A 56,124-nucleotide genomic window follows, 5' to 3' on the forward strand; every position below is an offset into this window, starting at 1 on the left:
GCGTTGCCGGCCAGGTTGGTCGGGATGGTGCACAGGTCGGCGAGGTACATCGCCATGGGGTCGTCGGCGCGCTCGCCGATCGGGAAGGCGGTGGTCGGGGTCGTCGGGGAGACGATCACGTCCACCTGCTCGAACGCCTTGTCGAAGTCCTGCTTGATGAGCGTGCGGACCTTCTGGGCGCTGCCGTAGTACGCGTCGTAGTAGCCGGAGCTGAGCGCGTACGTGCCGAGCATGATGCGGCGCTTGACCTCGGGGCCGAAGCCGGCCTCGCGGGTCAGGGAGGTGACCTCCTCGGCGGAGTGCGTGCCGTCGTCGCCGACGCGCAGGCCGTAGCGCAGGCCGTCGAAGCGGGCGAGGTTCGAGGAGCACTCGCTCGGCGCGATCAGGTAGTACGCCGACAGGGCCAGGTCGAAGGACGGACAGTCCAGCTCGACGATCTCGGCGCCCAGCTCCTTCAGCAGCGCGACGGACTCGTCGAACCGCTGGATGACACCGGCCTGGTAGCCCTCGCCGCGGAACTGCCGGACGACGCCGACGCGCATGCCCTCGACGCTGCCGTTGCGGGCGGCCTCGACGACCGGCGGGACCGGGGCGTCGATGGAGGTCGAGTCCAGCGGGTCGTGTCCGGCGATGACCTCGTGCAGCAGGGCCGCGTCCAGAACCGTACGAGCGCAGGGACCGCCCTGGTCGAGGGAGGAGGAGAACGCCACCATGCCGTACCGCGACACCCCGCCGTACGTCGGCTTCACGCCGACCGTGCCGGTGACGGCGGCCGGCTGGCGGATGGAGCCGCCGGTGTCGGTGCCGATGGCGAGCGGGGCCTGGAAGGAGGCGAGCGCGGCGGAGGAACCGCCGCCGGAACCGCCGGGGATCCTGGTCAGGTCCCACGGGTTGCCGGTCGGCCCGAAGGCGCTGTTCTCCGTCGACGACCCCATGGCGAACTCGTCCATGTTGGTCTTGCCGAGGATGACGACGTCGGCGGCCTTGAGCTTCTTGGTCACCGTCGCGTCGTACGGCGGGATCCAGCCCTCGAGGATCTTCGAACCGACGGTCGTGGGCACGCCCTCGGTGGTGAAGATGTCCTTGAGCGCGAGGGGGACGCCGGCCAGCGGGCCGAGCTTCTCGCCGCGCTCCCGCTTGGCGTCGACGGCGCGGGCCTGGGCGAGGGCGCCCTCGCGGTCGACGTGCAGGAAGGCGTGCACCTTCTCGTCGACGGCCTCGATCCGGGCGAGGTGGGCCTCGGTGACCTCGACGGCCGTGAGCTCGCCGGAAGCGATCTTCGCGGCGGTCTCGGCGGCCGTGAGCTTGATGATGTCCGTCATGACGGGTTACTCCTCCCCCAGGATCTGCGGCACCTTGAAACGCTGCTGCTCCTGGGCGGGGGCGCCGGAGAGCGCCTGCTCGGGGGTGAGCGAGGGACGGACCTCGTCCGCGCGCATGACGTTCGTCAGCGGCAGCGGGTGGGAGGTCGGCGGTACGTCTTGGTCGGCGACCTCACTGACGCGGGCCACCGCGCCGATGATGTCGTCCAGCTGGCCGGCGAAGTGGTCGAGCTCTTCGGGCTTCAGCTCCAGACGCGCCAGCCGGGCGAGGTGGGCGACCTCCTCGCGCGTGATGCCAGGCATGCAGCGATCCTCTGGGGTGAGTGTGTGTGGTTTGGGGCCGGGGCTGGTCGTCGCATTCCCGTCGTCCGCCCGGAGGGCGGGCCGCGCGGCGTCTGGCGCGTGCGATCGCAAGGCGCCGGAGCGCCCTCGTGGCGGAGCCACGTGGGCGGTTCGGCAACGCGGCGAGCGTGCGTGCCAGGCGTCGCGCGGCAGACGGGAATGTGACGACTAGCCCCAATCCTATGGGGCGGGGGGCCGTGCCCGTGAAACGGTTTGCCGCAGGCCGTCCTGGGTCAACGGCGGGCGTCCCACGCCGGGCTGCGCAGGAAGTGGTTGTCGTACAGCTCCTGCACCTCCAGCAGGCTCTCCTGTGTGGCCTCGCCGAGGCGGATGCGCTGGAGGTGGCGGAAGTACTCGAAGCGTTCGACGCCGGGGGTGATGACGATCAGCAGGTCGGCCGTCGCCCCGGGTGCGGCGGCGAAGGCGTGCGGCTTGCCCGGCGGTACGACGACCAGGTCGCCGGGCCCGGCGGTGACGATGTCGTCGCCGCAGAGCACCTCGAGGGCACCGTCGAGCAGGAAGAACATCTCGGCGGAGCCCCGGTGCAGGTGCGGGCGGGCACCGTCGGCTCCCTCGGTCAGGCTGACGCGCACGGTGGACAGGGCCCCGCCGGTCGCACTGCTGTCGGCCAGCAGCTTGACGGCGACGGGAGCGCCGCCGACCACCTCGGCATCGGCGTCACGGATGATCACGGAGTCGTCGAACTTCGGCACGAGCAGCGACATGTCTGATCTCCCTTGAGGCTCGGCTCCCTTGAGGCCCGGCTCCTGTGACGCTCGGCTCCCTCGACGTGCTCCGTGTGCTCGGTGTGCTCGGCGGGCGTGGCGTGCTCGACGTGCTCGACGTGCTCGACGTGCTCGACGTGCTCGGCGTGCTCGGCGTGCTCGGCGTGCTCGGCGTGCTCGGCGTGCGAGAGGTGGCTAGCCGACCCGGCCCGGATCGTCCGCCGCGGCCGCCGGCAGGGCCGCCGCCGGGCGCTGCCAGCCCCGTGAGCCGCGCGCCCGCAGCCACGCCGTGGTCTCCTCGGCGGGCATCGCGGCCGCGACCAGCCAGCCCTGTACGGCGTCGCAGCCGAGGTCGCGCAGGCGCTCCCAGGTCTCGTCGTCCTCGACGCCCTCGGCGACGACGAGCAGGCCGAGGGAGTGGGCGAGGTCGACGGTGCAGCGCACGATCTCGGCGTCCTCGGTGTCGACCGCGAGCCGGGCCACGAAGGAGCGGTCGATCTTCAGCTCGCTCACCGGGAGCCTGCGCAGATGCACGAGCGAGGAGTAGCCGGTGCCGAAGTCGTCGAGGGACATCTTCACGCCGTGGCCGGTGAGCGCGTTGAGGGTGTCGGCGGCGCGCTGCGGGTCCTCCAGGAGGACGTGCTCGGTGATCTCCAGCTGGAGTGAGCCGGCGGGGACGCCGTGGCGGGCCAGGCGGGCGGCGACGGAGCCGGCGAAGCCGGGGGTGTGGACATCGCGCGGGGAGACGTTGACGGCGACCGGCACCCGCAGGCCCTGGGCGCGCCACTGGGCGACCTGCGCGAGGGCGGTCTCCAGCACGTACTCGGTGAGGTGGGGCATCAGCCCGGAGGACTCGGCGATCGCTATGAACTCGTCCGGCGGCACCTTGCCCCGCTCGGGGTGCACCCACCGGACCAGGGCCTCCAGGCCCGCGACCTGCCCGTCGAAGCGGACCTTCGGCTGGTAGTGCAGGGAGACCTCGTGGGCGTCCAGGGCCCGGCGCAGATCGCCGAGCAGGCCCAGGCGGTCCGGGGTGTTGGAGTCGCGCTTGGACTCGTAGACCTCGACGCCCGTACGGTCGCGTTTCGCCTGGTACATCGCCACGTCCGCGCGGCGCAGCAGTCCCTCGGCGTCCAGGGCGTGGTCGGGGAAGACGGCCACTCCGGCGCTGGCCTCCAGGACGAGGGTGAGCCCGTCGAGGTCGAGCGGGGAGCTGAGGGCCGCGACCAGACTGCGGGCGATGCGGGTCGCCGAGGTGGTCGAGTCGGCGACCGGCAGTAAGACGGCGAACTCGTCGCCGCCCAGCCGTGCGGCCTCCGCGCCGCGCGGCAGTGCGAGGCGCAGCCGGTCGGCGATCTGGAGCAGCAGCCGGTCGCCGGCGAGGTGACCGAGGGTGTCGTTGACCGATCGGAACCGGTCGAGGTCGATCAGCATGAGGGCGGCGCGGGCGTCGATGCGCTCGGCGTCGTCCAGAGCGGTCCAGATGCGTTCCAGCAGCCACTGGCGGTTGGGAAGCCCGGTCAGCGGGTCGCGCAGCTGCTCCTCCGCCCGGGCCCGGGCTATCCACAGCGTGGAGTCGAGGGCGATCAGCGGGATGGAGAACAGCGGCAGCAGCACCGGCTGCGCGAAGGCGACCACGCAGACCAGCGGGGCGATGCCGAGCAGGGCGACCGCGACCAGGCCGTGTCTGACCAGGGCGGTGCGGGCGACGGTGGGCAGGCCGGCGCGCGGGGCGTGCAGGTACCACAGCAGGACGCGGGTGACCGCGAGGTAGGCGGCGGCGACCAGCACCACCTCGGGGGCGGTGTAGGCCGTCCAGGTGTCCGGTCCGGAGGGGTTCTCGACGGACGGTATGGAACCGAAGACGCCCAGCACCAGGGCGCCGGCGCCGATGCCGAGCAGGTCGACCGCCCCGTGCAGCACGCCCTGCCGCCAGCGGCCCCGCCGGGCTATGCCGACCAGGACGACGACGGTGAGGCTGACCATGCCGGCCGGCACCCAGCCGTACATCAGCAGCACGGCGAGCGTGAGGGCGGCGCCGGAGCCGGTGCCGCCCCACCAGCGGGCGCGGCCGAGCATGACCAGGTGGCCGACGATGATGCCGGTCAGGACGGCCAGGGACCAGCCGACCGTGCCGGACGGGAAGAGCGCGTGGCCGCCGGTGAACGCCCGGTAGAAGCCGGCGCCCAGGACGAACCCGGCCGCCGCCACGACGGCCGCGGGCAGCGCGGGCCACGACAGGTGCCGTTCGGTGTCCGCGCCGGGCAGGCCGGTGGTGTGCTCGGTGGCCGGCTGGGGCCGCGCGGCGCCGCGGCCGTCCGGTGCGGCGCGCTGTCCGGCGGCGCGCCCGTCCCCGGGATGCCGTCCGGCGGCGCGCCCCTCCGCGCCCGGACGCCCCGGGGGCCGTCCGGCCCCGCGGACCGCGCGCCATGCGACCGCCATGCGGCGCAGGCGCAGCCGTGAGTCCGGAGCGGCGCTCTCGGTCGGTTCCATTCCCGTCCCTCTCACAGCCGGCGGTGCCCACGCCACGCGGCCCACGCCTCGACCACCATCCACGGCTCCGCGTTGGAAAACCCTTGCCCCTGCTCTTCAAGGCCTTTCGAAAGCACCTTCAAGAACCAGGGGGTGCCCCAACCGCAGCTGGGCACGGCAGGCGCACATCTCAACAGTAGGCCGCAGAAGGCTTCCACGGGCAGCGGTCGCCGACGGTTGCCCGAATGCGCCCCGGCCACCCGTATGCATCTGGTATGCGCCGATCGGGTGGCCTTCAACCGCTATTCCTCGGCCGAAAGAGCGAGTTCCGCAGCGGCGTCCGGCCCTTGTTCCAGCAGGACGTTGAAGCCTTCTTCGTTCAGGACGGGCACCTTGAGCTGCATTGCTTTGTCATATTTCGATCCGGGGTTGTCACCCACAACGACGAAAGACGTCTTCTTCGAAACCGAACCAGTGACTTTCGCGCCCCGGCTCTGCAGCGCCTCCTTGGCGCCGTCCCGGGTGAACTGTTCGAGGGTGCCCGTGACGACGACGGTAAGGCCTTCCAGCGGAAGCGGGCCCTCGTCCTCGCCGGAACTGTCGTCCGCCATGCGGACACCGGCGGCCTTCCACTTGCGGATGATCTCGCGGTGCCAGTCCTCGGCGAACCACTCCTTCACGGAGCGCGCCACGATCTCGCCCACGCCGTCGGTGTTCTTCAGCTCCTCCTCGCTCGCCTCGTCGATGCGGTCGATCGAGCGGAAGGCGCGGGCGAGGGCCTCGGCCGCGACCGGGCCGACATGACGGATCGAGAGGCCGGTGAGGATGCGCGCCAGCGGGCGCTCCTTGGCGGACTGGATGTTCTCCAGCATCGCCAGCGCGTTTTTCTTCGGCTTGCCCTCCTGGTTGGCGAAGACCGTGACGACCTTCTCCTCGCCGGTCTTCGGGTCACGCTTGGGCAGGCCGCTGTCCTGGTCGAGAACGTACGCCTTGATGGGCAGCAGCTGCTCGACGGTCAGGTCGAACAGGTCGCCCTCGTCCTTCAACGGCGGGTCCCCGGGCTCCAGCGGCTTGGTGAGGGCGGCCGCGGCGACGTACCCGAAGTGCTCGATGTCCAGGGCCTTGCGCCCCGCGAGATAGAACAGGCGTTCGCGCAACTGGGCGGGGCAGGTACGGGCCTTGGGGCAGCGCAGGTCGACGTCGCCCTCCTTCATGGGCCGGAGCGGCGTGCCGCACTCCGGGCACTCGCTCGGCATCACGAACTCACGCTCGCTGCCGTCGCGCAGGTCGACGACGGGCCCGAGGATCTCCGGGATGACATCACCGGCCTTGCGCAGCACCACCGTGTCGCCGATGAGGACACCCTTGGCCTTGACGACGTCCTGGTTGTGCAGCGTGGCGAACTCGACCTCCGAGCCCGCGACCGTGACCGGCTCGACCTGCGCGTACGGCGTGACCCGGCCCGTACGGCCGACGCCCACGCGGATGTTGACGAGCTTGGTGTTGACCTCCTCGGGCGCGTACTTGTACGCGATCGCCCAGCGCGGTGCGCGGGCCGTGGAGCCGAGGCGGCCCTGCAGGCGGATCTCGTCGAGCTTGACCACGACGCCGTCGATCTCGTGCTCGACGGAGTGGCGGTTCTCGCCGTAGTGCGCGATGAACTGCCGTACGCCGTCGAGGTCGTCGACCACCCTGTTGTGCGGGGAGGTGGGCAGGCCCCAGGTCTTGAGCAGGTCGTACGCCTCGGAGAGGCGGGTGAGTCCCTTGAAGCCCTCCAGGGCGCCGATGCCGTGGACGACCATGTGCAGCGGGCGGGTGGCGGTGACGCGCGGGTCCTTCTGGCGCAGCGAACCGGCCGCCGCGTTGCGCGGGTTGGCGAAGGGCTTGTCGCCGGCCGCGACCAGGCGGGCGTTGAGCTCCTCGAACTTGCTCATCGGGAAGTAGACCTCGCCGCGGATCTCCACGAGGTCCGGGACGCGGTCGCCCTTGAGGCGGTCCGGGATCTCCGCGATGGTGCGGACGTTGGGGGTGATGTCCTCGCCGGTGCGGCCGTCGCCGCGGGTCGCCGCACGCGTGAGACGGCCGTGCTCGTAGGTGAGGTTCACGGCGAGGCCGTCGACCTTCAGCTCGCACAGGAAGTGGTACTCCTGGTCGCCCAGTTCCCTGGCGACGCGGTGGGCCCAGGCGGCGAGTTCGTCGTCGTTGAAGGTGTTGTCGAGCGACAGCATGCGCTGGCGGTGCTCGACCGCGGTGAACTCCGTCTCGTAGGACCCGGCGACCTTCTGGGTGGGCGAGTCCGGGGTGCGCAGCTCCGGGTACTCGTCCTCCAGCGCCTCCAGGGAGCGCAGGAGCTGGTCGAACTCGGCGTCGCTGATGACGGGAGCGTCCTTCACGTAGTACCGGAAGCGGTGCTCCTCGATCTGCTCGGCGAGCTGCGCGTGCTTCTCGCGTGCCTCGGCGGGAATGCTCGTCGTCTCCGCTTGCTTGTCGCCGGCCACCGTGTCGTCCTCCCGTTACTCTGGGTTGTCCGCGAGGGATCTCGCCGCCCGGACGCAGTGGGCGAGCGCCCCTCGCGCGTACTCGGGGGAAGCCCCCGCGAGCCCGCACGCCGGAGTGACCGTGACCGCCTCCGCGAGAAGTCCCGGTGACAGCCCCAGCCTGCGCCACAGCGTCCTGACACCCATGACGCTACCGGCAGGGTCTGACAATGGGCCGTCCGTGCCCGGGACGACACCGGCGAACAGCCGGGTGCCGCCCTCCACCGCCTCACCGATGATGTCGTCGTCACGCTCGGTGAGGAGCGAGAAGTCGAAGGAGACCGCCGCCGCGCCCGCCCGGCGCAGCAGGGCGAACGGGACGTCCGGCGCGCACGAGTGGACCACGACCGGGCCGGTGCCGTGCACCCCGACGACGTCCCGGAGCGTGGCCTCGACGATCTGCCGGTCGACGGCCCGGTGGGTGCGGTAGCCGCTGGCGGTCTTCACCTGGCCGCGCAGCACGGCGGTGAGGGACGGCTCGTCGAGCTGGAGGACGAGCTGCGCGCCGGGGACGCGTCGCTGCGTTTCGGTGAGGTGGAGGCGCAGGCCCTCGGCGAGCGAGGCGGCGAGGTCCCGGCAGGCTCCGGGGTCGGACAGGGCGGCCTCGCCGTTCCTCAGCTCCAGGCCGGCGGCAAGGGTCCACGGGCCGACGGCCTGCACCTTCAACGGCCCCTCGTACCCCTGCGTGAACTCCTCCAGGGCGTCGAGGTCCTGGCGGAGCCAGGAGCGGGCCCGCTGGGTGTCCCGGCCCGGCCGGTCCCCGAGCCGCCATCCGCTGGGCTCCACGCGCGCGTACAGCTCGACGAGCATTCCGGCGGTGCGCCCGATCATGTCCGCGCCGGGCCCCCGGGCGGGCAGCTCGGGCAGGAACGGGAAGTCCTCGAAGGTCCCGGTGACGGTCTTGGCGGCCTCACGGGCATCATCGCCGGGCATCGAGCCGACGCCGGTGGCGGCACCGAACCTGAACTGGCTGTTTTCGCTCACCACAGCAGCCTACGGAACCGCACCGACGAGGTCAGCGCCGGAAGGCCTCCGGCAACGTCAACGCCCCGGCCGCACCGTCAGGTCGTTGACCTCCGCGTCCCTCGGCAGGTCGAGGGCCATGAGGATCGTGGTCGCGACCGACTCGGGGTCGATCCACTTCGACGGGTCGTACTCCTTGCCCTCCTGCTGGTGGACCTTGGCCTGCATGGGGCTCGCCGTGCGGCCCGGGTAGACCGAGGTGACGCGGATGCCGTTCGCGTGCTCCTCGTGGCGCAGGGAGTCGGCCAGGGCCTTCAGGCCGTGCTTGGAGGCGGCGTACGCGGACCATTCGGCGTGGGCGTTCAGGCCCGCGCCCGAGTTGACGAAGATCACGTGGCCCCGGCTCGTGCGGAGCTGGGGCAGGAAGAGGCGGGTCAGCTCGGCGGGGGCGATCAGGTTGACGTTGAGCTGGTGCCGCCAGGTCTTCGGGGTCAGCTCGCCGACCGGGCCGAGGTCGACCACGCCGGCGATGTGCAGGAGGGAGTCCACCCGGTCGGGGAGCGTCTGGTGCGAGAAGGCCCAGGACAGCTTGTCCGGGTCCGCCAGGTCGCCGACCAGGGTGCGCGCGCCGGGGAACTCGGCCGCGAGCTCCTTCGCACGGGCCGCGTCGCGCGCGTGCAGCACGAGGTCGTCCCCGCGCGCGTGCAGCCGGCGGGCCACGGCCGCGCCGATGCCGGAACCCGCTCCGGTGATCACATGTGTAGCCATGCCCGCCATGCTCGCATCACCCCGGCTCACCTCACGCCCCGGCTCTCCCGCGGGCCGGGCTCACGCCGCTCTCACTCCACGCCCTGGCTCTCCTCCAGATACGCCAGTGCCCCCACCGGCTCCTCCGCGAAGAACACCAGGTCGCTCAGCGGCCGGGGCAGGAAGCCCTCGTCCTCCATGCGGCGGAACTGCTCCTTCAGGCCGTCGTAGAAGCCCGCGGTGTTGAGCAGGACCACCGGCTTGTCCGTGTGCCCGTGCTTCTTCAGCTCCAGGATCTCGGTCGCCTCGTCGAGCGTGCCGGTGCCGCCGACCATGATCACCACGGCGTCGGCCTTCTCCAGGAGCAGCTTCTTGCGCTCGGCCAGGTCGCGCGCGATCACCATCTCGTCGACGCCCGGGCGCGCCTTGGCCGCCAGGAACTGCACCGAGACGCCGACCAGCCGGCCGCCCGCCTCCTGCACCCCGTCGGCGACCACCTTCATGAGCCCGACGTCCGAGCCGCCCCACACCAGCGTGTGCCCGCCCTTGCCCAGCAGCTTGGCGAACTCCCGCGCGGGGCGTGTGTAGCGCTCGTCGAGGTCGGCGGCGGAGAGGAAGACGCAGATGTTCATGAGCCCACCGTAGGGGCCGGCTCGGACATCGCGGTCACCCGCATCTTGGACTGGCGGTGCGGAAGTTCCTCCCAGTCGTCCGTGAACCGGGACGACAGGCCGTGTTTCTCGGCGAGTTCGACCAGCGTCTGCGTCCGGTAGTAGAAGTCCTCGCGCAGGACGTGGTGTTCCTCTCCCTCCGTGCGGTCGAACGTGAAGTCCAAGAAGCGGCCGGGCGCGAGGATTCGGCCGACGTGGGCGGGGACGCGCTGCGGGTGGCGCAGGGCGTAGCGGACCTGGTGGGTGTGGCTGCTGCGGTTTCCGGACCGGGCTGCGGCTCCCATGAGGACCTCCTGTGGGCGGGTGCCGGGAAGAACTCGGCGACAGCGTGCGCTGTAACGCCTGGAGAGGGCTACCCCAGGGAGGCACGACCGTGACCGAAGGCCACCGCATCACCATCGAACGGGGCACACAGCGCGTCCGGGTCGTCCACGGCGGCCAGGTGCTCGCCGAGACGGACCGGCCGCTCCTCCTGAGGGAGACCGGCTGCCCCGTGCGGTACTACATCCCGGCCCAGGACGTACGGCTGGACCTGCTCACCCCGTCCGAGACCCACACCTACTGCCCCTTCAAGGGCACCGCCTCCTACTGGTCCCTGCCGGACGCGGCGGATGTGGTCTGGGCGTACCCCGACCCGAAGCCGGACGTGGCGGAGATCAAGGACCACTTGTGCTTCTACGAAGTGGAAGTGGCGTGAGCGGCGGTGTCGTGCCCGATTAATTCCGCGTCGTGCGGCAGTCTGCACAGGCATGGACAAGAAGATCCTTTCGCGTGACGGCACCTCCCTCGCGTACCAGAGCACCGGGCAGGGTCCCGCGGTCGTCCTCATCAGCGGCGCGATGTCGACGGGCGCCACGGTGGCGCCGCTGGCCGGGCCGCTCTCCCAGCGCTTCCAGGTCGTCGTCTACGACCGCCGGGGCCGCGGGGAGAGCGGGGACACCGCGCCGTACGCGGTGGAGCGCGAGGTCGAGGACCTGGCGGCGCTGATCGACGCGGCGGGCGGCCAGGCGTCGCTGTACGGCATCTCGTCGGGCGGCGCGTTGGCCCTGGAAGCGGCGGCGAGCGGGCTGCCGGTGCGGCGCGTGGCGGTGTACGAGACGCCGTTCGCGATGTCCGAGGACGAGGTGGAAGCCCGCGCGGAGTACACCGAGCGCCTTTCCGAGGCGCTCGGGCACGACCGGCGCGGGGACGCGGTCGAGCTCTTCCTGCGGCTGACCGGACTCGCCGAGGAGGTGATCCAGGGCGCCCGCCAGTCCCCCATGTGGGCCGACATGGAGGCGCTCGCGCCGAGCCTCGCATACGACGACGCGGTCATGGGCGACGGCCGGGTCCCCCGAGCCCGTCTGTCCTCGGTCACCGTCCCCGTCCTGGCCCTGGCGGGCGGCGCGAGCCCCGCCTGGATGCGCGAGGCGGCCCAGGCGGTCGCGGAGGCCGTGCCGGAGGGGACGTACCGCGTGCTGGAGGACCAGACCCACATGGTGGACCCGAACGTGCTGGCGCCGGTGCTGGCGGAGTTCTTCGCGGGGTGACGCGGCGACCGACGACGCGCCTGCGGGGCGCGCGCGTGGGCTCGAGCCCGCGGCGCGCCCTTTGAGGTGCCGTCGGCCCGGGGCAGGCACGAGCGGATCACCGGCACTGGCACCGGCTGCCGGACGCGGGAACCACGGCCGCCGGAGAGCCACGCGCGCGTACTGTGCCTGCGCGCATCAGGCGCGCGTCACGCGGCACCGACGCCGAGCCGACGTCCACGCCGACGCCGACGCCGACGCCGACGCCGACGCCGAGCGATGATCGCGCGACAGCAGCGCCGGGGCACACGCGTGCGTGCCGGGAGCCGAGACGCTCGGGCAGAAGCCGCGCTTCACGCTGAACGGCACACGCGTGCGCGCGGGGAACCGGGCAACGCCCGCGCGTGACGTCAACCCGGCCGCACGACGCACCATCACCCACGCCACGCGCGCGGACATCGGCCGGGCGGCACCACGTCTGCTCAGGCCACGCCCGCCGTCGCCCGTACCGTCGAGGCGATCGTCGCCGAGCCCACCACGCGCGTGCCGTCGTACAGGACGATCGCCTGGCCGGGGGCGACGCCGCGGACCGGCTCGGTGAAGGTGACCCGCAGTTCGCCGTCGACCAGTTCGGCGGTGACCTCCGTCTCGCCGCCGTGGGCGCGGAGCTGGGCCGTGTAGGTGCCGGGGCCGGTGGGGGCCGTGCCGCACCAGCGGGGCTTGATCGCCGTCAGGGCGGTGACGTCCAGGGCGGACGCCGGGCCCACCGTCACCGTGTTGGTCACCGGGGAGATGTCCAGGACGTAGCGCGGCTTGCCGTCGGGGGCGGGGGTGCCGATGCGCAGTCCCTTGCGCTGGCCGATGGTGAAGCCGTACGCGCCCTCGTGCGTGCCCAGCTTGGTGCCGGACTCGTCGACGATGTCGCCCTCGGACCTGCCGAGCCGCTGCGCCAGGAAGCCCTGGGTGTCGCCGTCGGCGATGAAGCAGATGTCGTGGGAGTCCGGCTTCTTGGCCACCGCCAGCCCCCGGCGCTCGGCCTCCGCGCGGATCTCCTCCTTCGTGGTGACCGTGTCGCCGAGGGGGAACATGGCGTGCGCCAGCTGCTTCTCGTCCAGTACACCCAGCACGTACGACTGGTCCTTGGCCATGTCGGAGGCGCGGTGCAGCTCGCGCCTGCCGTCGGGGAGGGTCACGATCTTCGCGTAGTGGCCCGTGCAGACGGCGTCGAAGCCGAGCGCGAGCGCCTTGTCGAGCAGTGCCGCGAACTTGATCTTCTCGTTGCAGCGCAGGCAGGGGTTCGGGGTGCGGCCGGCCTCGTACTCGGCGACGAAGTCCTCGACCACGTCCTCACGGAAACGGTCGGCGAGGTCCCAGACGTAGAACGGGATGCCGATGACATCGGCGGCGCGGCGGGCGTCCCGGGAGTCCTCGATGGTGCAACAGCCCCGCGCGCCCGTGCGGAACGATTGAGGGTTCGCGGAGAGCGCGAGGTGGACGCCGGTCACGTCGTGCCCCGCCTCGGCCGCGCGGGCGGCGGCGACGGCGGAGTCCACGCCGCCGGACATGGCGGCCAGGACGCGGAGGGGGCGGGAGCGCTGCGGGGTGTCAGTCATAGCCCTTCCAGGGTACGGGGGCGCGGGAACCAGAGCCGCCGAGTATCCGTTCACGATCACATGGGGGCGAGACGAGCATCCAGGGGCAAGGACGCGAACACGGACACGGACCGGCGCATCGGGCGGCGGGCCCTGATCGTCGGCGGGACGGCGGCGGCCGTGGGCACGGCGGCGGTGCTGGCGCGCGACGAACTGGCGCAGCTGTGGTGGCGCGCGCCCGGCGTCGAGAAGCCGCGCAAGGACGGCGAGGTCGACTACGCGGGCGCCCGGTGGGTGGCGGCGTCGGAGGCGAACTGGCGCCGCGCGGACCGGCCCGACGACTACGGCATAGACATGGTGGTCATCCATGTCACGCAGGGCAGCTTCAACAGCGCGGTGAAGGTCTTCCAGGACCCGGGGCACGGCGCGGCCTCGCACTACGTCGTCCGCAAGGACGGGCACATCGCGCAGATGATCCGCGAGCTGGACGTGGCGTACCACGCGGGCAACCGCGACTACAACGAGCGCAGCGTCGGCATCGAGCACGAGGGGTTCGTGGACCGGCCGGAGGGCTTCACGACCGAGATGTACGAGGCCTCGGCCCTGCTCACGGCCCGGATCTGCGCGCGCTACGACATCCCCGTCGACCGCGAGCACATCATCGGCCATGTGGAGGTGCCGGGGACGGACCACACCGATCCGGGGCCGCACTGGGACTGGGACCGCTACATGAGACTGGTGCGACGCGCACGTACGGCGCCGGCGTGAGCCCGTCCCGTGCTGTCCGCACGTGACGGGCCCGTGGGGCACGCGGCGCGCCGAGCGGGACGTGCGGGTCGGGCCACCGAGCGGACCGGGCGGCGCGCCCCGCCGAGCAGGCCCTGCCCGTCAGGCACCGAGTGCGCGGTAGTCCACCTTCCTGCGGACCGCTTCGTCGATCTCCTCGACTGTGAGCAGCACGACCGTGCTGGTGCGCACCCCGCCGCTCGCCGACGTGACCAGGCCGAGTGCGGCGGCGGAGACGTTGTCCGGCAGTTCCGCCGTGACGTAGACGTCGTCGTCACCAAAAGCCCAGTAGACCGACTCCAGGCGGCCTCCGAGGCTCTGCACCGTGCGCTCGACCACCTCACGGCGCGCGGTACCGCCCTCCTTGAGCAGGCCCTTCAGCCCGTCCGCGGTCAGTTTGACCTTGAAGAGGTACTTCGCCATCGAGTTCGCCCTTCAGAAGGTCCGGGGTGGCCCGGAGTACGCGATCCCCCTGCCTCCCATCCACCCCTCACCACTCCCGCCCCGCCACCGAGGGAGGTCCATGCGGGTGACATCCCGGGCAACACAGCCCGAGCAAAAAATCCGGTTCTAGGGGTTCCATCCGGAGATGGGCGTTTTATCATGGTTACAGGCCTACGGGACGAGTGAGGGAGCCACGACCGGAGATGCCGACTTGGGCGCGAAGCTTCGGCTTCCGCCGCGGCCGACGTCGACGGTCGGGCTGAGAGGCCGGAAGGTCGAGAGACTGGAAGGCGACCCCCACTACCTGATCCGGACAATACCGGCGAAGGGAACCCGTCTCGTAGGTCCCTTTCGTGTGTCCGGACTGTCTGTACTGTCTGTCCTTGGCCGTCTGTACTGTCTGCCCGGGCTGTCCTTGGCCGTCTGTACTGTCTGCCCGGGCCGCCTGTCCGGGCCGCCTGGCCGGGCGGCGCTAGTGCCGCATCGGACAACGTTTTCGGAGCGGTCAAGACGGTGGCGAGGCGTCTGCCGCCTGTTCCGCCGGGCCATGGCTGCGATCCGGCGCAGCACCCGAACGGTGCGTGGTGCGTCACCTACAGACCGGGCAAACGTCGCCTGTTGCGGCGCTAGGTGAGCCCGGCCGCCCGCGCCCGCTCCACCGCCGGGCCGATCGCCTTCGCCAGCGCCTCCACATCCGCCTCCGTCGAGGTGTGCCCGAGCGAGAAACGCAGGGTGCCGCGGGCCAGGTCCGGGGCGGTTCCGGTGGCGAGGAGGACATGGCTGGGCTGGGCGACGCCGGCGGTGCAGGCGGAGCCGGTGGAGCACTCTATGCCCTGGGCGTCCAGCAGGAGCAGCAGGGAGTCGCCCTCGCAGCCCGGGAACGTGAAGTGGGCGTTGGCCGGGAGGCGGCCCTCCGGTGCCGGGTCGCCGCCGAGGATCGCGTCGGGCACCGCCGTACGGACGGCCTCGATCAGGGCGTCGCGCAGCGCGCCGATCTCCCGCGCGAACCACTCGCGCTGCTGGGCCGCCAGCCGGCCGGCGACGGCGAAGGCGGCGACCGCGGGGACGTCGAGGGTGCCCGAGCGCACGTGCCGCTCCTGGCCGCCGCCGTGCAGCACGGGTACGGGGCTGTGCTCGCGGCCGAGGATCAGCGCGCCGATGCCGTACGGGCCCCCGATCTTGTGGCTGGACACGGTCATCGCGGCGAGACCGGAGGCGGCGAAGTCGACGGGGACCTGCCCGAAGGCCTGGACGGCGTCGGAGTGCAGGGGGACGTCGAACTCCCGTGCCACATCGGCCAGTTCGCGGATCGGCAGGACCGTGCCGATCTCGTTGTTCGCCCACATGACGGTGGCCAGGGCCACGTCGTGGGGGTTGCGGACGATCGCCTCGCGCAGGGCCTCGGGATGGACGCGGCCGTAGGAGTCGACCGGGAGGTACTCGACGGTGGCGCCCTCGTGTTCGCCCAGCCAGTGCACGGCGTCGAGGACCGCGTGGTGCTCGACGGGGCTGGCGAGGACCCGGGTGCGGGCCGGGTCGGCGTCGCGGCGCGACCAGTACAGGCCCTTGACGGCGAGGTTGTCGGCCTCGGTGCCGCCGGAGGTGAACACGACCTCGCTGGGGCGGGCGCCGAGGGCTTCGGCGAGAGTTTCGCGGGCCTCCTCTGCGGTGCGGCGGGCGCGACGGCCGGACGCGTGGAGGGAGGAGGCGTTGCCGGTGACGCTGAGGTGCGCGGTGAGTGCCTCGACTGCCTCGGGAAGCATCGGGGTGGTCGCGGCGTGGTCGAGGTAAGCCATGGTGAGGCCGATTCTACGGGGCTTCGTCGACCGGCCTCAGATGAAGGTCGGCCGGAAATACGCGGGTGCGGCTCACCCCGGCCGCCCGCCGCGGAGTTCTAGAAGCTCCACGAGATCGTGTTGTCCGCCTGCATGAACGCCGCCAGGACCACCAGGTCGGCGATGCCCAGGCAGAGGCCCAGCCAGGCGCGGCCCCGGCGCTGCGTGCCCCGCCACAGGGCGACGCTCGCCAGCACGATGGCGATCGGGCCGAGGAAGACGTTGAGGACGAGCAGGCCCACCAGGCCGAGGACGAAGGACGCGACGGCCATGCCGTCGGTGTCGTGGATACCGGTACGGCGGCTCGCCGGTGCGGTGAGGTGCATGGTGATCAGCTCCCGACGGTCAGGTCAGTTGACGAGGGGTGGTGCGCGGACGGGTGGTCAGTGGGCCTGGTGGTCAGTGGGCCCGCGGGTGGCGCCGGCGGCCGTGGCGCTCGCGGAGCGCGAAGATGCCGAGCCAGACGGCGATGACGACACCCGCGGCGACGGAGAAGCCGAGCGGCGCGTGGGCCACGGTGCCCAGGACGACACCCAGCAGCAGGAGTGCAGCGACGATGAACAGCATGGGTGAGATCCCCCAACTTGTCGGTGAACGACGGTGAACGACGGTGACCTATTTGTAGTTACAGTTGTTCACTGACTTCCCAGTCTAGTGTCCGGTATGACTTTCCAATTCCGGAGAACAGTTGTTAACTGCATGGTATGAGTCACACCCTCGGCATCCGGCAGGCCCAGAAGCAGAAGACCCGGCAGGCGCTCCTGGACGCGGCGCTCGGTCTGCTGGAGGAGCAGAGCCTGAGCAGCCTGGGCCTGCGTGAGGTCACCCGCGCCGTCGGGGTGGCCCCGACCGCCTTCTACCGGCACTTCCGGTCCACGGCCGACCTCGGCGTGGCCCTGGTCGAGGAGGCGCTGGGCAGCCTGCACCCGATGATCCGGACGACGGTGTCCACGGCGGGCGACAGCGAGGAACGCATCGCGCGCGCCATCGAGCTGATCGCCCGTCATGTGGACGCGTACCCCGCACATGTCCGGTTTATCGCCCGCGAGCGACATGGCGGAGTCCAGCCGGTGCGGGCGGCCATACGGGCCCAACTGACCCGGTTCGCCGAGGAGGTCAGGGACGAGCTGGCCAAGGACCCGGTGTCGGCGGGCTGGAGCGACGACGACCTGCTGATGCTCGCGAACCTCTACGTCGACCAGATGCTGATCACGGCCTCCCTCTTCCTGGAGGCACAGCAGGCCCCGGACGTCCCGGCGGAGGAGCGCGAGCGCGTCACGCAGGTCGCGATGCGGCAGTTGCGGCTGATCAGCATCGGCCGCCGTCACTGGCTGGACTGAGCCCCCCGCTGGTACAGCGCCACGACCGAGGCCGCCGCCCGGGCCAGTTCCTCGCGGACCTCGGGCGGGGAGACGACCTCCACCTGGTCGCCGAACATCAGCAGCTGGCGGGCCTCGGGGACCAGGCCGAACGTCAGGTGCGCGGTCACCCACGCACTGGTGCCGTCGTCGTCCGCGGCTGCCGCCAGCCAGGAGGCCAGCAGGCGCTGGAACATGTCGAAGCGCTCGCGCCGCACCCGCACCGTGACGTCGAGTCCGCCGGGGCGTTCCTCCACCTGGCGGCGCAGCACCTCCCAGACGTCGGCGAGTTCGATGCCGGGCCGGCGCCGGACCGGGTCGTCGAGCAGCACGGCCGACCGCACCCGGTCGGCCCGGAAGAGCCGGGGCGCGCCGCGCCGGTCGGCGACCAGGTACCAGACGCCCGCCTTGCAGACCAGGCCGTACGGGTCGACGGTGTACGTCCGCACCTCCTGCGCGCCGCTGTGCCGGTAGCGCAGGCGCAGCCGCCGGTCGGCGAACACCGCGTCCTGCAGGGTGTCCAGGTCGGCGGCGGCCTGCGGGCCGCCCTTCCAGCGGGTGGCGTCGACGAGGATGCGGCGGGAGGTGACCTCGGCGGCGGGCCGGTGCGGGGCCGGCAGCGCGGCCATCACCTTGCGCAGCGCCGAGCCGAGCGCCGCGTCCAGGCCGAGCGCGGCGTGCGCGCCCTGCGCGGCCAGGATGAACAGCGCGCGGGACTCGTCGGCGGTCAGGCCGGTGACGTCCGTACGGAAGCCCGCGAGCAGTTCGATGCCGCCGTGCCGCCCGCGTTCGGCGTACACCGGGACGCCCGCGGCCGACAGGGCCTCGACGTCGCGGTAGATGGTGCGCACCGACACCTCGAGCCGCTCGGCGAGTTCACGTGCGGGGACGCGGCCACGGGTCTGCAGGAGCAGCAGGATCGACAGCAGGCGGTCGGACTTCACGGCACCAGGATCGCGGCGGGCACCGGGCCCGGGCAAATGTTGACGGCTGTTGTCAGGTTATCCGGCCAGCCTCTGGTCGACGACTCACGGAAAGGCCGACCATGGACACCACCGCCCCCCGCCCCCTCTTCGCCCGCGCCACCGAGCAGGCCGCCGCGCTGATCAAGACCGTACGGGCGGAGCAGCTCGACGGCCCCACGCCCTGCACCGAGTTCGATGTGCGCACCCTGCTGAGCCATCTGGCCGGCGCCACCCACCGGGTCGCGGTCGCCGCCGAGGGCGGTGACGCGCTCGCCGTACGGCCGTTCGTCGACGGTGTGCCGGATGACGGCTGGACAGCCGCGTACGACGAGGCCAGGACGCGGGCCACGAAGGCCTGGGCGGCCGACGGCCGTCTGGACGCGCTGCTGCGCATGCCGTTCGGCGAGCTGCCCGGTCGTCAGGTCCTGGCCGGCTACGTCCTGGAGACGGTGGTCCACACCTGGGACCTGTCCGAGGCGCTCGGCCATCCCCTCGAACTCGACGCGGAACTGGCCGAGTTCGCACTCCCCGTCGCCCGCCGCATGCTGCCCGACGAGCGGCGGGGAGACCAGGTGCCCTTCGGCTCGGCGGTGCCGGCCCCCGAAGGGGCCGACGCCTACGGGCAGTTGGCGGCCTGGCTGGGGCGCAGGTCCCTCAGCGGAGCCTGACCCGGGCCAGCTGCCGGGACTGGGCCACCAGCCGGTCGGCGCTGTCCCAGACCTCGGCGTCCTCCTCCAGGAAGCCGCCGGCGAGGTTGCGCGTGGTGATCGACACGCGCAGCGGGCCCGGCGCCGGGCGGCACCGCACGTGCACGGTCAGCTCGACGGTGGGCACCCAGCCGGACAGCCCGAGCTCGAAGGCGGTGGGCGGCAGGGCGTCCACCGCCAGGAGCAGGGAGAGCGGGTCGGCGTCCCGGCCGTCCGCCAGCCCGAACCAGGCCCGCATCTCACCCCTGCCGGAGGGCTGTCCGAGCGCCCAGCCCAGGGTCGACGGGTCCAGCTTGAGCATCAGGCGGTCGGCGATGGCCGAGCTGCCGGAGACGGGAGCCGGTCCGTCCTCGGGGCCGAAGCACTGCTCCATCGGCGGGATCGCGGGCGGCCTGGCCGTCGTGCGGACGTCGTCGGGGAGGGAGTCCAGGTCGCCGTAGGAGGCGAGGACGCGGATGCGTTCGACCTCGTGGCCCTCCTCGTCGTACTGGAAGAGGGAGGCCTGGCCGGTCGACAGGGTCCGGCCGGTGCGGACGGTCTCGGTGCGGACGACCGCCGGGCCCGGCTGGGAGGCGGTCAGGTAGTGCGCCGAGATGGTGAAGGGGTCGGGGTGCGGCAGGGCGTCCGCGAGCGCGCGGCCGAGGACGGCCAGGAGGTAGCCGCCGTTGACGGCGTTGATGATCGTCCAGCCGGCGGAGAGGTCGATGTCGTAGACGCCGGGTGCGCGCAGGGTGACCGCGGTGTCGCGGTCGAACTCGCTGTCGCCGATCACGGCCCGCGTGGCCGGTGCGGAAGCTGCTTCTGGCATGGCTGAACAGTACAAGAAGTAACTACTAAGCGGTAGCTTTGGGTTGGTCGAGGTTGAGTGAGACGCGGGCAATTTCCCGGTAAGTGTCCGTACTCGTCCGTAAACCCGAGGCGCCGTCTCCCCCTCTGTAGGGGCATGAGCCTCACCGGGACTCCGTTCCTCTTCACGCTGATCGTGCTGGCCGTCGCCGCCCTCGCGCTGCCGCTCGTGCTGTGGTCGCGCGTCCGGGGACCGCGGGTGCTGCGCGCCGCCGCCCGGACGCTGATGCTGCTGTTCGCCCAGGGCACGGCCGTGGCCCTGGTCTTCGTACTGGTGAACAACGCCAACAACCTGTACGACAACTGGGCCGACCTGCTCGGCACCGGCAACCACGTCGAGCAGGCCGCCGACCTGGGGGCGGGCGGCACCGGCGGCATCGCGCTGAAACGGCTGCCGAAGGTCCGGCAGACCTTCGAGCCGGCCAGTGGTCCCGGCATGGGCGCGGCCGGCGGGGTGCGCGTCACCCAGCTCAAGGGCCGGGTGTCGGGCGTGAACGCCGAGGTGTACGTGTGGCTGCCGCCGCAGTACGACGAACCCGCCTACCGGCACCACAGGTTCCCGGTCGTGGAGCTGCTGCCGGGCTACCCCGGCTCGGCGAAGGCCTGGTTCGGCGCGCTGCACGCCCACGAGCAGCTGCTGCCGCTGATGCGCGACGGCCAGGTCGCCCCGTTCATCCTGGTGGCGCCGCGGACCAATCTGCTGGCCGGGGTGGACACCGGCTGCGCCAACATCCCGGGCACGGTCAACGCCGACACGTGGCTGAGCATCGACGTGCCGATGATGGTCATGGACAACTTCCGCGCCGAGGCCGCCCCGCGGGGCTGGGCCGTCGCCGGGTACTCGGCGGGCGCGCACTGCGCGGTCAAGCTCGCCGTCGCCCACCCGGACCGCTACCGGGCCGCCGTCAGCCTGTCCGGCTACAACGACCCGATCGGCGAACGCGACTCACTGGCCGCCCAGAACCCGGCCCTGCGCGCCGCGAACAACCCCTTCCTCCTCCTGAAGGAGGCCCGCACCCCGCCCCGGATCTCGCTCTACCTCTCCGGCCAGCCGCACGACGGCTACGAGGCGGCCGTGGCCCTCGAACAGATCGCGAAGGCGCCGACGAGCGTGCACGTGGTGTACGTCCCGAGGAGCGCGGGCGGGCACACCATGGCGCTGTGGCGGCCACAGGTGGTCCCGGCGTTCCGCTGGCTGACCGAGGTGATGGGCACACGCCACGTCATGAGGGGCGCTATTCCTCCCGCACCGTCGACCGCCGGTGCCACGCCCGCGGAGCTCGCCAGTGGAACCGCATCGCGAGCAGGCGCAGGACGAAAGCGGTGATCACCGCGAGGGCGCTGGTGAACGGGTTCAGGGCGTCGTAACGGATGCAGACGGCGACCAGCGCGGCGCCGACCATCGCCGGGACCGCGTACAGGTCGCGGTCCCAGCGCAGCAGCGAGGGCACCTCGTTGGCCAGCACGTCCCGGAGTACGCCGCCGCCCACGGCGGTCGCCAGGCCCAGGCAGGCCGAGGCGGTCAGGCCCAGCCCGTACTCGTAGGCCTTGGTCGTGCCGGCGACGCAGAACAGACCGAGGCCGGCCGCGTCGAAGATGTTCACCCCGCCCTGGATGCGCTCCACCTGCGGGTGGAGGAAGAAGACCAGCAAGGTGGCGAGCAGGGGGGTGATGAAGTACCCGAGGTCCGTGAAGGCGGCGGGCGGTACGGAGCCGATGACCAGGTCGCGGAACAACCCGCCGCCCAGGGCGGTGACCTCGGCCAGGACGGCGATGCCGAAGACGTCGAAGTTCTTGCGGACGGCCAGCAGGGCGCCGGAGATCGCGAAGACGAAGATGCCGACCAGGTCGAGCGTGTGCTGGACGGACGGGGTGAAGAGTTGCTGGAGCACCTTTACAGTCTTGCGCACAGAAAAGCCCCCGCCTTACAAAGCAAGGCGGGGGATCGATCTGGGCTACTTCTCCTTGGACGCCTCGTTGCTCGAGGAGGCCTCCACCTCCGCGGCCACGGCCGCCGACGTCTCCGCCGACTCGGCCAGCACCTCGTCGGCCACCAGCTCCGCCGCCTCCTTCGCGGCGGTCAGCAGCACCGTGTCCTGCGGGGCCTGGTCCTCGAAGTTCTCCGGGTGGTGGCAGGCCACCCGCTGGCCGGGCCGCAGCTCCAGCAGCGGCGGCTCGGTCGTCCGGCAGATCTCCGTGGCCTTCCAGCACCGGGTGTGGAAGCGGCAGCCGCTCGGCGGGGAGATCGGCGAGGGCACATCGCCCTTGAGCAGGATGCGCTCGCTCTTGGCCGACTTGCGCCGCGGGTCCGGGATCGGCACCGCCGACATCAGCGCCTTGGTGTACGGGTGCATCGGTGTCTTGTAGAGCAGATCGCGGTCGGCCAGCTCGACGATCTTGCCGAGGTACATCACCGCGATCCGGTCCGAGACGTGCCGGACGACCGACAGGTCGTGCGCGATGATCACGTAGGTCAGGCCCAGCTCCTGCTGGAGGTCGTCCAGGAGGTTGACGACCTGGGCCTGGATCGACACGTCGAGCGCGGAGACCGGCTCGTCGGCCACGACCAGCTTCGGGTTGAGCGCGAGCGCGCGGGCGATGCCGATGCGCTGGCGCTGGCCGCCGGAGAACTCGTGCGGGTAGCGGTTGTAGTGCTCGGGGTTGAGGCCGACCACCGACAGCAGCCGCTGGACCTCCTTCTTGATGCCGCCCTCGGGCGTGACGCCCTGCAGCCGGAAGGGGGCGCCGACGATCGTGCCGATGGTGTGGCGCGGGTTCAGCGACGAGTACGGGTCCTGGAAGATCATCTGCACGTCGCGGCGCAGGGGGCGCATGCCGCCGACGCCGAGGTGTGTGATGTCCTTCCCCTCGAACTCGACCTTCCCGGCGGTGGGTTCGAGCAGCCGGGTGATCAGCCGGCCCATCGTCGACTTGCCGCAGCCCGACTCGCCCACGACGCCCAGGGTTTCGCCGGCCCTGACCTCGAAGTCGATGCCGTCGACCGCGCGCACCGCGCCGACCTGCCGCTGGAGCAGGCCCTTGCGGATCGGGAAGTGCTTCTGGAGCCCGGTCACCTTCAGCAGGATGTCGCCGCCGGCGGCGTCCTTGGTGAGCGTGGCGGCGCCTGCGGCCTTCGCCTCGGTGCCGTCGCTCTTCGCGGGAGTGGTCAGGGCCGTGTCCTTGGAGTTCTCGCTCACAGCTTCGGCGCAATCTCTTCGGTCCAGATACGCTCCCGCTGCTCCTTGGTCAGGTGGCAGGCGGCCCAGTGCCGGCTGCCGACCTCGGCCAGCTCGGGGCGGACCGTGCGGGTGACGTTGTCCTTGGGTACGTCGGCGTACGGGCAGCGTGGGTTGAAGGCGCAGCCGGACGGAACGTTGATCAGGGAGGGCGGGGAGCCCTTGACCGGGATGAGGCGCTCCTGCTGCTCACGGTCGAGGCGCGGCATCGAGCCGAGCAGGCCCCAGGTGTAGGGGTGGCGGGGCTCGTAGAACACCTTCTCGGCCGGGCCCCGCTCGACGCAGCGGCCGCCGTACATCACCAGGATGTCGTCGGCGAGCTCGGCGACGACGCCCAGGTCGTGCGTGATGACGATGACCGCGGAGCCGAACTCCTTCTGCAGATCCCGGATGAGGTCGAGGATCTGCGCCTGGACGGTCACGTCGAGGGCGGTCGTCGGCTCGTCCGCGATGAGCAGTTCGGGGTTGTTGACCAGCGACATCGCGATCATCGCGCGCTGGCGCATACCGCCGGAGAACTCGTGCGGGTAGCTGTCGACGCGCTTGTCCGGCTGCGGGATGCCGACGCGGTCCAGCATCTCCACGGCACGGCGCTTGGCGGTCTTCTTGTCCACGTCGTGGTGGATGCGGTACGCCTCCACGATCTGCTGGCCGATCGTGTAGTACGGGTGCAGCGCGGACAGCGGGTCCTGGAAGATCATCGCCATCTGGCGGCCACGCAGCTTGCGTACATGGTCCGGGTCGGCGGACAGCAGTTCGGTGCCGTCCAGCCAGATCTCGCCGGAGATCCGGGCCTTGCGCTTGCCGTACTGGCCGGCGGTGTGCAGGCCCATGATGCCGAGCGAGGTCACCGACTTGCCGGAGCCCGACTCGCCCACGATGCCGAGGGTCTTTCCCTTCTCCAGCTGGAAGCTGAGCCCGTCGACGGACTTGACCAGGCCGTCGTCGGTCGGGAAATGCACCTTCAGGTCGCGCACTTCCAGGAAGGCGGTCGGCGCCGGCGAGTCGGTCGTGGGCTCGCCCACGGCCGCTCCGGCCTTGCTGAGTTCGGTCATGCGAGCCTCACTCGGGGGTCGATCACGGCGTACAGGACGTCCACCACGAGGTTGGCGATGAGCACCGCGACGGAGGTGATCAGGGTGACGCCCAGGATGACGGGCAGGTCCTGGTTCTTGATCGCGCCCAGAACAGCCTGGCCCAGGCCGGGCAGGCTGAACGTCGTCTCGGTCAGGATGGCGCCGCCGATGAGCGCGCCGAGGTCCATGCCGAGCATGGTCAGGATGGGCGTCATCGTCGAGCGCATGGCGTGCTTGCGGATGACGACCTGTTCGCGCAGGCCCTTGGCGCGGGCGGTGCGGATGTAGTCCTCGCCGAGGATCTCCAGCATGGTGGCGCGGGTGATCCGGGCGTACATCGCCGCGTACAGGAACGCGAGGGTGATCCACGGCAGGATCATGCCGCCGAGCCAGCCGGTGAAGCTCTCCTCCAGGGGCACGTACTCCGCGTTGATCCAGCCCAGCCCGTAGGAGAAGATCGCGAGGCTGAGCAGACCGGTGAAGTAGATCGGGAGGGAGACACCCGCGAGGGCGACGACCATCGCACCGCGGTCCCACAGGCTGCCCCGCTTGAGCGCGGAGAGGACACCCGCCGTGACACCGAGCAGCAGCCACAGCACGGCGGCACCGAGCGCGAGCCCCAGGGTCACCGGGAAGCGGTCGGTCAGCACCGGCCAGATGGCCTGTTCGCTGCGGAAGGAGTAGCCGAAGCACGGCGCGGCGCAGTTCGTCACGTCACCGCCGGCCGCGTAGGTGCGGCCCACGAAAATGCCCTTGAAGAACTCCCAGACCTGGACGTAGATCGGGTCGCTCAGGCCCAGCTTCTGCCGCACGGCCTCGACGGCTGCGGGGTCGGCCTGCTTGCCCACGAAGCTGGTGGCGATGTCGACGCCCGCCCACTTGGGGACGAGGAAGAAGATGCCGAAGACCACCATGATGATGACCACGAGCATCACTACGGCGGCGAACAGCCGCCTGATCAGGTAAGCGAGCACAGATCTCGGCCCGCCGCGGACCGCGGGCCGCCGGAGGTCCTCCGGTGGCCCGCGGTCACGCCGCGCCGGCCTTCACCTGCCTTTCGTGCCGTACGGCGGGTGTGCCGGGTTTACTTCGCGGACTTCAGGCCGAGGTTGACGAAGTCGTACATGCCGCTGTACGCGTCCGTCGTGTAGACGTTGGCCAGTCGGTTCGAGCGCCAGTTGATGAACTTCTCGAAGACGAAGGGCAGGTAGTAGCCGCCCTCCATGACCTTGTGGTTGATCTCCGTGGCGATCCTGGTCTTCTCCGCGTCGTCCAGCGTGGTGACGTACTTGTCGAACAGGCCGTCGATCGTCTTGTCCTTGATCAGGGCGAAGTTGTTGTTGCCGCTCTCGAGGATGTAGCTGCTGTCCCACAGCGGCATGCCGTAGCCCTGGACGGACGGGAAGTCCGGGCCCCAGCCCATGATGATGATGCCGTAGCCCTTCTTCTTCACGTTCGAGGGGCTGCCGATGATGCCGGTGCTCTGCGAGCCGTCGTACTGGTCGATGTCGACCTGGATGCCGACCTTCTTCAGCGAGGCCTGGAGGGACTCGGCGGTGGCCACCTCGGCCGGCTTGTTGTTGCGCACGGCGATGGTGGTCTTGAAGCCGTTCGGCTTGCCGCAGGCCTTCAGCTCTTCCTTGGCCTTGGCGACGTTGCCCTTCTTGTTGGCGCCGGCGAGCTCGTACGGGTCGTACTTCTGGCCCTCGGCGCCCGGGACGGACGGCGGCAGCATGTTGGTGCCGATGTCACCGCCGGCGATGGGGCCGCCCCGCGCGTTCTGCAGCGACACGTGGTCGGCGCCGTAGATGACGGCCTTGCGGCAGTGGATGTTGTCGAACGGCTTTACGCTCTGCGGGAAGACCGCGTAACGGATGTAGCCGGAGACCGGGTTGTCCAGGTTGGCCTTGTGCTGCTTCAGGGCGGTGGTGCGGCCCTGCGGCGACATGCCGGTCTGGTTGATGTCCAGGTCGTAGTCGCCGGCGACCAGGCGCGCGTCCATGTCGTTGGCGTTCGAGAAGAACTTGACCGTGATCTTGTCCGGGTACGCCTTGCGGATCGGGTCCGAGGACTGCTTCCACTCGGTGTTGCGGACCAGGGTGAGGTCCTTGCCCGGGTTGTACGACTGGAACTTGTACGGGCCGGAGGAGAACGGGCGCAGGCCGTACTTGGACTTGGTGTCCTTGTCCTGGCGGACCGGGGAGGCCGAGGTGAGGGCCAGCATCTCCTCGAAGTCCGAGTTGGGCGTCGGCAGCTTGAAGACGATGGTCTTGTCGTCCGGCGTCTCGATGGCCTTCAGGCCCAGCTTGTCCTTGGACTTGTCCTTGTACGGACCCGGGTACTCGCCCTTCGGGTCGAGCACGTCCTTCAGGTACACCGGGCCGCCGGACAGCACGTCCTGCGCCCAGACGCGCTCGATGCCGTACTTGATGTCCTTGGAGGTGATCGGCTTGCCGTCCTCCCAGGTGATGCCGTCACGCAGGGTGTACGTGTAGGTCTTCTTGTCGGCCGAGATCTTGGCGAGCCCGGTGGCGAGGTCGGGGGTCAGCTCGGTGCCGGCCTTGCCCGGCTCCGTCTTGCTCGTGACGAGCTGACGGCTGTAGTAGCGGGAGAAGTTCCACATGAAGCCGTAGTAGCCGCGCGTGGTGTCCCACGAGTCGGCGTCCTGGACGCCGGCGAACTTCAGCGTGCCGCCCTTCTTGGCGAGGGAGGCCTGGGCGACCTTGTTGTTCGCGGCGTTGAAGCCGGCCGCGCCGTTCTTCGAGCCTTCCTTGTCGTTGCCGCCGCCGCACGCCGCCGTGGTCAGCAGCGCGGCGACCACGGCTGCAGCGGCCATGGCCTGCTTGCGCCGCCCTGAGGTGCGTTGGGTAGTCACGATCTCGGATCCTCCGGATTAGATGAGAGACCCCGTGCCAGGTGCCACGGGTCGCTGTGGGTACGGCAGTTCAGCGGGAGCCCTTCGGGTCCAGCGCGTCACGCACGCCGTCGCCGAAGAGGTTGAAGGCAAGAACGGTGATGAAGATCGCCACGCCCGGGATCACCATGTACATGGGATCCGAGTCGTAGTAGTCGATCGCGCTCGAAAGCATCTGCCCCCAGGAGGCCGTGGGCGGCTTGACGCCCACGCCCAGGAAGCTGAGTGCCGCCTCGGTGAGGATGTTGGTGGGGATCATCATCGTCGTGTACACGATGATGGGCGCGACGAGGTTGGGCAGAAGTTCCCTGAAGAGGATGTAGAACCGGCCGGCGCCGAGCGATCTGGCCGCCTCGACGTACTCCCGCTCGCGCAGTGAGAGCGTCTGGCCGCGCACCACACGGCCGATGTAGGGCCAGCCGAAGAACCCGATGACCAGGATCATCACGAACAGGCGCACGCCCGTGCCGGTGAGTCCCAGCATCTGGTTCGGCATGACCGAGACCAGCGCGATGATGAACAGCAGTTGCGGGAAGGCCAGCAGGCCGTCCATGACACGGCTGATGAGGGCGTCGACCCAGCCGCCGAAGAAGCCGGCCAGGACACCCAGGACGGTGCCGATCACGACGGCGACGATCGCGGACAGGAAGCCCACGAGGAGTGAGATCTGGGCGCCGTAGACGATACGGGCGAAGATGTCGCGGCCGCTGACCGGCTCGACACCCAGCAGGTGCTCGCCGCTGATGCCGCCCAACGCGCCCTTGGGAGTGCCGAACAGAGGGTCGATCAGGTCCTCGTGGTGCGTCTCGGGATCCTGGCCCACCAGGTTCGTGATGACCGGCGCCAGCAGCGCGACCGCGATGAGCAGGAGCACCACGACGCCACCCACGAGGGCGAGTTTGTCCCGTTTAAGACGCTCCCAGGCGATGCGCCCCAGGGAACGCCCCTGTACGGCCTTCGCCTCGCCGCCGGCTACCGCCGCTTCCTCGGCCGCACTCGGGGCCGCTTCGGCGGTCGGCTCGTGCAATGGTGCCGTCATCAGGCAGGGACCCCTCTCAACCGGCGGTGACCGGCACGCACTTCGCCGCTGTGGCGGCGTGATCAGTCCGTCGTACACAGGGGCGAACGCCCCTGGTGCGGGAGTCTTCAACGCTTCGGCGTTTTGTTGCCAGACTTGGCGGTGAATGGATGCGTAAACGTGATGCTGGCTGGGGGGTTCCGTTATCCGAACAGCGGGTAACGGCGGTCGGACGCAGGCAAGTTGGGACATTCCGGGTGGCGCGGGATCTTCCACCCTCATCTACGCGCGAAGAAGTGTGTCCGCCGCGACGAGGGGCGGTGCGGGGGCGGTCAGTACCGGCCCTGCGCCGGCGGGTATCCGTAACCGGCCGCCGGGGCCTGGGCGGGGGCGGCGGCGTGGGCCTCGCGGTCGTAGAAGGGGCGGGCGTTGGCGCGCAGCCACATCGCGACCGGGTCGTGCTCGTCGGACATCGCCACGGTCGACACGGGCAGGCCGTCCGGAACTGCGCCGATGGACTGCTGCATCATCGCGCGCACGGCGTCCACGGCGGGCGGGGAAGTGTCGTACACGTCCAGGCCGATGGCCAGGTACGGCGCCCCGAGCGCGGGCTGCACCCAGGCGCGGCGCAGCGAGCGGACGGCCGGGGTGCGGTGGGCGTTCTGCGCGAGGAGGGCGTAGAACTGCGGGATCTCGATGGCCGGTTCGGACAGCCGGAGAGGGCCTGCGGGCTGGCGGTCCAGGCCGGTGGCGATCCGGCGCAGGTCGAGCCAGGGGATGCCGACGCCGCCGCCCGGGGCGTGCGGGTTGAGCCAGAGGCCGTAGTGGTCGGGGTAGAGGGCCCGGGCCACCTCCAGGCCGTCGACCACCTCGTACGAGCGGTTCCAGCCGCTGGCGCTCAGTTCCTGGGCGGAGGTGACGCAGGGGGCGTAGCCGTAGCCGTCGACCTCCATGTTCCCGTACTGGGCGTCCGGGGAACCGGCCTGGCCGTGCCACAGCAGCATCCAGACCTGGCCGGTGGAGGGGGTGGCGAGCGCGCGCAGGAGTGCCTCGTAGGCGTCGTAGCGCCCGGGCGTCACCTGGCGCAGCATGTGCTCGACCTGGCCGGCCGCGGCTGTGCCGCTCGCGCTCACGTTTTTACCGCCCCTTCGTACAACACCCTCGACCCAACCGTGCGACTAGCTTAAGCCTGCCTCCGAGCTCGGGGCTTGGTGCCGTTCTCGCGGCTGCGGGTTGTGTGTGGCTTGTCGCGCCCGCGCGGCGGAGCCGCATAGCTACACAGCCCCGCGCCCTTGGGTATGCGCCCCTTGAGGTGGCTCACTGGCCCTGGGTGTAGAAAGGCCGGACCCTTTCCCGCATCCAGTCGCCCACCGGGTCCTGGGCGACGTCGAGGAGGACGAGGTTGACGGGCCAGGTGACCGGGGCCTTGGTCAGGGCCCGGCCGAGGGCCTCCAACGGCAGTGCGCGCAAGTCTCCCTCCCACTGGGAGAGCTCGACGCCGACGAACATGACCGGGTCGGCCGTCTCGATGGCGGCGAGGCAGCGGCGGGCGGTGAGGACCACCCCGATGCCCTCGAACTCGGCGGAGGCCGCGGAGAGGAAGTCCACCGGGTCGTCCTGCCAGTCGGGTTCGAAGAGGCGGACCCGGCCGCCGCTCGCGGGACCGTCGAGCGGGGTGCGTCCGACCCGGCACAGTTCGGCCACGGCGGGCGGCGGCAGCGGGATGCCGACCACACCGCCCGGGTTGACGGCGATCCCGGCCTGCGGGGGCAGGCCGCGGGCGAACTCCACGGCCGGGGCGATGGTGTACGCCATGTGGGCGCCGACCACCTGGCGGAACTGCTCCTCGGAGCTGAACACCGGCACATACGCCTGCCCCTCGATCTCCAGGGAGGGCAGGTCGAGGGGGCCGCTGTGCGGGCCGCCGCCATTGGGCAGCGGGATCCAGACGAAGCTCCGGCCGAGCACCTCGATGATCCGGCCGCCGGCCGACGGTCCGACGCCGAGGGACGCCGAGAGCACCTCCTCCAGCTCGTTGCCGGGCCATCCGCCGTGCGGGTGGGGGTGCGCCTGCGCCGGGAAGTCCGCGGAGAAGTCCGCCGGGAAGTCCATCTGCCTACCGCCTGCCTGGAACCTGCTGTGGCTGAAAGGCTAACCGGTACCGCACCCCGGCGTTCAGCCCGTGAAGCCGATGCGGCGCAGGGTGTTCGCCGCGTCCCGGTCCACGAGGATCGCCGAGCCGCAGCCGGCGGGCAGGTCGCCCTTCTCGACGGAGCGCAGCAGGCGGGTGGTGGCCGCGCGGTGCCGCAGGAAGGCGTAGCGCGAGACCCCGCGGCCGCGTTCGCGCTGGCCGGCCAGGGCCTGTTCCGGCGTGACGTCGAGCAGCAGCAGGTGCAGGACGCCGCCCCGGCGGCGGGCCTCGCGGGCCAGCCAGCGGCGCACCCAGGCCTGCGTGCCGCAGTCGTGCACGACGATCCCTTCGCCGGTGCGCAGGGCGCGGCGCAGCCCGGTGTAGTGGGCGAGGCGGACGAGCGGGCGGTAGACGGCGTAGGGGAGGAAGCGGGGCATCCGGGTGTCCCAGCGGTCGCGCGTGTCCTGGGAGTCGATGCGCACCCCCTTGACGGCGCGCCGCATGAGGGTGGACTTGCCGCTGCCGGGCAGACCGGTGATCACGACGAGGTCCTGCGGGGCGAAGAGCAGGGCGTGCGGGCTGCGGCCGCCCCTCTCCCGCAGATCACGGACGACGGGTGACCGCAGTGGGCCGCACGCCTCCCGAGCCGGGTCGGGCTGCTTGGGCAGCGCCATGCCCGTGGTCGTGGCGTACGCCGTGGTCCTGTTCACCGTGATCGTCCTCCCCTGGGGCCAGGTACGAGTCCCATCCCCGCCGAGTGTAAAGAGAAGGTAATGCCGGAGGTCTCGTGTTTTCGTTCACTTCCCGCAACAGGCGTGTCACAGCCTGCTGTGATCGCCTGTGCACGCTGTGCGTTCCCTGTGAAAGGTCCCCCTGCCACGCCCGAGAGATGCGTGCAATGATGTGCGCGCCAACTGCATACCGGCCGTTTGAATCCGCGCGGGAGAGTTCCCAGCACACTGTCGCTGGGGCGCCGAAGGAGCAAGTCCCTCCCTTGAATCTCTCAGGCCCCGTTACCGCGCGGGCGAGGCACATCTGAAAAGCGGGCCACCCCTGACGACCGGAAGGGGCGGTCCCACCCAAGGTGCAAGCCGTGATCGTCCCTGTGGCGGTCGTGGCGAACCTCTCAGGTTCCGATGACAGATGGGGAGGAACGACCTCGCCGTCATGCCCTGGGAGACGACCGACCGATGAGCAGTGCCGATTCCCCTGTATCCCCCGCGTCCCATCCGCTCCGCCATACCGCGCTCGATGCCGTGCACCGTGCGCTCGGCGCGACGATGACCGACTTCGCCGGCTGGGACATGCCCCTGCGCTACGGCTCCGAGCGCGACGAGCACACCGCCGTCCGTACGAAGGCCGGGCTGTTCGACCTCTCGCACATGGGCGAGATCACGGTGACCGGCGCCCAGGCGGCCGCGCTCCTCGACTACGCGCTGGTCGGCAACATCGGCGCCGTCAAGGTCGGCCGCGCCCGCTACACCATGATCTGCCGGGAGGACGGCGGCATCCTGGACGACCTGATCGTCTACCGGCTCGCCGAGACCGAGGCCCCCGAATATCTGGTCGTCGCCAACGCCTCCAACGCCCAGGTGGTGCTGGACGCCCTCGTGGAACGGTCCGCCGGCTTCGACGCCGAGGTGCGCGACGACCGTGACGCCTACGCGCTGATCGCCGTCCAGGGGCCCGAGTCCCCGGGGATCCTGAAGAGCCTCACCGACGCCGACCTCGACGGCCTGAAGTACTACGCCGGGCTGCCCGGCACGGTCGCCGGTGTCCCGGCGCTGATCGCCCGTACCGGCTACACCGGCGAGGACGGCTTCGAACTGTTCGTGAAGCCCGAGCACGCGGTCGAGCTGTGGCAGGCGCTGAGCAAGGCGGGCGAGAGCGCCGGACTGGTCCCGTGCGGGCTGTCCTGCCGGGACACGCTGCGCCTGGAGGCGGGCATGCCGCTGTACGGGCACGAGCTGTCGACCGGGCTCACCCCGTTCGACGCCGGGCTCGGCCGGGTGGTGAAGTTCGACAAGGAGGGCGACTTCGTCGGCCGCGCGGCCCTGGAGCGGGCCGCCGAGCGGGCCGCCTCGCAGCCTCCCCGGGTCCTCGTCGGCCTGGTCGCCGAGGGCCGCCGCGTCCCGCGCGCCGGGTACACGGTCGTCGCCGGCGGCGAGGTGATCGGCGAGGTCACCTCCGGCGCCCCCTCCCCCACGCTGGGCAGGCCGATCGCGATGGCGTACGTCGACCCGGCGCACGCGGCGCCGGGCACGCCGGGCGTCGCGGTGGACATCCGGGGCACCCACGAGCCGTACGAGGTCGTGGCGCTGCCGTTCTACAAGCGCCAGAAGTAGACACTTGACGCGCGGCCCCGCGTGACCCCGCGCACATTCACGCTGCTCAGCAGCGGTTTCAGTAGTCCCCCATTCATCAGCACTCCCCCGCGTACAGGAGAATTCAGGCCATGAGCAACCCCCAGCAGCTGCGCTACAGCAAGGAGCACGAGTGGCTGTCGGCCGCCGAGGACGGTGTCGCGACGGTCGGCATCACGGAGCACGCGGCCAACGCGCTCGGCGACGTCGTCTTCGTCCAGCTCCCGGAGGTCGGTGCCACGGTGACCGCGGGCGAGACCTGCGGCGAGCTGGAGTCGACCAAGTCGGTGTCCGACCTGTACTCCCCGGTCTCCGGTGAGGTCACCGAGGTCAACGAGGACGTCGTGAACGACCCGTCGCTGGTGAACTCGGCCCCCTTCGAGGGCGGCTGGCTGTTCAAGGTGCGCCTCACGGACGAGCCGGCCGACCTGCTCTCCGCCGCCGAGTACGACGCCCACATCGCCGGCTGAGGAGCCCGTACATGACGTCTCTTCTGAACGCCCCGCTGCACGAGCTCGACCCGGCCGTCGCCGCCGCGGTCGACGCCGAGCTGCGGCGCCAGCAGTCCACCCTCGAGATGATCGCCTCGGAGAACTTCGCGCCGGTCGCGGTCATGGAGGCGCAGGGCTCGGTCCTCACCAACAAATACGCCGAGGGCTACCCGGGCCGCCGCTACTACGGCGGCTGCGAGCACGTCGACGTGGTCGAGCAGATCGCCATCGACCGGGTCAAGGAGCTCTTCGGCGCCGAGCACGCCAACGTGCAGCCGCACTCGGGCGCCCAGGCCAACGCGGCCGCGATGTTCGCGCTGCTCAAGCCCGGCGACACGATCATGGGTCTGAACCTCGCGCACGGTGGGCACCTGACCCACGGCATGAAGATCAACTTCTCCGGCAAGCTGTACGACGTCGTCGCCTACCACGTGGGCGAGGACGGCCGGGTCGACATGGCCGAGGTCGAGCGGCTGGCGAAGGAGTCCAAGCCGAAGCTGATCGTGGCCGGCTGGTCCGCGTACCCGCGGCAGCTGGACTTCGCCGCGTTCCGCCGGATCGCGGACGAGGTCGGCGCGTACCTGATGGTCGACATGGCGCACTTCGCGGGGCTCGTCGCGGCCGGGCTGCACCCCAACCCGGTGCCGCACGCGCACGTGGTCACGACCACGACCCACAAGACGCTGGGCGGCCCGCGCGGCGGTGTGATCCTCTCCACGGCCGAGCTGGCCAAGAAGATCAACTCCGCGGTCTTCCCCGGTCAGCAGGGCGGTCCGCTGGAGCACGTGATCGCGGCCAAGGCGGTCGCCTTCAAGGTGGCGGCTTCGGACGACTTCAAGGAGCGCCAGCGCCGTACCCTGGAGGGCGCGCGGATCCTCGCCGAGCGCCTGGTGAAGGACGACGTCACCCAGCACGGCGTTTCGGTCCTCTCCGGCGGCACGGACGTGCACCTGGTCCTGGTGGACCTGCGCGACTCCGAGCTGGACGGGCAGCAGGCCGAGGACCGGCTCCACGAGATCGGCATCACCGTCAACCGCAACGCGGTCCCGAACGACCCGCGGCCGCCGATGGTGACCTCGGGCCTGAGGATCGGCACGCCCGCGCTCGCGACCCGCGGCTTCACGGCCGAGGACTTCGCCGAGGTCGCGGATGTCATCGCCGAGGCGCTGAAGCCGTCGTACGACGCCGAGGCCCTGAAGGCACGGGTGAAGGCGCTGGCAGACCGGCACCCGCTGTACCCCGACCTGAACAAGTGAACGGGCGGCGGGGCGCCGACGACCTCGGTGCCCCGCCCCCGCACCAGCACCGCACCACCCTCGCACCACCCCCGCACTGAGGAGTCACCGTGGCCATCTCGGTCTTCGACCTGTTCTCGATCGGCATCGGCCCGTCCAGCTCCCACACGGTGGGCCCGATGCGGGCGGCCGGCATGTTCGCCCGCCGGCTGCGCAACGAGGGGCTGCTGGAGTCCGTCGCGTCCGTACGCTCCGAGCTGTACGGCTCCCTCGGCGCGACCGGCCACGGCCACGGCACACCCAAGGCGGTGCTGCTCGGGCTGGAGGGCGACTCGCCGCGCACGGTCGACGTGGAGACGGCCGACGACCGGGTGGAGGCCATCAAGGCCGGCGGGCGTCTGAAGCTCCTCGGCGAGCACGAGATCGCGTTCGGCTTCGACCAGGACATGGTCCTGCACCGCCGCAAGGCCCTCCCCTACCACGCCAACGGCATGACCCTGTGGGCGTACGACGCGGCGGGCGCGGAACTCCTCACGAAGACGTACTACTCGGTGGGCGGCGGCTTCGTCGTGGATGAGGAGGCGGTCGGCGCGGACCGCATCAAGCTGGACGACACGGTCCTGAAGTACCCCTTCCGCACGGGCGACGAGCTGTTGCGCCTGACGAAGGAGACGGGCCTGTCGATCTCCTCGCTGATGCTGGAGAACGAGCGGGCCTGGCGCACGGAGGACGAGATCCGCGGGGGCCTGCTGGAGATCTGGCGGGTGATGCAGGCGTGCGTGGCGCGCGGCATGTCCCGCGAGGGCATCCTGCCCGGCGGCCTGAAGGTCCGCCGCCGCGCGGCGATGACGGCCCGCCAACTGCGTGCCGAGGGCGACGCGGCGGCCCACGCGATGGAGTGGATCACCCTCTACGCGATGGCGGTGAACGAGGAGAACGCGGCCGGCGGCCGGGTCGTCACCGCCCCCACGAACGGCGCGGCCGGCATCATCCCGGCGGTCCTGCACTACTACATGAACTTCGTGCCCGGCGCGGACGAGGACGGCGTGGTCCGCTTCCTCCTCGCCGCCGGCGCGATCGGCATGCTCTTCAAGGAGAACGCCTCCATCTCCGGCGCAGAGGTCGGCTGCCAGGGCGAGGTCGGCTCCGCCTGCTCGATGGCGGCGGGCGCGCTCGCCGAGGTCCTGGGCGGCACGCCCGAACAGGTCGAGAACGCGGCCGAGATCGGCATGGAGCACAACCTCGGCCTGACCTGCGATCCGGTCGGCGGCCTCGTCCAGATCCCGTGCATCGAACGCAACGGCATGGCCGCGGTCAAGGCCGTCACGGCCGCCCGCATGGCGATGCGAGGCGACGGCTCCCACAAGGTGTCGCTGGACAAGGTCATCAAGACGATGAAGGACACCGGCGCGGACATGTCGGTGAAGTACAAGGAGACGGCGCGGGGCGGGCTGGCCGTGAACATCATCGAATGCTGAACCGTTTCCCTCGTTACGAGGGCTGATCTGCGGGCATCATCAACTCCCGTCCCCCCACGGAATGTCAGGGAGTGCCTCATGCTCCGCGGCATCGACGTCAGCTCCTACCAGCCCTCCTCGTACGACACCGACGGCCTCTCCTTCGTCTTCGTCAAGGCGACGGAAGGCCGTTCGTACGTCAACCCCAAACTCGCCGCCCAGACGAAGACGGCCCGCGACGCCGGGCTGGTCGTCGGCTTCTACCACTTCCTCTGGCCGGGCAACCTCACGGCCCAGGCCGAGTACTTCGTCGGCAAGGCCCCGGAGCGGGCGGGCGACATCCTCGCCGTCGACTGGGAGACGACCGGCGACGGCACCCACGCGACCAACGCCGAGAAGGACCGCTTCATCCGGAAGGTGAAGGAGTTACAGCCGAACAACCGGGTCGTGCTCTACTGCAACCGGTACTACTGGCTCAACGTCGACACCACGTCCTACGCGGGCGACGGCCTCTGGATCGCCGACTACGTCACCGCGGGCAAGCCCCGCATCAAGGCCAAGTGGCGTTTCCACCAGTACACCGACGATCCGCTGGACAGGAACGTCGCCGACTTCGCGAGCAAGGCGGCGTTGCGGAAGTGGGCCGAGGACGCCTGACGGCCCTGCCTCACCCGGCTCGCCCGGCCGCGCGCCGCACCGCTCGCTGCGGGCGGCGGTGGAGCTGCCCGTGGCGGCCTGTCCCGTGCGGCCTTCGCCCGCCGCTTCACGGCGCTGGTGGGCCGGCCGCCCTTGGCGTACCTGACGTGGTGGCGCATGACGACGGCCGGCCGCCTACTGCGCACCGACGACCTTCCCCTGCGCCAGGTCGCCCAACGCACCGGGTGCTACTCGGAGTTCGCCTTCGCCAAGGTGTTCAAGCGCGAGTACGGCGTGGCACCGGGGCAGTACCGGAGGCGGGCGTCCTGAGCGGCGGTGGCGCTCGGAGCCGTCACGGCCCGTCGGCAGGGCGGGCGTCCCCCCAGTAAGTCGTACGCGTAGAGGAACGGCTTCCAGCCCCCGGTGCGCCAGCCAGGAGGAAGGGGGCCCGGTCCGCTCCCGGACCGGCCCCCCTTCCCGCGGGCGTCACTTGCTCAGGTACGACCAGAACTCGTCGAACGACAGCACCTTGTCGCCGTTGAGGTCGCGGGTCCTGATGATGACCTCCGCGACCGACTCGGTGACGTTCCAGTCGCCCGCCTGGGCCAGGGCGGCCTTGAACTCGGCAGCGGTGATGAATCCGTCCCCGTCCGTATCGATCCGCTCGAACTGCTTGCGCGCTTCCTCGATGTCCGCCACCGATCCGCCCCTCATCTCGTACTTCGCCGTCCGGTTGACGGAGGTCAGATTAACTGCCCGCCCGAGACTCCAGTGCGGCGACCACCCATGCGAAGTCCTCGGCGTGCGGGGGTGCGGGCTCCCGGTTCACGATGGCGAGCAGTTCGCGGTAGCGGGCGACACGGTCGTTGAACCCCGCCGTCATGCGCTCCAGCACGGCGGCCCGGTCGGCGTCCCCGAACAGTTCCCGCAGCACGTCCTCGGCCTCGGGCGCCCCTGGGTCGATGCCGCGTTCCCGTGCCGGTCCCACCAGCGCCACCAGACGCTTGGCGAACCACAGGGACCGCCCTCTGGGAGCCTGGGGCGTCCGGTCGGCGGCGTTGAACTCGGCCGCCCTGCGCATGTGCGCCCGGAACTCGGGGTCCTGGAGCATCTCGGCCAGCTCGACCCAGGCGTCGACCTGCTCGGGCGTCGGGTCGTCCGCGAGGTCCACCGCGGTACGCCGCATCCGTTCCCGTATCTCCGGATCGACGGTGTCGAGCCCGTGCAGCGTCTCCTCTACGAACTCCTCCATGATCCGCTGCCGTTCAGTGGCGGACAGCCGCGCCAGCTTGTTCATGAGTGTCATCTCCTCTGCGGTCGAACCGCGTCGCGCCACGGTCGACAGCACCGCACGGGTCACCTTCAGCGACCGGATCTGCGCGTCCAGCGCAGCGACATGCGTGGCCGCGACGTCCGCGACCGTCCGCTCCCCCGCCAGCACCCCGCGTACGTCGTCCAGGCCGAGGCCCAGTTCACGCAGGGTGCGGATCAGTTCCAGGCGGGCGACGGACGCGGCGTCGTACAGCCGGTAGCCGCCCGCGGACCGGCCCACCGGGGGCAGGACGCCCTCGTCGGACCAGTAGCGGACGGTGCGTACGGTCAGTCCCGTAGCCCGGGCCAGCTCGCCGATGGTGAAAAGTCCGGTGCCCTCGTCGATCATGTCTGCGAGTCTGGGCCTTCCAGTGGGTGGAGACTCAAGGAGCGCTCGGTGGCCGACACTCTGCGGGACATTCTCGGCGCGGCGGCGCGGGGGGTCTTCCCAGCGGCGGACGGCGGTACGACGGTCGTGCCGCAGCACTGCGATCGGGACGCGGGGGTGATCGCCTTCACCGGGCACTCGGTGGTCTTCACGGACGAGGACCCGCGGTGGGTGTACGACACGCTGGACGCGCTGGACTGCGATCCCCTGGCCGCGCCGATGAACGCACGGTTCCTCGCGGCCTTCATGGCGCGGACGGGGCGTACCTCCGAGACCATCGACGCGGTCCTGGTCGGCTCCCCGCTGCCGGGTGAGCCGCCCCTCGCGCTGCAGGAGGTCGAGGACCTCGGCCATCCACGGATCGCCTACGCCCGCGGGCGGCGCGACGACGTGCGCGCGTGGACGACGGACGGCGGTGTGCTGGTGCTGGGGCGCGGGGTCGCCGGGCGGCTGGAGGTGTCGGTGGAGGTGGACGAGGGAGTACGGCACCGGGGGCTGGGCCGGGCGCTGGCGACGGCGGCCCGGCAGCTCGTCACGGAGCCGCTGTGGGCGCAGATCGCGCCGGGGAACGCCCGCAGCGTGCGGGCGTTCCAGGCGGCCGGCTACCGACCGGTGGGGGCGGAGCTGCTGCTCAGTGCCATGCCTCGTAGTGGGGGTTGCTCTGGCAGCCGCTCATGATCTCGACCTTGGTGGTCTTGTTCACCGGGCAGACGCCGATGATGCACTTCCGGTCGATGCCGCCGCCTTGACGCGGTCCTCAGCCGTGGCGGCCGTCGTCGTGAGGACGGCCGCGAGGGAGAGGACGGCGGCAGCGGCACGCCGCCGCAGACGAGCTGTGATCATGGCCAGTACGATCGCGATGTCGCGGCGGCGGCCCGGGGATCGTCACTCGTGCGGCGGCGCGTCCCGTCAACAGCCCTGACGTCAGCGGAAGATGCCGGTGTGACCGAGCGAGTAGCGGCCCGGCTGCGGGTAGACCGCGAGACCGTGCGGGCCGCTGCCGACCGGGACGCGGGCGAGCTGGGTTCCGGTGCGGGTGTCGATGGCGTACACCTCGGCGTCGTAGCGGCCGGACAGCCACAGGACCTTGCCGTCGGCGGAGACGCCGCCCATGTCGGGGCTTCCGCCGTCGGGCAGCTGCCACTTCTTGGTCAGCTTGTTCCGGGTGAAGTCGAAGACGGAGACGGTGCCCTCGCCGCGGTTGGAGACGTACATCTCGCGCGAGTCGCGGCTGACGTACAGGCCGTGGCAGCCCTTGCCGGTGGGCAGGAGGGTGGGCTCGGTGAACTTGTCGCCGTCCAGGACCCACATGCCGTGGGCCATCATGTCGGCGATGTAGAACTTCTTGCCGTCCGGGGAGATTTTCACGTCCTGAGGCATCGCGCCTTCGAACGGCAGCTTCTGCTGCCCGACGACCTTCATCTTCTCGGTGTCGACCTTCAGCAGCTCGCCGCTGAACTCGCAGGAGACGATGAAGTAGCGGCCGTCGAGGGAGAAGTCGGCGTGGTTGACGCCGTAGCAGCTGACCGGGACGGTCTTCTTCCGCTCCATGGTGTGCGGGTCGCGGAAGACCAGTTCGCGGTCGAGGGAGGCCATCACGACGGCGTACCTGCCGTTGGGCGTGAAGTAGAGGTTGTACGGGTCGTGGACCTCGACCGGCTTGCCCGCCCTGCCCGTCCTGGGGTCGATGGGGGTGAGCGTGTGGCCGCGGTTGTTGTTCACCCACAGGGTCTTCAGGTCCCAGGAGGGCACGACGTGCTGGGGCTGGCGGCCGACGGGGATGGTGTCGACGATCTCGTACGTCTTCGGGTCGATGACGGAGACCGTGTCGGACTCGGTGTTGGGGACGTAGACCCGGGACGGGAAGTCCTTGACCACCGGGGACAGCTTGCCCGGGCGGTCGGCGGCGTAGACGTCCTTCGGGTCGAGGACGGGCGGCATGCCGGGCAGTCCCTCGACGGGCTTCTTCTCGCGCGGGGCGGGCAGGGCCGCCTTGGTGGTATCCGCCGACTTGATGGTCTCGGCCGTCCTGGTGGCCTCGGCGGCCCGGTTCGCCGTCTCGGTGCCACAGGCGGCCAGTGCGGCGACACCGGCCAGGGCAGCGGTCGCGAGCAGGGTGCGGGTGATTCGGGTGGGGTGCGTCACCCGCACCATTTAAGGAGGGTTGCGACGGAAAACCGCCGATTCACCCGAAGAGCGGCTCGCACGGGTCGCGCAGCCCGCCCTCACCCCGCCGCCCTCACCCGGGGGTGCCTCAGTCGGCCACCTTCAGCAGCAGCACCGCCCGGGCCGGCACCGTGATCGCCGTGCCCGCCCGGTGTTCCACGCCCGGTGCCTCGGCCTGTTCCTCCCGGCTGGTGTCGACGACCACCTCGTAGCGCTCCGCCCACGGCGGGCCCGGCAGGACGAAGCTCACCGGCCGCTCCCCGGCGTGCAGCACGGCGAGGAAGCTGTCGTCGAGGATCTGCGCGCCGCGCTCGTCGCGGCCCGGGATGTCCCGCCCGGAGAGGTACATGCCGAGCGTGGCGGCGGGCGCGTACCAGTCCTGCTCCGTCATCTCCGTGCCCCGGGAGGTGAACCAGGCCAGGTCGCGCAGCCCGTCCGCGGTCTGCGGCCGCCCGGAGAAGAAGGCCCGGCGCCGCAGCACCGGATGCCGGTGGCGGAGCTCTATCAGCCGGGAGGTCAGGTCGAACAGGGCCTTCCAGCCGGGCTCCTCCAGCAGGCTCCAGTCGACCCAGCTGATCTCGTTGTCCTGGCAGTAGGCGTTGTTGTTGCCGCGTTGCGTCCGGCCCAGTTCGTCGCCCGCCACCAGCATGGGCACGCCCGTCGACAGCAGCAGGGTGGTCAGCAGGTTGCGGAGCTGCCGCCTGCGCAGCGCCCGGATCCGCTCGTCGTCCGTCTCGCCCTCGGCGCCGCAGTTCCAGGCCCGGTTGTCGTCGGTGCCGTCCCGGTTGCCCTCGCCGTTGGCCTCGTTGTGCTTGCGCTCGTAGGACACGAGGTCGCGCAGGGTGAAGCCGTCGTGCGCGGTGATGAAGTTGACCGAGGCGTACGGGCGCCGCCCGCCCCAGGCGTACAGGTCACTGGAGCCCGACAGGCGGTAGCCCATCTCGCGTACGTCGGGCAGGGCGTGCCGCCAGAAGTCCCGTACGGCGTTGCGGTAGCGGTCGTTCCACTCCGTCCACAGGGGCGGGAAGGCACCCACCTGGTAGCCGCCGGAGCCCACGTCCCACGGCTCCGCGATGAGCTTGACCCGGCGCAGGACCGGGTCCTGGGCGATGACCGCGAGGAACGGGGAGAGCATGTCGACGTCGTGCATGGAGCGGGCCAGCGCCGCCGCCAGGTCGAAGCGGAAGCCGTCCACGCCCATCTCCGTCACCCAGTAGCGCAGGGAGTCCGTGATGAGGCGCAGCACGTGCGGCTGGACGACGTGGAGGGTGTTGCCGCAGCCGGTGTAGTCGGCGTACCGGCGGGCGTCGGGCTGGAGGCGGTAGTAGCCGCGGTTGTCGATGCCCTTCAACGACAGCGTCGGTCCCAGCTCGCCCGCCTCGGCCGTGTGGTTGTACACCACGTCGAGGATGACCTCGATGCCGGCCGCGTGCAGGGCGCGCACCATGCGTTTGAACTCGCCGACCTGCTGGCCGGTCGTGCCGGAGGCCGCGTAGGCGGCGTGCGGGGCGAAGTAGCCGATGGAGTTGTAGCCCCAGTAGTTGCGCAGTCCCCGGCGCAGCAGGTGGTCCTCGTGCGCGAACTGGTGCACCGGCAGCAGCTCCACGGCCGTGACGCCCAGCTTCACCAGGTGCTCGACGGCCGCCGGGTGGGCGAGGCCGGCGTAGGTGCCGCGCAGGTCCTCGGGGATGCCGGGGTGCAGCTTGGTGAAGCCCTTGACGTGGAGTTCGTAGATGACCGAGTCGGCCCACGGCGTCTTGGGGCGGCGGTCGTCGGCCCAGTCGTCGTCATCGTGGACGACGACGCCCTTGGGGACGTACGGCGCCGAGTCGCGGTCGTCGCGCACGGTGTCGGCGACGTGCTGCTGGGGCCAGTCCCGGACGTGCCCGTACACCTCCGGCGGCAGACTGAAGTCACCGTCCACCGCGCGCGCGTACGGGTCGAGGAGCAGCTTCGCCGGGTTCCAGCGGGCGCCGGTCCACGGGTCCCACCGGCCGTGCACCCGGTAGCCGTAGCGCTGGCCGGGGAGCACGCCGGGCACGAAGCCGTGCCAGATCTCGTGCGTCAGTTCGGTCAGCCGGACGCGCGTCTCCTTGCCCCGCTCGTCGAAGAGGCACAGCTCCACCCCCTCGGCCCCACCCGCCCACAGCGCGAAGTTGGTCCCCGCCACGCCGTCCGGGCCGGCCCGGAAGCGGGCACCCAGCGGCATCGGCGCGCCCGGCCACGCGGGCACGGTGGGCAGCGCGGGCTGCCTGACGCCGTTCACGACGGCGGCCGGGCGGCCGTCCTCGGTGGCCCGATCGCCGGCCACCGCCTCCTGCTCGGCTGCGCTGGACACCTGTCAGCCTCCCGCGGCTCGTGGAACGACGGGGGACAGAGAAGTGCGGCCACCTCGGTGCGGCCCGGGCCACGGCTCCCCTGCGCGTCGTCCTCCCCACTGTTCTGCCCAGAGGGTGGCTCGCACTCACGTTTCCCCGGGGGGCGGCATGGTCGTTTCCCGGGGACGAGGACCGTCGTTGGGCTCCTCGTGAGGCACGTAAAAGGGCGCGCACGGCGCGCGAGGGCCGTGCTGGCCGCCGTAGTGACATGGGCAGGACTGCTGGCCGGGGTCGTCGGCTGTACCCCGGACGGCGGTGGAGGCGGGATCGGCGGGGCGTTCGGCGCTCCCCCGGCCGCCGAGGACGTCATCCGCGTCACCCCCGCGGACGGCAGCAGGGGCGTGCGCCCCGGTGAGAAGCTGCGGGTGCGGGTGCCGGACGGGCGGCTGGAGTCGGTGAAGGTCGTCCGCTCGCAGGACGCGCAGGACTTCCCGGTGCCCGGGCGGATCTCCGCCGACGGGCTGACCTGGGAACCGGAGGAGGAGAGGCTGGCGCTGGCCGCCCGGTACACGGTCGACGCGGTGGCCCTGGACGGCCACGGGCGCCGCTCGGCCCGCCACGTCACGTTCACGACGTACGTCCCGGCGGAGCGGTTCATCGGGTACGTCAGCCCGGAGAACCGGGCCACGGTCGGCACCGGGATGATCGTCTCGCTGGAGTTCAACCGGGAGATCACCCACCGCGCGGCCGTCGAACGCGCGATCCGGGTGACCGCGGAACCCGCCGTCGAGGTCCGCCCGCACTGGTTCGGCCGGTCCCGTATCGACTTCCGCCCCGAGCACTACTGGAAGCCGGGCACCAAGGTCACCGTCGACCTGCGCCTGAGGGACGTGGAAGGGGCGCGCGGGGTCTACGGGCTGCAGTCCAAGAGGTTCTCCTTCACCGTCGGCCGCAGTCAGGTCTCCCTCGTCGACGCGGCGAAGCACACCATGCAGGTGCGGCGGGACGGCGAGCTGCTGGCCACCGTGCCGATCACGGCCGGGGCGCCGAAGACCACCACGTACAACGGCAAGATGGTGGTCACCGAGATGCTGGAGCTGACCCGGATGAACGGCGCCACGGTCGGCTTCAAGAAGGCCGACGGCAAGGGCGAGTACGACATCCCGGACGTGCCGCACGCCATGCGCCTGACCACCTCCGGCACCTTCCTGCACGGCAACTACTGGGCGCCTGAGAACGTCTTCGGCCGGACCAACGTCAGCCACGGCTGTGTGGGGCTGCGCGATGTGAAGGGCGGCGGCGCGGACACCCCGGCGGGCTGGTTCTTCGACCGCAGTCTCATCGGGGACGTCGTCGAGGTCGTGAACAGCAAGGACAAGAAGGTCGCTCCCGACAACGGGCTCGGCGGGTGGAATATGAGCTGGAAGGCGTGGAAGGCGGGTAGTGCGGTGAAGTAATCCGATACGGGGGCGAGTAGGCCGACAGGGGGGCGGGTGGTCCCAACTTTCCGTTGAAGTTGGGACTGAACGGTGACACTCGCACGGCCCGTACGCCCGTGGCCTGTGGTTACTATGCGCCGGTGCGCGCTCGGGACGCGCAGGGGTGCAGGCCTGACCGGGCCCTGCGAGGGGAGAAAACTTGAACAAGGGACCGATATGGGGGGCGTCGGTTGACGCACGGGTGCGGGGCCGCAGGGGGCCGCTGGCACTGATACTCGGCGTGCTGCTGCTGGCCGTCACCGCGTGCGGCGGGGGGTCGGGCTCGGAGTCCGGGCCGGGGGACGGCAAGGGCGAGAACGCCTCAGATTCGGCTGCGGCCCGGAGCAAGCAGTCCGAGGCCGTCGTCAGCATCACGCCGAAGGACGGCGCGAAGGCCGTCGACACCAGCGGCGTCCTCGAAGTGAGCGCCGCGAAGGGCAAGTTGACCGAGGTCGTGGTCAAGGACGCCGAGGGCGACGAGGTCGACGGGAAGATATCCGGGGACGGCGCCACCTGGACGCCGTCCACCCACCTGGCCGCCGCCACCAAGTACACGGTGCACGCGGTCGCCAAGGACTCCGAGGGCCGTACGGCCGCGGAGGACGCCGGCTTCACCACACTGACGCCGAAGAACACCTTCGTCGGCGTCTTCACCCCCGAGGACGGCTCCAAGGTCGGCGTGGGCATGCCGTTCTCGATCCGCTTCACCCGGGGCATCACCAACCCCGAGGCCGTCGAGAAGGCCATCAGGTTCAGGACCGAGCCGGCCGTCGACGTCGAGGGCCACTGGTTCGGCAACGACCGCCTCGACTTCCGGCCGGAGAAGTACTGGAAGCCCGGCACCAAGGTCACCGTCGACCTCAACCTCGACGGCGTCGAGGGCCGCGACGGCGTCTACGGCAAGCAGGACAAGACCGTCTCCTTCACCATCGGCCGCAACCAGGTCTCCGTCGTCGACGCCAAGAAGCTCACGATGAAGGTCATGCGGGACGGCAAGGTGATCAAGACCATCCCCGTCACCACCGGCAAGCCCGGCATGGAGACCTGGAACGGGCAGATGGTCATCAGCGAGAAGCACGTGGTGACCCGCATGAACGGCGAGACGGTCGGCTACGGCGGCGAGTACGACATCAAGGACGTCCCGCACGCCGTGCGCCTGACCACCTCCGGCACCTTCCTGCACGGCAACTACTGGGCGAGCGGCGCCTTCGGCGACTACAACGCCAGCCACGGCTGCATCGGTCTGCGCGACGTGCGCGGCGGCTGGGACAAGGGCACGCCGGCCGCCTGGTTCTTCAACAACTCCCTGATCGGCGACGTGGTGATCGTCAAGAACTCCAACGACCGGACCGTCGCCCCGGACAACGGGCTCAACGGCTGGAACATGTCGTGGGAGAAGTGGAAGAAGTAGGTCCTCGTCAGATGTACGGGCCCGGTGTGACCGACCGCACCGGGCCCGTTGTCGTTAGTGCCCGTTAACCTGCTGCGCATGACCGTACATCTGGAAGTCGCGGACGGCGTCGGCACGCTGCGCCTGGACCGCCCGCCCATGAACGCGCTGGACGTCGCCACGCAGGACCGGCTCAAGGAGCTCGCGGAGGAGGCCACGCGCCGGGAGGACGTGCGCGCCGTGGTGATCTACGGCGGCGAGAAGGTGTTCGCGGCGGGCGCGGACATCAAGGAGATGCAGGCGATGGACCACACGGCGATGGTCCTGCGCGCCCGCGCCCTGCAGGACTCGTTCACCGCCGTGGCCCGCATCCCCAAGCCGGTCGTCGCCGCCGTGACGGGGTACGCGCTGGGCGGCGGCTGCGAGCTCGCGCTGTGCGCGGACTACCGCATCGCCGCCGACAACGCCAAGCTCGGCCAGCCGGAGATCCTCCTCGGCCTGATCCCGGGCGCGGGCGGCACCCAGCGCCTGGCCCGGCTGATCGGCCCGTCCAAGGCCAAGGACCTCATCTTCACGGGCCGCCAGGTCAGGGCCGACGAGGCGCTCACCCTGGGCCTGGTGGACCGGATCGTCCCGGCCGCCGAGGTGTACGACCAGGCGCACGCCTGGGCCGCGAAGCTGGCGCAGGGGCCGGCGATCGCGCTGCGCGCGGCCAAGGAGTCGATCGACACGGGCCTGGAGACGGACCTCGAGACGGGTCTGGCCGTGGAACGCAACTGGTTCGCGGGCCTGTTCGCCACGGAGGACCGTGCCCGGGGGATGCGCAGCTTCGTGGAGGAGGGGCCGGGCAAGGCGAAGTTCCTCTGAGTCCTGCCCTGAGTCCTGCCCCGAGTCCTCCCCTGCATCCTCCCCTGAGCCCTCACCTGAGTCTGCCGGCTGCTGTGGCGCGTCGTCCCGTGCGCCCTCCCGCGCATCGTCCCGTGCATCTGCCCGCGTCCTCTTGCAATTGACGGCACGTCCGATCCGGGTCCCTCGATGGGGCGGTTTATGGGAGCCTTAAGGCACCCTTAAGTCCGCCTTGTCGAGGGAGTCTGTCGATTGCCGGCAGCACAGCCGTCGCCGCAGGTCAGGCGAGCCGCGGCCGACCCTGCAATGCTTATGACATATGCCGATCGACTGCCGTGCGGCGGGGGCTCGAAGGGGGCGTATTCCCCGGTAACGGCCCCGGGGGGAGCGCTGGGCGGCCATGATGGGGGCATGGCGGGGCTGGAGGGTATGGAACAGCCGCGGGGACACGCACGTGCGACCGCGGCGCGCTGGTCGCCGGCGGTCGAGGACGAACGCGCGTTGAAGGCGCTCGAGTTGTTCGGCAACCCGACGGATGCGGAGGTCCCGCTGCCGTCCCGTCCCGAGTCCGCGGCCACCGCGCGGCGGCTCGTCCAGGTGGTGATCCTGCGCGAGTGGGGACTCGGACCCAAGACCGCGGAGGGCGCCGTCCTGCTCGTGTCGGAGCTCGTGGGCAACGCCGTACGCCACACCGGCGCCCGCGTCTTCGGCCTGCGCATGCGCCGCCGCCGCGGCTGGATCCGCGTCGAGGTCCGCGACCCGTCCCGTGGCCTGCCCTGCCTGATGCCGGTTCAGGAGCTGGACGTCAGCGGCCGGGGACTCTTCCTGGTCGACAAGCTGTCCGACCGGTGGGGGGTCGATCTGCTGCCGCGCGGAAAGACGACCTGGTTCGAGATGCGGGTCGCGGACCGCTGAAACCCGGCCCGGGCGGCTGCTCAGCCGAGGATTCCCCGGTCGTACGCCACCGCCACCGCCGCCGCGCGGTCCTTGACGCCGAGCTTGGCGTACAGGTGGGTGAGGTGGGTCTTCACCGTCGCCTCACTGATGAACAGCTCACGGGCGATCTCCCGGTTGGAGGTGCCCCGGGCGACCAGGGCCAGGACCTCGCGCTCACGCGCGGACAGCGGCTCGTTGCCGGGCGCCCTGGGAGCACGGACCGCGGACACAAGACGGGAGGCCACGGCCGGGGAGAGGACGGTGCGGCCCTCGGCGGCGGCCCGCACGGCGGTGAAGAGCTCCTCGCGCGGGGCGTCCTTGAGCAGGTAGCCGGTGGCGCCCGCCTCGATCGCGGGGAGGGTGTCGGAGTCGGTGTCGTACGTGGTGAGGACGAGGACCTTGGCGCGGGCGCCGGTGCTGGTCAGCTCGTGGATGGCGGCCACTCCTCCCCCGCCCGGCATGCGCAGGTCCATGAGGATCACGTCGGGGTCGAGTTCGGAGGCGAGCGAGACCGCCTCGACGCCGTTCGACGCCTCCCCCAGGACCCTGAAACCCGGCGCGGACTCGAACATGCCGCGCAGGCCGTCCCGTACGACAGGGTGGTCGTCGACGATCAGCAGGGAGATCAACACCTCGTCACTCATGGCGGACCAACGGTACGCGAGCCGAGACCGTCGTGCCGTGGCCCGGCTCGGACTCGACCGTGAGGGAGCCCGCGATGCGTTCGGCGCGGGCCCGCATGCCGTCCAGGCCGAAACCGCCGGTGCGGGTGCGTTCGGGGAGGGCGAGCGGGTCGAAGCCCCGCCCGTCGTCGCGGATGTCGAGGATGACCTCGTCGCCCAGGAAGGACAGGGTGACACCGAGGCGGGTGGCCCGGGCGTGGCGGGAGGCGTTGGACAGGGCCTCCTGGGCGATCCGCAGCAGCGTCGCCGAGACCTCGTCGTGGAGTTGTTCCGCGGTGCCCGTCACCGTGAACTCCGCGCGCACGCCCGTGCGTTCGCCCCATTCGGCGACCGTGCTCTTCAGGGCTTCCGGCAGTCCGTCGTCCGCCAGTGCCACGGGAACGAGGTTCTGCACGGAGCGGCGGGCCTCGCCGAGGCTGTGGCGGGCCAGGGCGGAGGCGCGGTCGAGGTGGGTGCGGGCGGTCGGCAGGTCGGGGGCGGTCGCGACGACCTGGAGCTGGGCGATGATGCCGGTCAGGTCCTGGGCGAGGGTGTCGTGGATCTCGGCGGCGAGGCGGCGGCGCTCGTCGGCGACCCCGGCTTCCCTTGCCTGGACCAGGAGTTGGGCGTGCAGGGCGGCGTTCTCGTCGAGGGCCTGCTGCAACGCCGCGTTGGTGCGTTCGAGTTCGGCGATGGTGACGGCCCTGGCCCGGGAGCGGATCTCCTCCTGCTCGCTGATGTGGGCGATCGCCATCACCAGCGCGTTGTTCACCACCAGGAGCCCGGCGAACACCGCCCAATGGCCCTCGCCTTCCGGCGGCAGCCCGCCGGACTGCGAGCCGGCCATGACGATCGAGGTGAGGACCATGGCGAGCCGCTGCCGACGTCTGCCCGGGATCAGCTTGTCGGCGTCGAAGTAGCCCGCGACCGCGTAGAACGCGAAGAACGGGTTGATCCAGGCGAGGGCGAAGGCGAACACCCAGCGCAGGACGTAGTACGCCGTCCCGGTCCGGGAGGGGGTCAGACCGCGGCCGGTCCGGCGGGTCCGGGTCCCGTCCCACCACAGCTGGAGGGCGAGCGCGGCGACGACCAGGATCCCGGCCGCGTACCACTCGCCGGGGCCGTCCAACAGCTCGGTGGTGACGGCCGAGAAGACGGTGGAGATACCGAGCAGCCCGTACGGACCCCAGGTGTGGAACTGCTCCCACCGCTTCTCGATGTGCCGGTCCACCGCGGTCATCTTCCCAGTCTGCACGGACGGTCGCCTATTCCCAGCGGAACCAGCGCGAGGCCGCGGCGGTGAGCAGGACCGTCCAGGCGACGAGCACGCCCAGGTGGTCCCAGCCGGGCCAGTCACCCGCCGCCGCCTGGTTCAGCGCCGGCGCCGCCGCCCCGAACGGGGTGTAGCCGACGACTCGGGCCATCAGGTCCGGCATGGCCTGCACCGGCAGCCACAGGCCCGCGCAGAACATCGACGGGAACATCAGGGCGGTCCCGAGGGCGGTCGCGATGCTCGTCGTCCGGGACAGGGCGGCGACCACCGAGCCCAGGGCGAAGGCGGCCAGGACGGTCAGGATCAGGGCCGCGGCGTATCCGAAGCCCTGCTGCGGCAGTCGTACGTCGAAGGCCAACCGGCCGACCGCGAGGGCCAGCACCGCCGAGGCCAGGGCAGCCGCGCCGTGCACCAGCATCTGCGCGGACAGCAGGGCGGAGGGCCGTACGGGCGTGGTGGACATCCGGCGCAGGATGCCGCGCTCGCGGTAGCCGGTGAGTGTCTGCGGCATCGACTGGAGTCCGCCGACGGTCAGGCCGAGCAGCACGGTGATCGGGACGTAGACGTCGATCACGCGCAGCCCGTCGAAGGTGGGGTCCGGCTCGCGGAAGTCCGGGATGGTGCCGAGGATCGCCAGCAGGAGAGCGGGGAACACCAGGATCCAGAACAGGGTGCCGGGTTCCCGGCGGACGAGCCGGGCCTCGGTCTTCAGTACGGCGGTGTTGACGACGGCCGCGCTCATGCCGCTGCCTCCTGCGTGAGGTCGAGGAACGCGTCGTCCAACGTGGCGTCAGTCACGCGGAGTTGGTGGGCGGTGATGTGGTGGCGGGCGAGGAGCGTGATGACGGCGTTCACCGTCTCGTCGGTGCCGGCGAGCGTGATACGGCCGTCCTTGCGGTCGATCGACGCGAGGGCGGGCAGCGCGTTCAGGTCACGGTCGTCGAGCTGCGCGGACGGCGTGAAGCTGATGACCGTGGCGCCCGTGGAGCGGCGGATCAGGCCGGCCGGGGTGTCCAGCGCGGCCACCCGCCCCTTGTCGAGCACGGCGATCCGGTCGCACAGGCGCTGTGCCTCCTCCATGAAGTGGGTGACGAGGAGGACGGTCACGCCGTTCGCGCGGATGTCCTCGATCAGCTTCCAGGTGTCCCGGCGGGCGCGCGGGTCGAGGCCGGTGGTCAACTCGTCCAGGACGACGATCCGGGGATTGCCGACGAGCGCGAGCGCGATGAACAGGCGCTGCTTCTGGCCACCGGAGAGCTTGGCGAACCGGGTGGTCAGCTTGGTGGTCAGGCCGAGGCGTTCGGCGAGCGGCCTCCAGTCGAGCGGGCTCGGGTGGAAGGCCGCGTACAGTTCCAGCGCCTCGCGGACGGTGAGCTTGGCCTGGAGCTCGCTCTGCTGGAGCTGGGCGCCGAGGACGCGGGCGACCTTCTCGTGGTCGGTGACGGGGTCCAGGCCGGTGACGCGGACGCGGCCCGCGTCGGGGACCCGCAGGCCCTCGACGCACTCGACGGTGGTGGTCTTGCCGGCGCCGTTCGGGCCGAGAATGCCGAAGATCTCGCCCTCCTCGACGGCGAAGGATACACCGTCGACGACGGGCCTGCCGCCGTAGGCCTTGCGCAGGTCGGTGACTTCGATGACGGACATGCGTCGAGGGTCCCGGGGCGGCGGGGTCCGCCGCATCGGCCGTCACGCTCGAACGGGCATCATCCGATCGGTTGATGCCGTCGTACGACTCCTCGAACGCGCAGGTCGTAGGACCGGCGGCCGGTCGCGGTCCGGCCAAAACTCGGTGGGCAGTGTCAGTGGCGATCCGTAGGCTCGCTGCTGATGGCCACGACATCCGCACCCGCCCGGGAACCCGGCCAGGACCTGGCCCGCAACCCCGCCAACGACCGTTCCGCCGTACGTACGTTGCTGCGTCTGTGGCCGTACGTTCGGCCCGTGCGGGTGCGGCTGTTCACCGCCGCGTTCGTCGCGATCCTCGCCTCCTGCGCGGGGCTGGTGATCCCGCTCGTCCTGAAGTGGATGGTGGACGGTCCGGTCGCCGACCGGGATCCGGCGGGCGTGTGGCTCGGGGCGCTGTACCTGCTGCTGCTCGGGTTCGCCGAGGCGCTGCTGTTCGGGCTGCGGCGGTGGCTGGTGGCCCGGCCGCTGTCGCACGTCGAGGCGGAGATGCGGGCGGATCTGTACCGGCACCTGCAGCGGCTGCCGGTGGCCTTCCACGACCGGTGGGCCTCGGGGCAGCTGCTGTCCCGGGGGACGACGGACCTGATGCTGCTGCGCATGTTCCTCGCCTTTCCGTTGACGTTCCTGCTGGTCAACGGGGTGACGATTCTCGTCGGCGTGATCATCATGCTGCTGCAGGACTGGACGCTGGGGCTGGTGATCCTCGGTCCGGCCGTGCCGATGATCGTGATGTGCGTGGTCTTCGAGAAGCGGTACGCCGAGGTGGCGCGGCTCGCGCAGGACCAGGTGGGGGATCTGACCACGGTCGTCGAGGAGAGCGTGCTCGGCATCCGGATCATCAAGGGGTTCGGGCGGCACCGGAGTCAGGCGCGGGCGTTCCGGGAGCTGTCGGGGACCTTGCGGGGAACGGAGCTGCGCAAGGCACGGCTGCTGGCGACGCTCTGGGGCGTCATCGTGACGTTGCCGGAGATCGCCATCGGGGCGGCGTTGGTGGTGGGCGTCGTTCAGGTGGCCGACGGGGAGTTGTCGGCGGGGACGCTGGTGGCGTTTCTGTCGACGGCTCTCGCGTTGCGGTGGCCGGTGGAGTCGATCGGGTTTCTGCTGGCGATGAGTCAGGAGGCGGCGACGGCGACGGAACGGTATTTCGAGGTGATGGATGCGGAGGTGGAGGAGCCGGGGGTTTCTGGTGCGTCGGCATCGGCGTCGGCGTCGACGTCGGGGGATGGGTCGCGCAACTCGGCGCTGCGAGGTGCTGCCCGCGGGCTGACCGCGTCAGCTCGCGGCGGTCTACGGTTCCACAACGTCACCTTCCGCTACCCGGACGCTCCCCCCGGCTCCCCTCCCGCCCTGGACGGCATCGACCTCCACGTGCGCCCCGGCGAGTCCATGGCCCTGGTCGGGGCCACCGGAAGCGGCAAGACGACGCTGACCGCGCTCATCCCCCGCCTGCACGAGGTGACCTCGGGGCGGATCACGCTCGACGGGGTGGACATCACGGAGATGTCCCGCGAGGAGCTGCGTGCCAAGGTCGCCGTCGCCTTCGAGGAGCCCACGCTCTTCTCCGCCGGCGTCGGCGACAACGTTCTCATGGGGGCCGGCGACAGAGCCGGACAGGCGGAGCTGGAGCGGGCGCTGGCCGTGGCGCAGGCCGACTTCGTGTACGCGTTGCCCCAGGGGGTGGACACCCAGGTCGGTGAGCAGGGGCTCAGTCTCTCCGGCGGTCAGCGGCAGCGGCTGGCGCTCGCGCGGGCCGTCGTCGGCCGGCCGGAGTTCCTCGTCCTGGACGACCCGCTGTCCGCGCTCGACGTCCACACGGAGGCCGCCGTCGAGGCCGCCCTGCGGCAGGTGCTGGCGGACACCACCGCCCTGATCGTGGCGCACCGCCCGTCCACCGTGCTGCTCGCCGACCGCGTCGCCCTGCTCTCCGGCGGTCGTATCGCCGCGGTCGGCACCCACCACGAACTGCTGCGCATGAACGCCGAGTACGCGCATCTCATGTCCGGAGAAGTGCCCGGAGAAATGTCCGGAGAAGAGGCCGGAGCAATGGCCGGGGAAGAGGCCGGGGACCGGTCCGGGGAACAGGAGGACTGCCGATGACGGCGCCCGCCACCACGCCCGCCCAGGACAAACCCGGCGACCGGTCCCCCGGCGCCGGCGACCCCTTCGACCGGGACGTCCTGCCCACTCCCCCGGGCGCCACCGCCGCCCTGCTGCGTTCCCTGCTCGCCCCGATGAAGGCCCGCGTCGCCCTGACGTCGCTTCTGCTGCTGCTCGTGCAGGCGACCGTGCAGGCGGGTCCGCTGCTGGTGGCGTACGCGATCGACCGTGCCGTGCCCGCGTTCCGGGCCGGCGACCACGGTCCGCTGATCGCGGTGGCCGTGGGTTATCTGGTGTGCGCGCTGGCCTCGGGTGGGCTGCAGTACGCGTTCGTCGCCCTCTCGGTCCGGGTCAGCCAGGACGTGCTGCTCGACCTGCGCGGCCGGATCTTCCGCCACGCGCAGGCGCTGAGCATCGACTTCCACGAGCGCTACACCTCGGGCCGGCTCATCTCCCGTTCCACGACGGACGTCGAGTCGCTGCGCGAACTGCTGGACGAGGGCCTGCAGGAACTCGTCACGATCATCCTGTCGTTCGTCTACATCTCGGCGCTGCTGCTCTGGCTGGACCTCGGGCTCGGCGCGGTGGCGGTGGCGTCGTTCGTGCCGCTGTACCTCCTCGTACGGATGTACCGGCGGCGCGCCGCGCGGGTGTACGGGCAGCGGTCCACCGCCATCGCCGCCGTGATCGTGAAGTTCGTGGAGACGATGAACGGCATCCGGCCGGTGCGCGCCTTCAGGCGCGAGGCCGTCAACGACGCCGATTTCCGCGTCCTGAACCAGCGGCACGAGCGGGCCAACGGGGACGCGCTCCTGGAGATGGCCCGGTACGTCACCGGCTCGCGGCTGGTCGCCAACACGGCCGTCGCGGCGATCGTGCTGTGGAGCGCCTACCGGGTCGCGGACGGCACGCTGGCGCTCGGGGTGCTGGCGGCGGCGGTGCTGTACCTGCGGCGGCTGTACGACCCCATCGACCGGCTCGGCATGTTCCTCAACTCGTACCAGTCGGCGGCGGCCTCGCTGGAGAAGATCGCCGGGCTGCTCGCGCAGCGTCCGTCGGTGCCCGAGCCGTCGGTGCCCAAGGAGCTCCCGCCCCTGGAGAGCGAGCATCCCGGCCGTGAGGTCGTCTTCGACGGGGTGCGGTTCGGCTACCGCACCGGCGGCGAGGTGCTGCCCCGTTTCGACCTGACCATCCCGGCCGGGCAGACGGTCGCGGTGGTCGGCTCGACCGGCGCGGGCAAGTCGACCCTGGCCAAGCTGCTCGCCCGGTTCTACGACCCGTCCGAGGGGCGGGTGCTGCTCGACGGCGTCGACCTGCGTGACCTCGCGATGCCCGAACTGCGGCGCGGGGTGGTGATGGTGACGCAGGAGGCGTTCCTGTTCTCCGGCACGGTCGCTGAGAACATCGCCATCGGCCGCCCGGACGCCTCCCGTGAGGAGATCGAGCAGGCGGCGAAGGAGATCGGCGCGCACGACTTCATCAGCGCCCTGCCCGACGGCTACGACACCGACGTCCGCAAACGGGGCGGCCGCATTTCGGCCGGGCAGCGGCAACTCGTCGCGTTCGCCCGGGCGTTGCTGGCCGACCCGGCCGTGCTGATCCTCGACGAGGCGACCAGCTCGCTGGACGTCCCGGGCGAGCGGGCCGTGCAGCGGGCGATGGCGACGGTGCTGAAGGGCCGTACGGCGGTCGTCGTCGCGCACCGGCTGTCGACCGTCGAGATCGCGGACCGGGTGCTGGTGATGGAGCACGGGCGGATCGTCGAGGACGGCGGCCCGGCCGAACTCGTCGCGGGCACGGGCCGGTTCGCGGATCTGCACCGGGCGTGGCGGGACAGTCTGGCGTGACCGCCTCTCGATGTCTCTCACGCATCTCTCGGGGGAACGGATGATCGACGCGTACGAGGATCCCGGCACGCCCGACTGTCGCGGCGGGGCCCGCTACCTGTGGTGGCTGGTGACCCGGCAGCCGGGCCGGTGCGCCCTGGGGGCGCTGTTCGGCAGTACGTGGATGGTGCTGCTGGCGGCGACGCCGTACCTGATGTCCCGGGCCATCGACGAGGGCCTCGAACCGGGTGACATGGGCGCACTGGCGGGCTGGTCGGCGGCGCTGTTCGTGGTGGGGTCGTTCAACGCCTGGCTGAGCATCATGCGGCACCGCACGATGACCCGGGTGCGGATGGACGCCAACTTCCGCACGGTGAAGGTGGTCGTCGGGCAGGCGGTGCGGCTGGGCGCCTCGCTGGCGCGGCAGACCCGGGCCGGGGAGGTCGTCACGATCGGCGTGGGCGACGTGCAGACGATCAGCCAGTCGCTGACGGTCGTCGGCCCCGGTGTCGGCGCGGTCGTCGCCTACCTGGTGGTGGCCGGGCTGCTGCTGTCGGTCTCGCCGCTGCTGGCCGCGGTGGTGCTGCTCGGGATGCCGGTGATCGCTGTCGTCGTGGGGCCGCTGATGGGGCGGTTGCAGGGCACGGAGAGCGAGTACCGGGAGCGGCAGGGTGTGCTGACCGCGCGGATCGGCGACCTCGCGGGCGGGCTGCGCGTGCTGGGCGGCCTCGGCGGCAAGGGCCTGGTCGCCGACGCCTTCCGCCGCGACTCGCGGCGGCTGCGCGAACAGGGGTACCGGGTCGGGGCGGTGACCAGCTGGATGCAGGCGCTGGGCGTGGGACTGCCGACGCTGTTCCTCGCCGTGGTGACATGGCTCGCGGCCCGGCTGACCGCCCAGGGGCACATCACCGTGGGCGAGTTGGTGGCGGTGTACGGCTATGTGGCCGTGCTGGTGGGCCCGGTGGCGTTCCTCATCGACATGGGCTACCAGCTGAGCCGGGGCGTGGTGGCCGCCCGGCGGGTCGTACGGCTGCTGCGGCTTCAGCCGCCGGCCGACGGCGGCACCGCCGACGCCCCCGCCGAGCCGTCGGTGCTGCACGACCCCGACTCCGGTGTGCGGGTGCTGCCGGGCCGGCTGACCGCGCTGGCCGCCGACCGCCCCGCCGACGCCGCCGCCGTGGTGGACCGCCTCGGCCGGTACGCCCCGTCGGGCGTCACCTGGGGCGGGACACGGCTCGACGACATCGCCCTGGCGCAGGTCCGGGAGCGGATCCTGGTCGCCGACCACGAGGCCGACCTGTTCGCCGGGCCGCTGCGCGAGCTGGTGGGCGGCCGGCGGGTCCCCGGGGACGAGGAGCTCGCCCGGGCCC

The 56,124-nt window shown here is 71.1% G+C and carries 51 protein-coding genes, 3 pseudogenes and 2 riboswitches (2 of these 56 cut by a window edge); of the genes and pseudogenes, 20 read left to right on the top strand and 34 right to left on the bottom strand.

The annotated features are described in order from the left end of the window. The 9 genes and pseudogenes from gatA to ACYVMZ_RS24740 all read right to left on the bottom strand — a co-directional run. Positions 1–1,322, bottom strand: partial view of an Asp-tRNA(Asn)/Glu-tRNA(Gln) amidotransferase subunit GatA gene (gene gatA, locus ACYVMZ_RS24700; RefSeq protein ID WP_461083184.1) — the 5' portion only. Its footprint begins 172 nt before the window's first position; only the first 1,322 of its 1,494 coding nucleotides appear in the window; it begins with the start codon at positions 1,320–1,322; the stop codon falls past the left edge of the window. A gap of 6 nt (positions 1,323–1,328) precedes the next feature. After that, positions 1,329–1,625, bottom strand: coding sequence for an Asp-tRNA(Asn)/Glu-tRNA(Gln) amidotransferase subunit GatC (gene gatC / locus ACYVMZ_RS24705; RefSeq protein ID WP_006130840.1), 297 nt, complete (start codon positions 1,623–1,625; stop codon positions 1,329–1,331). Between the two features lie 272 nt (positions 1,626–1,897). Next, entirely contained in the window at positions 1,898–2,389 is a 492-nt protein-coding gene (locus ACYVMZ_RS24710; RefSeq protein WP_461083187.1) for a cupin domain-containing protein, read from the bottom strand. 195 nt (positions 2,390–2,584) lie between these two features. Continuing rightward, positions 2,585–4,882: a putative bifunctional diguanylate cyclase/phosphodiesterase gene (locus ACYVMZ_RS24715; RefSeq protein ID WP_461083189.1), complete on the bottom strand. Its 2,298-nt coding sequence runs from the start codon at positions 4,880–4,882 to the stop codon at positions 2,585–2,587. A 281-nt stretch (positions 4,883–5,163) separates the two neighbouring features. Next, the gene (ligA, locus tag ACYVMZ_RS24720) at positions 5,164–7,359 is read right to left on the bottom strand and encodes an NAD-dependent DNA ligase LigA (protein WP_461083191.1); all 2,196 of its coding nucleotides are present in this window, start codon (positions 7,357–7,359) and stop codon (positions 5,164–5,166) included. A 15-nt stretch (positions 7,360–7,374) separates the two neighbouring features. Continuing rightward, complete coding sequence (locus ACYVMZ_RS24725) at positions 7,375–8,382, bottom strand: methionine synthase (RefSeq protein WP_461083193.1); 1,008 nt, start codon at positions 8,380–8,382, stop codon at positions 7,375–7,377. A 57-nt stretch (positions 8,383–8,439) separates the two neighbouring features. Continuing rightward, positions 8,440–9,138: an SDR family oxidoreductase gene (locus tag ACYVMZ_RS24730; protein ID WP_461083195.1), complete on the bottom strand. Its 699-nt coding sequence runs from the start codon at positions 9,136–9,138 to the stop codon at positions 8,440–8,442. 62 nt (positions 9,139–9,200) lie between these two features. Continuing rightward, positions 9,201–9,740 (bottom strand): LOG family protein, encoded by a 540-nt coding sequence (locus ACYVMZ_RS24735; protein ID WP_461083197.1) that lies wholly within the window; start codon positions 9,738–9,740, stop codon positions 9,201–9,203. Then, positions 9,737–9,979, bottom strand: a pseudogene (locus ACYVMZ_RS24740) (methyltransferase); the annotation flags it as partial. The gene ACYVMZ_RS24735 and the pseudogene ACYVMZ_RS24740, both read right to left, overlap by 4 nt. 173 nt (positions 9,980–10,152) lie before the next feature. Between ACYVMZ_RS24740 and ACYVMZ_RS24745 the strand changes: the two are divergent. Together ACYVMZ_RS24745 and ACYVMZ_RS24750 are read left to right on the top strand one after the other, a co-directional pair. Next, entirely contained in the window at positions 10,153–10,476 is a 324-nt protein-coding gene (locus tag ACYVMZ_RS24745; protein ID WP_461083199.1) for a DUF427 domain-containing protein, read from the top strand. A gap of 52 nt (positions 10,477–10,528) precedes the next feature. Further along, positions 10,529–11,308: an alpha/beta fold hydrolase gene (locus tag ACYVMZ_RS24750; RefSeq protein ID WP_461083201.1), complete on the top strand. Its 780-nt coding sequence runs from the start codon at positions 10,529–10,531 to the stop codon at positions 11,306–11,308. Between the two features lie 461 nt (positions 11,309–11,769). On the opposite strand, the gene mnmA is transcribed toward ACYVMZ_RS24750, so the two are convergent. Then, entirely contained in the window at positions 11,770–12,900 is a 1,131-nt protein-coding gene (mnmA, locus tag ACYVMZ_RS24755) for a tRNA 2-thiouridine(34) synthase MnmA (RefSeq protein WP_461083203.1), read from the bottom strand. Between the two features lie 60 nt (positions 12,901–12,960). Here mnmA and ACYVMZ_RS24760 point away from each other — a divergent pair, with 60 nt between their 5' ends. Next, complete coding sequence (locus ACYVMZ_RS24760; protein WP_461083205.1) at positions 12,961–13,647, top strand: N-acetylmuramoyl-L-alanine amidase; 687 nt, start codon at positions 12,961–12,963, stop codon at positions 13,645–13,647. A gap of 120 nt (positions 13,648–13,767) precedes the next feature. Here ACYVMZ_RS24760 and ACYVMZ_RS24765 read toward each other — a convergent pair whose 3' ends face one another. The 4 genes from ACYVMZ_RS24765 to ACYVMZ_RS24780 form a co-directional block, all read right to left on the bottom strand. Beyond that, positions 13,768–14,088 carry a GYD domain-containing protein gene (locus tag ACYVMZ_RS24765; RefSeq protein WP_461083207.1) on the bottom strand — a complete coding sequence of 107 codons (321 nt, stop codon included), beginning with the start codon at positions 14,086–14,088 and terminating at the stop codon, positions 13,768–13,770. Positions 14,089–14,735: 647 nt separating this feature from the next. Beyond that, the gene (locus tag ACYVMZ_RS24770; RefSeq protein WP_461083209.1) at positions 14,736–15,905 is read right to left on the bottom strand and encodes a cysteine desulfurase family protein; all 1,170 of its coding nucleotides are present in this window, start codon (positions 15,903–15,905) and stop codon (positions 14,736–14,738) included. 98 nt (positions 15,906–16,003) lie between these two features. After that, positions 16,004–16,270 (bottom strand): DUF4190 domain-containing protein, encoded by a 267-nt coding sequence (locus ACYVMZ_RS24775; RefSeq protein WP_461083211.1) that lies wholly within the window; start codon positions 16,268–16,270, stop codon positions 16,004–16,006. Positions 16,271–16,343: 73 nt separating this feature from the next. Then, positions 16,344–16,511 carry a hypothetical protein gene (locus ACYVMZ_RS24780; RefSeq protein WP_461083213.1) on the bottom strand — a complete coding sequence of 56 codons (168 nt, stop codon included), beginning with the start codon at positions 16,509–16,511 and terminating at the stop codon, positions 16,344–16,346. A gap of 137 nt (positions 16,512–16,648) precedes the next feature. Here ACYVMZ_RS24780 and ACYVMZ_RS24785 point away from each other — a divergent pair, with 137 nt between their 5' ends. Further along, positions 16,649–17,284: a TetR family transcriptional regulator gene (locus ACYVMZ_RS24785; RefSeq protein ID WP_461083215.1), complete on the top strand. Its 636-nt coding sequence runs from the start codon at positions 16,649–16,651 to the stop codon at positions 17,282–17,284. Here ACYVMZ_RS24785 and ACYVMZ_RS24790 read toward each other — a convergent pair. Next, positions 17,269–18,246: a helix-turn-helix transcriptional regulator gene (locus ACYVMZ_RS24790; RefSeq protein ID WP_461083217.1), complete on the bottom strand. Its 978-nt coding sequence runs from the start codon at positions 18,244–18,246 to the stop codon at positions 17,269–17,271. The two genes, ACYVMZ_RS24785 and ACYVMZ_RS24790, sit on opposite strands and share 16 nt — an antisense overlap. A 101-nt stretch (positions 18,247–18,347) precedes the next feature. On the opposite strand from ACYVMZ_RS24790, the gene ACYVMZ_RS24795 reads away from it, so the two are divergent. Continuing rightward, entirely contained in the window at positions 18,348–18,935 is a 588-nt protein-coding gene (locus ACYVMZ_RS24795) for a TIGR03086 family metal-binding protein (RefSeq protein ID WP_461083219.1), read from the top strand. Here the strand turns inward: ACYVMZ_RS24795 and ACYVMZ_RS24800 are convergent. Continuing rightward, positions 18,922–19,782 carry a thioesterase family protein gene (locus tag ACYVMZ_RS24800; protein WP_461083221.1) on the bottom strand — a complete coding sequence of 287 codons (861 nt, stop codon included), beginning with the start codon at positions 19,780–19,782 and terminating at the stop codon, positions 18,922–18,924. The genes ACYVMZ_RS24795 and ACYVMZ_RS24800 overlap by 14 nt on opposite strands. Before the next feature lie 135 nt (positions 19,783–19,917). Here ACYVMZ_RS24800 and ACYVMZ_RS24805 point away from each other — a divergent pair, with 135 nt between their 5' ends. Next, on the top strand, positions 19,918–21,147 hold the full coding sequence (locus tag ACYVMZ_RS24805) for an alpha/beta hydrolase (RefSeq protein WP_461083223.1): 1,230 nt from the start codon (positions 19,918–19,920) through the stop codon (positions 21,145–21,147). Here ACYVMZ_RS24805 and ACYVMZ_RS24810 read toward each other — a convergent pair. The 9 genes from ACYVMZ_RS24810 to ACYVMZ_RS24850 all read right to left on the bottom strand — a co-directional run bounded on the left by ACYVMZ_RS24810 (position 21,056) and on the right by ACYVMZ_RS24850 (position 30,905). Then, a complete protein-coding gene (locus ACYVMZ_RS24810) occupies positions 21,056–21,712 on the bottom strand; it encodes a trimeric intracellular cation channel family protein (RefSeq protein WP_461083301.1) in 657 nt (218 codons plus the stop codon). The genes ACYVMZ_RS24805 and ACYVMZ_RS24810 overlap by 92 nt on opposite strands. Before the next feature lie 63 nt (positions 21,713–21,775). After that, positions 21,776–22,990 carry an ABC transporter ATP-binding protein gene (locus ACYVMZ_RS24815; RefSeq protein ID WP_461083303.1) on the bottom strand — a complete coding sequence of 405 codons (1,215 nt, stop codon included), beginning with the start codon at positions 22,988–22,990 and terminating at the stop codon, positions 21,776–21,778. A 23-nt stretch (positions 22,991–23,013) separates the two neighbouring features. Continuing rightward, positions 23,014–24,111, bottom strand: coding sequence for an ABC transporter ATP-binding protein (locus ACYVMZ_RS24820; RefSeq protein ID WP_461083225.1), 1,098 nt, complete (start codon positions 24,109–24,111; stop codon positions 23,014–23,016). Beyond that, on the bottom strand, positions 24,108–25,106 hold the full coding sequence (locus ACYVMZ_RS24825) for an ABC transporter permease (RefSeq protein ID WP_461083227.1): 999 nt from the start codon (positions 25,104–25,106) through the stop codon (positions 24,108–24,110). Before ACYVMZ_RS24825 ends, ACYVMZ_RS24820 begins: the two co-directional genes overlap by 4 nt. Before the next feature lie 110 nt (positions 25,107–25,216). Then, positions 25,217–27,007 carry an ABC transporter substrate-binding protein gene (locus ACYVMZ_RS24830; RefSeq protein WP_461083229.1) on the bottom strand — a complete coding sequence of 597 codons (1,791 nt, stop codon included), beginning with the start codon at positions 27,005–27,007 and terminating at the stop codon, positions 25,217–25,219. 70 nt (positions 27,008–27,077) lie between these two features. After that, a complete protein-coding gene (locus ACYVMZ_RS24835; RefSeq protein WP_461083231.1) occupies positions 27,078–28,085 on the bottom strand; it encodes an ABC transporter permease in 1,008 nt (335 codons plus the stop codon). A gap of 311 nt (positions 28,086–28,396) precedes the next feature. Continuing rightward, a complete protein-coding gene (locus ACYVMZ_RS24840) occupies positions 28,397–29,197 on the bottom strand; it encodes an enhanced serine sensitivity protein SseB C-terminal domain-containing protein (protein WP_461083233.1) in 801 nt (266 codons plus the stop codon). Between the two features lie 184 nt (positions 29,198–29,381). Further along, on the bottom strand, positions 29,382–30,176 hold the full coding sequence (locus ACYVMZ_RS24845; RefSeq protein WP_461083235.1) for an enhanced serine sensitivity protein SseB: 795 nt from the start codon (positions 30,174–30,176) through the stop codon (positions 29,382–29,384). Positions 30,177–30,239: 63 nt separating this feature from the next. Continuing rightward, complete coding sequence (locus ACYVMZ_RS24850; RefSeq protein WP_461083237.1) at positions 30,240–30,905, bottom strand: AAA family ATPase; 666 nt, start codon at positions 30,903–30,905, stop codon at positions 30,240–30,242. Between the two features lie 220 nt (positions 30,906–31,125). Beyond that, positions 31,126–31,224: riboswitch (glycine riboswitch) on the top strand. Further along, positions 31,225–31,348, top strand: a riboswitch (glycine riboswitch). A 37-nt stretch (positions 31,349–31,385) separates the two neighbouring features. Between ACYVMZ_RS24850 and gcvT the strand changes: the two genes are divergently transcribed. From gcvT to ACYVMZ_RS24880, 6 genes and pseudogenes are all read left to right on the top strand, one after another. Further along, a complete protein-coding gene (gene gcvT / locus ACYVMZ_RS24855) occupies positions 31,386–32,540 on the top strand; it encodes a glycine cleavage system aminomethyltransferase GcvT (RefSeq protein WP_461083239.1) in 1,155 nt (384 codons plus the stop codon). Positions 32,541–32,650: 110 nt separating this feature from the next. Further along, positions 32,651–33,028 carry a glycine cleavage system protein GcvH gene (gene gcvH / locus ACYVMZ_RS24860; protein WP_461083240.1) on the top strand — a complete coding sequence of 126 codons (378 nt, stop codon included), beginning with the start codon at positions 32,651–32,653 and terminating at the stop codon, positions 33,026–33,028. An 11-nt stretch (positions 33,029–33,039) separates the two neighbouring features. After that, positions 33,040–34,305: a serine hydroxymethyltransferase gene (gene glyA / locus ACYVMZ_RS24865; protein ID WP_461083242.1), complete on the top strand. Its 1,266-nt coding sequence runs from the start codon at positions 33,040–33,042 to the stop codon at positions 34,303–34,305. Positions 34,306–34,394: 89 nt separating this feature from the next. Continuing rightward, positions 34,395–35,762, top strand: coding sequence for an L-serine ammonia-lyase (locus ACYVMZ_RS24870; protein WP_461083244.1), 1,368 nt, complete (start codon positions 34,395–34,397; stop codon positions 35,760–35,762). A gap of 78 nt (positions 35,763–35,840) precedes the next feature. Beyond that, positions 35,841–36,398: a glycoside hydrolase family 25 protein gene (locus ACYVMZ_RS24875; RefSeq protein WP_461083246.1), complete on the top strand. Its 558-nt coding sequence runs from the start codon at positions 35,841–35,843 to the stop codon at positions 36,396–36,398. A 66-nt stretch (positions 36,399–36,464) separates the two neighbouring features. Continuing rightward, a pseudogene (locus tag ACYVMZ_RS24880) lies at positions 36,465–36,707 on the top strand (helix-turn-helix transcriptional regulator); the annotation flags it as partial. Positions 36,708–36,863: 156 nt separating this feature from the next. Here the strand turns inward: ACYVMZ_RS24880 and ACYVMZ_RS24885 are convergent. Together ACYVMZ_RS24885 and ACYVMZ_RS24890 are read right to left on the bottom strand one after the other, a co-directional pair. Beyond that, positions 36,864–37,076, bottom strand: a complete 213-nt coding sequence (locus ACYVMZ_RS24885) for an EF-hand domain-containing protein (protein WP_461083248.1) — start codon at positions 37,074–37,076, stop codon at positions 36,864–36,866. A 49-nt stretch (positions 37,077–37,125) separates the two neighbouring features. Continuing rightward, positions 37,126–38,037, bottom strand: coding sequence for a MerR family transcriptional regulator (locus tag ACYVMZ_RS24890; protein WP_461083250.1), 912 nt, complete (start codon positions 38,035–38,037; stop codon positions 37,126–37,128). 48 nt (positions 38,038–38,085) lie between these two features. On the opposite strand from ACYVMZ_RS24890, the gene ACYVMZ_RS24895 reads away from it, so the two are divergent. Next, positions 38,086–38,754: a GNAT family N-acetyltransferase gene (locus ACYVMZ_RS24895; protein WP_461083252.1), complete on the top strand. Its 669-nt coding sequence runs from the start codon at positions 38,086–38,088 to the stop codon at positions 38,752–38,754. On the opposite strand, the pseudogene ACYVMZ_RS24900 reads toward ACYVMZ_RS24895, so the two are convergent. From ACYVMZ_RS24900 to glgX, 3 genes and pseudogenes are all read right to left on the bottom strand, one after another. After that, positions 38,708–38,818 (bottom strand): annotated as a pseudogene (locus tag ACYVMZ_RS24900) (ADP-ribosyltransferase); the annotation flags it as partial. The gene ACYVMZ_RS24895 and the pseudogene ACYVMZ_RS24900 sit on opposite strands and share 47 nt — an antisense overlap. Before the next feature lie 182 nt (positions 38,819–39,000). Then, entirely contained in the window at positions 39,001–40,230 is a 1,230-nt protein-coding gene (locus tag ACYVMZ_RS24905) for a YVTN family beta-propeller repeat protein (protein WP_461083254.1), read from the bottom strand. Between the two features lie 100 nt (positions 40,231–40,330). Beyond that, a complete protein-coding gene (gene glgX, locus ACYVMZ_RS24910) occupies positions 40,331–42,580 on the bottom strand; it encodes a glycogen debranching protein GlgX (protein WP_461083256.1) in 2,250 nt (749 codons plus the stop codon). A 189-nt stretch (positions 42,581–42,769) separates the two neighbouring features. Here glgX and ACYVMZ_RS24915 point away from each other — a divergent pair, with 189 nt between their 5' ends. From ACYVMZ_RS24915 to ACYVMZ_RS24930, 4 genes are all read left to right on the top strand, one after another. Beyond that, complete coding sequence (locus ACYVMZ_RS24915; RefSeq protein ID WP_461083258.1) at positions 42,770–44,017, top strand: L,D-transpeptidase; 1,248 nt, start codon at positions 42,770–42,772, stop codon at positions 44,015–44,017. Positions 44,018–44,198: 181 nt separating this feature from the next. Further along, complete coding sequence (locus ACYVMZ_RS24920) at positions 44,199–45,449, top strand: L,D-transpeptidase (protein WP_461083260.1); 1,251 nt, start codon at positions 44,199–44,201, stop codon at positions 45,447–45,449. Positions 45,450–45,527: 78 nt separating this feature from the next. Continuing rightward, positions 45,528–46,295: an enoyl-CoA hydratase/isomerase family protein gene (locus tag ACYVMZ_RS24925; RefSeq protein ID WP_461083262.1), complete on the top strand. Its 768-nt coding sequence runs from the start codon at positions 45,528–45,530 to the stop codon at positions 46,293–46,295. A gap of 390 nt (positions 46,296–46,685) precedes the next feature. Next, positions 46,686–47,189 (top strand): ATP-binding protein, encoded by a 504-nt coding sequence (locus ACYVMZ_RS24930; RefSeq protein ID WP_461083264.1) that lies wholly within the window; start codon positions 46,686–46,688, stop codon positions 47,187–47,189. 20 nt (positions 47,190–47,209) lie between these two features. Here the strand turns inward: ACYVMZ_RS24930 and ACYVMZ_RS24935 are convergent, their stop codons facing one another. Genes ACYVMZ_RS24935 through ACYVMZ_RS24950 form a run of 4 tightly spaced genes read right to left on the bottom strand, consistent with a single transcriptional unit; the run spans position 47,210 to position 50,789 of the window. Further along, a complete protein-coding gene (locus ACYVMZ_RS24935) occupies positions 47,210–47,854 on the bottom strand; it encodes a response regulator (protein WP_461083266.1) in 645 nt (214 codons plus the stop codon). Further along, entirely contained in the window at positions 47,847–49,112 is a 1,266-nt protein-coding gene (locus tag ACYVMZ_RS24940; protein ID WP_461083268.1) for a sensor histidine kinase, read from the bottom strand. The genes ACYVMZ_RS24935 and ACYVMZ_RS24940 overlap by 8 nt, the downstream gene beginning before the upstream one ends. Positions 49,113–49,137: 25 nt before the next feature. Further along, a complete protein-coding gene (locus ACYVMZ_RS24945) occupies positions 49,138–49,887 on the bottom strand; it encodes an ABC transporter permease (RefSeq protein ID WP_461083270.1) in 750 nt (249 codons plus the stop codon). After that, positions 49,884–50,789, bottom strand: coding sequence for an ABC transporter ATP-binding protein (locus ACYVMZ_RS24950; RefSeq protein ID WP_461083272.1), 906 nt, complete (start codon positions 50,787–50,789; stop codon positions 49,884–49,886). The genes ACYVMZ_RS24945 and ACYVMZ_RS24950 overlap by 4 nt, the downstream gene beginning before the upstream one ends. A 183-nt stretch (positions 50,790–50,972) precedes the next feature. On the opposite strand from ACYVMZ_RS24950, the gene ACYVMZ_RS24955 reads away from it, so the two are divergent. The 3 genes in view from ACYVMZ_RS24955 to ACYVMZ_RS24965 are tightly spaced (at most 40 nt apart) and all read left to right on the top strand, a layout consistent with a single transcriptional unit that may run on beyond the window. Continuing rightward, positions 50,973–52,928, top strand: a complete 1,956-nt coding sequence (locus ACYVMZ_RS24955; protein ID WP_461083274.1) for an ABC transporter ATP-binding protein — start codon at positions 50,973–50,975, stop codon at positions 52,926–52,928. Next, complete coding sequence (locus tag ACYVMZ_RS24960) at positions 52,925–54,775, top strand: ABC transporter ATP-binding protein (protein ID WP_461083276.1); 1,851 nt, start codon at positions 52,925–52,927, stop codon at positions 54,773–54,775. Before ACYVMZ_RS24955 ends, ACYVMZ_RS24960 begins: the two co-directional genes overlap by 4 nt. Positions 54,776–54,815: 40 nt before the next feature. Continuing rightward, positions 54,816–56,124 carry the 5' portion of an ABC transporter transmembrane domain-containing protein gene (locus ACYVMZ_RS24965; RefSeq protein WP_461083305.1) on the top strand. Its footprint extends 404 nt past the window's final position, so only the first 1,309 of its 1,713 coding nucleotides appear in the window; it begins with the start codon at positions 54,816–54,818; its stop codon lies beyond the right edge, outside the window.

Source organism: Streptomyces deserti, from assembly GCF_054782695.1.

Excerpts from the sequence above, each read along its gene's own strand:
- ACYVMZ_RS24950 (WP_461083272.1), bottom strand. The coding sequence starts at position 50,789 with ATGTCCGTCATCGAAGTCACCGACCTGCGCAAGGCCTACGGCGGCAGG.
- ACYVMZ_RS24760 (WP_461083205.1), top strand. The coding sequence starts at position 12,961 with ATGGGGGCGAGACGAGCATCCAGGGGCAAGGACGCGAACACGGACACG.
- ACYVMZ_RS24955 (WP_461083274.1), top strand. The coding sequence starts at position 50,973 with ATGGCCACGACATCCGCACCCGCCCGGGAACCCGGCCAGGACCTGGCC.
- ACYVMZ_RS24715 (WP_461083189.1), bottom strand. The coding sequence starts at position 4,882 with ATGGAACCGACCGAGAGCGCCGCTCCGGACTCACGGCTGCGCCTGCGC.
- gatC (WP_006130840.1), bottom strand. The coding sequence starts at position 1,625 with ATGCCTGGCATCACGCGCGAGGAGGTCGCCCACCTCGCCCGGCTGGCG.
- ACYVMZ_RS24710 (WP_461083187.1), bottom strand. The coding sequence starts at position 2,389 with ATGTCGCTGCTCGTGCCGAAGTTCGACGACTCCGTGATCATCCGTGAC.
- ACYVMZ_RS24750 (WP_461083201.1), top strand. The coding sequence starts at position 10,529 with ATGGACAAGAAGATCCTTTCGCGTGACGGCACCTCCCTCGCGTACCAG.
- ACYVMZ_RS24795 (WP_461083219.1), top strand. The coding sequence starts at position 18,348 with ATGGACACCACCGCCCCCCGCCCCCTCTTCGCCCGCGCCACCGAGCAG.
- ACYVMZ_RS24775 (WP_461083211.1), bottom strand. The coding sequence starts at position 16,270 with ATGCACCTCACCGCACCGGCGAGCCGCCGTACCGGTATCCACGACACC.
- ACYVMZ_RS24935 (WP_461083266.1), bottom strand. The coding sequence starts at position 47,854 with ATGAGTGACGAGGTGTTGATCTCCCTGCTGATCGTCGACGACCACCCT.
- ACYVMZ_RS24925 (WP_461083262.1), top strand. The coding sequence starts at position 45,528 with ATGACCGTACATCTGGAAGTCGCGGACGGCGTCGGCACGCTGCGCCTG.
- gcvH (WP_461083240.1), top strand. The coding sequence starts at position 32,651 with ATGAGCAACCCCCAGCAGCTGCGCTACAGCAAGGAGCACGAGTGGCTG.
- ACYVMZ_RS24835 (WP_461083231.1), bottom strand. The coding sequence starts at position 28,085 with ATGACGGCACCATTGCACGAGCCGACCGCCGAAGCGGCCCCGAGTGCG.
- ACYVMZ_RS24890 (WP_461083250.1), bottom strand. The coding sequence starts at position 38,037 with ATGATCGACGAGGGCACCGGACTTTTCACCATCGGCGAGCTGGCCCGG.
- ACYVMZ_RS24730 (WP_461083195.1), bottom strand. The coding sequence starts at position 9,138 with ATGGCGGGCATGGCTACACATGTGATCACCGGAGCGGGTTCCGGCATC.
- ACYVMZ_RS24785 (WP_461083215.1), top strand. The coding sequence starts at position 16,649 with ATGAGTCACACCCTCGGCATCCGGCAGGCCCAGAAGCAGAAGACCCGG.
- ACYVMZ_RS24735 (WP_461083197.1), bottom strand. The coding sequence starts at position 9,740 with ATGAACATCTGCGTCTTCCTCTCCGCCGCCGACCTCGACGAGCGCTAC.
- ACYVMZ_RS24770 (WP_461083209.1), bottom strand. The coding sequence starts at position 15,905 with ATGGCTTACCTCGACCACGCCGCGACCACCCCGATGCTTCCCGAGGCA.
- gcvT (WP_461083239.1), top strand. The coding sequence starts at position 31,386 with ATGAGCAGTGCCGATTCCCCTGTATCCCCCGCGTCCCATCCGCTCCGC.
- ACYVMZ_RS24945 (WP_461083270.1), bottom strand. The coding sequence starts at position 49,887 with ATGAGCGCGGCCGTCGTCAACACCGCCGTACTGAAGACCGAGGCCCGG.
- ACYVMZ_RS24940 (WP_461083268.1), bottom strand. The coding sequence starts at position 49,112 with ATGACCGCGGTGGACCGGCACATCGAGAAGCGGTGGGAGCAGTTCCAC.
- ACYVMZ_RS24800 (WP_461083221.1), bottom strand. The coding sequence starts at position 19,782 with ATGCCAGAAGCAGCTTCCGCACCGGCCACGCGGGCCGTGATCGGCGAC.
- ACYVMZ_RS24960 (WP_461083276.1), top strand. The coding sequence starts at position 52,925 with ATGACGGCGCCCGCCACCACGCCCGCCCAGGACAAACCCGGCGACCGG.
- ACYVMZ_RS24930 (WP_461083264.1), top strand. The coding sequence starts at position 46,686 with ATGGCGGGGCTGGAGGGTATGGAACAGCCGCGGGGACACGCACGTGCG.
- ACYVMZ_RS24765 (WP_461083207.1), bottom strand. The coding sequence starts at position 14,088 with ATGGCGAAGTACCTCTTCAAGGTCAAACTGACCGCGGACGGGCTGAAG.
- ACYVMZ_RS24845 (WP_461083235.1), bottom strand. The coding sequence starts at position 30,176 with ATGGACTTCCCGGCGGACTTCTCCGCGGACTTCCCGGCGCAGGCGCAC.
- ACYVMZ_RS24805 (WP_461083223.1), top strand. The coding sequence starts at position 19,918 with ATGAGCCTCACCGGGACTCCGTTCCTCTTCACGCTGATCGTGCTGGCC.
- ACYVMZ_RS24905 (WP_461083254.1), bottom strand. The coding sequence starts at position 40,230 with ATGGTGCGGGTGACGCACCCCACCCGAATCACCCGCACCCTGCTCGCG.
- ACYVMZ_RS24780 (WP_461083213.1), bottom strand. The coding sequence starts at position 16,511 with ATGCTGTTCATCGTCGCTGCACTCCTGCTGCTGGGTGTCGTCCTGGGC.
- ACYVMZ_RS24820 (WP_461083225.1), bottom strand. The coding sequence starts at position 24,111 with ATGACCGAACTCAGCAAGGCCGGAGCGGCCGTGGGCGAGCCCACGACC.
- mnmA (WP_461083203.1), bottom strand. The coding sequence starts at position 12,900 with ATGACTGACACCCCGCAGCGCTCCCGCCCCCTCCGCGTCCTGGCCGCC.
- glyA (WP_461083242.1), top strand. The coding sequence starts at position 33,040 with ATGACGTCTCTTCTGAACGCCCCGCTGCACGAGCTCGACCCGGCCGTC.
- ACYVMZ_RS24875 (WP_461083246.1), top strand. The coding sequence starts at position 35,841 with ATGCTCCGCGGCATCGACGTCAGCTCCTACCAGCCCTCCTCGTACGAC.